This is a genomic window from Massilimicrobiota sp. An142, assembly GCF_002160725.1.
Taxonomy (GTDB): domain Bacteria; phylum Bacillota_I; class Bacilli_A; order Erysipelotrichales; family Coprobacillaceae; genus Allocoprobacillus; species Allocoprobacillus merdigallinarum.
In genome coordinates this window covers 1-55795 of record NZ_NFLD01000005.1, presented here as the reverse complement: position 1 = coordinate 55795, position 55795 = coordinate 1, and the positions used below count along the sequence as shown (strand labels likewise).

General features: G+C 33.6%; 72 protein-coding genes, 18 tRNA genes and 1 pseudogene (1 of these 91 cut by a window edge). 57 read left to right on the top strand and 34 right to left on the bottom strand.

All coding sequences use genetic code 11. The features are described from left to right. From B5E87_RS03445 to B5E87_RS03335, 25 genes are all read right to left on the bottom strand, one after another. A tRNA-Ile gene (locus B5E87_RS03445) sits at positions 1 to 54 on the bottom strand; it reaches 21 nt to the left of the window's first position. Positions 55 to 61: 7 nt separating this feature from the next. Next, positions 62 to 140 (bottom strand) — tRNA-Ala (locus B5E87_RS14975). A 5-nt stretch (positions 141 to 145) separates the two neighbouring features. After that, positions 146 to 221 (bottom strand) — tRNA-Phe (locus B5E87_RS03440). 1 nt (position 222) lies between these two features. Next, positions 223 to 307, bottom strand: a tRNA-Ser gene (locus tag B5E87_RS03435). 6 nt (positions 308 to 313) lie between these two features. Continuing rightward, positions 314 to 388 (bottom strand) — tRNA-Asp (locus B5E87_RS03430). A gap of 2 nt (positions 389 to 390) precedes the next feature. Beyond that, positions 391 to 467 (bottom strand) — tRNA-Met (locus B5E87_RS03425). Between the two features lie 9 nt (positions 468 to 476). After that, positions 477 to 552: transfer RNA gene (locus B5E87_RS03420), tRNA-Arg, on the bottom strand. A 98-nt stretch (positions 553 to 650) separates the two neighbouring features. Beyond that, positions 651 to 725, bottom strand: a tRNA-Gly gene (locus B5E87_RS03415). Between the two features lie 6 nt (positions 726 to 731). Further along, positions 732 to 820, bottom strand: a tRNA-Leu gene (locus B5E87_RS03410). A gap of 8 nt (positions 821 to 828) precedes the next feature. Continuing rightward, positions 829 to 915, bottom strand: a tRNA-Tyr gene (locus tag B5E87_RS03405). Between the two features lie 5 nt (positions 916 to 920). After that, positions 921 to 996: transfer RNA gene (locus tag B5E87_RS03400), tRNA-Thr, on the bottom strand. Positions 997 to 1001: 5 nt separating this feature from the next. Beyond that, positions 1002 to 1078 (bottom strand) — tRNA-Pro (locus B5E87_RS03395). 5 nt (positions 1079 to 1083) lie between these two features. After that, positions 1084 to 1157, bottom strand: a tRNA-His gene (locus B5E87_RS03390). Between the two features lie 10 nt (positions 1158 to 1167). Beyond that, positions 1168 to 1244 (bottom strand) — tRNA-Ile (locus tag B5E87_RS03385). Between the two features lie 138 nt (positions 1245 to 1382). After that, positions 1383 to 1458, bottom strand: a tRNA-Glu gene (locus tag B5E87_RS03380). A 1-nt stretch (position 1459) separates the two neighbouring features. Continuing rightward, positions 1460 to 1536 (bottom strand) — tRNA-Asn (locus B5E87_RS03375). 28 nt (positions 1537 to 1564) lie between these two features. Beyond that, positions 1565 to 1702, bottom strand: a tRNA-OTHER gene (locus B5E87_RS14970). Positions 1703 to 1869: 167 nt separating this feature from the next. Continuing rightward, positions 1870 to 1952: transfer RNA gene (locus tag B5E87_RS03370), tRNA-Leu, on the bottom strand. Between the two features lie 191 nt (positions 1953 to 2143). Further along, complete coding sequence (locus B5E87_RS03365; protein ID WP_087243536.1) at positions 2144 to 2368, bottom strand: hypothetical protein; 225 nt, start codon at positions 2366 to 2368, stop codon at positions 2144 to 2146. A gap of 35 nt (positions 2369 to 2403) precedes the next feature. Beyond that, positions 2404 to 2760, bottom strand: coding sequence for a hypothetical protein (locus B5E87_RS03360; RefSeq protein WP_087243535.1), 357 nt, complete (start codon positions 2758 to 2760; stop codon positions 2404 to 2406). Positions 2761 to 2787: 27 nt separating this feature from the next. Continuing rightward, positions 2788 to 2991 carry a hypothetical protein gene (locus B5E87_RS03355; RefSeq protein ID WP_087243534.1) on the bottom strand — a complete coding sequence of 68 codons (204 nt, stop codon included), beginning with the start codon at positions 2989 to 2991 and terminating at the stop codon, positions 2788 to 2790. A 157-nt stretch (positions 2992 to 3148) separates the two neighbouring features. Further along, positions 3149 to 4771 carry a replication initiator protein A gene (locus B5E87_RS03350; protein ID WP_087243533.1) on the bottom strand — a complete coding sequence of 541 codons (1623 nt, stop codon included), beginning with the start codon at positions 4769 to 4771 and terminating at the stop codon, positions 3149 to 3151. Positions 4772 to 5090: 319 nt separating this feature from the next. Further along, entirely contained in the window at positions 5091 to 5468 is a 378-nt protein-coding gene (locus tag B5E87_RS03345; protein WP_087243532.1) for a hypothetical protein, read from the bottom strand. 4 nt (positions 5469 to 5472) lie between these two features. Further along, a complete protein-coding gene (locus B5E87_RS03340) occupies positions 5473 to 5760 on the bottom strand; it encodes a hypothetical protein (protein ID WP_087243531.1) in 288 nt (95 codons plus the stop codon). Between the two features lie 121 nt (positions 5761 to 5881). Next, positions 5882 to 6634, bottom strand: a complete 753-nt coding sequence (locus tag B5E87_RS03335) for a PP2C family protein-serine/threonine phosphatase (RefSeq protein ID WP_087243530.1) — start codon at positions 6632 to 6634, stop codon at positions 5882 to 5884. Positions 6635 to 6790: 156 nt separating this feature from the next. On the opposite strand from B5E87_RS03335, the gene B5E87_RS03330 reads away from it, so the two are divergent. Beyond that, positions 6791 to 7768: a hypothetical protein gene (locus B5E87_RS03330; protein ID WP_087243529.1), complete on the top strand. Its 978-nt coding sequence runs from the start codon at positions 6791 to 6793 to the stop codon at positions 7766 to 7768. Between the two features lie 2 nt (positions 7769 to 7770). Next, the gene (locus B5E87_RS03325; protein WP_087243528.1) at positions 7771 to 8241 is read left to right on the top strand and encodes a hypothetical protein; all 471 of its coding nucleotides are present in this window, start codon (positions 7771 to 7773) and stop codon (positions 8239 to 8241) included. A gap of 35 nt (positions 8242 to 8276) precedes the next feature. Here the strand turns inward: B5E87_RS03325 and B5E87_RS03320 are convergent, their stop codons facing one another. The 7 genes from B5E87_RS03320 to B5E87_RS03290 form a co-directional block, all read right to left on the bottom strand. Continuing rightward, positions 8277 to 9263, bottom strand: a complete 987-nt coding sequence (locus B5E87_RS03320; protein WP_087243527.1) for a hypothetical protein — start codon at positions 9261 to 9263, stop codon at positions 8277 to 8279. After that, on the bottom strand, positions 9264 to 9620 hold the full coding sequence (locus B5E87_RS03315) for a hypothetical protein (protein ID WP_087243526.1): 357 nt from the start codon (positions 9618 to 9620) through the stop codon (positions 9264 to 9266). It lies immediately after the preceding gene. Next, complete coding sequence (locus B5E87_RS03310; RefSeq protein ID WP_087243525.1) at positions 9620 to 10207, bottom strand: hypothetical protein; 588 nt, start codon at positions 10205 to 10207, stop codon at positions 9620 to 9622. The genes B5E87_RS03315 and B5E87_RS03310 overlap by 1 nt, the downstream gene beginning before the upstream one ends. After that, positions 10197 to 10658 carry a crossover junction endodeoxyribonuclease RuvC gene (locus B5E87_RS03305; RefSeq protein WP_241147121.1) on the bottom strand — a complete coding sequence of 154 codons (462 nt, stop codon included), beginning with the start codon at positions 10656 to 10658 and terminating at the stop codon, positions 10197 to 10199. The genes B5E87_RS03310 and B5E87_RS03305 overlap by 11 nt, the downstream gene beginning before the upstream one ends. A 168-nt stretch (positions 10659 to 10826) precedes the next feature. After that, complete coding sequence (locus tag B5E87_RS03300) at positions 10827 to 11453, bottom strand: hypothetical protein (RefSeq protein WP_087243524.1); 627 nt, start codon at positions 11451 to 11453, stop codon at positions 10827 to 10829. Between the two features lie 143 nt (positions 11454 to 11596). Continuing rightward, positions 11597 to 12307, bottom strand: coding sequence for a hypothetical protein (locus B5E87_RS03295; RefSeq protein ID WP_087243523.1), 711 nt, complete (start codon positions 12305 to 12307; stop codon positions 11597 to 11599). A 3-nt stretch (positions 12308 to 12310) separates the two neighbouring features. After that, positions 12311 to 12967: a 3'-5' exonuclease gene (locus B5E87_RS03290; RefSeq protein WP_087243522.1), complete on the bottom strand. Its 657-nt coding sequence runs from the start codon at positions 12965 to 12967 to the stop codon at positions 12311 to 12313. A 2493-nt stretch (positions 12968 to 15460) separates the two neighbouring features. Between B5E87_RS03290 and B5E87_RS03285 the strand changes: the two genes are divergently transcribed. The 15 genes from B5E87_RS03285 to B5E87_RS03215 all read left to right on the top strand — a co-directional run bounded on the left by B5E87_RS03285 (position 15461) and on the right by B5E87_RS03215 (position 33998). After that, positions 15461 to 16423 (top strand): ParA family protein, encoded by a 963-nt coding sequence (locus B5E87_RS03285; RefSeq protein WP_087243521.1) that lies wholly within the window; start codon positions 15461 to 15463, stop codon positions 16421 to 16423. Then, positions 16416 to 17426 carry a ParB/Srx family N-terminal domain-containing protein gene (locus B5E87_RS03280; RefSeq protein WP_158095539.1) on the top strand — a complete coding sequence of 337 codons (1011 nt, stop codon included), beginning with the start codon at positions 16416 to 16418 and terminating at the stop codon, positions 17424 to 17426. Before B5E87_RS03285 ends, B5E87_RS03280 begins: the two co-directional genes overlap by 8 nt. A 143-nt stretch (positions 17427 to 17569) precedes the next feature. Further along, a complete protein-coding gene (locus B5E87_RS03275; protein ID WP_087243519.1) occupies positions 17570 to 18202 on the top strand; it encodes a hypothetical protein in 633 nt (210 codons plus the stop codon). A gap of 40 nt (positions 18203 to 18242) precedes the next feature. After that, on the top strand, positions 18243 to 20489 hold the full coding sequence (gene recD2, locus B5E87_RS03270) for an SF1B family DNA helicase RecD2 (RefSeq protein ID WP_087243518.1): 2247 nt from the start codon (positions 18243 to 18245) through the stop codon (positions 20487 to 20489). A 99-nt stretch (positions 20490 to 20588) separates the two neighbouring features. Next, complete coding sequence (locus B5E87_RS03265; RefSeq protein ID WP_087243517.1) at positions 20589 to 21101, top strand: hypothetical protein; 513 nt, start codon at positions 20589 to 20591, stop codon at positions 21099 to 21101. Continuing rightward, complete coding sequence (locus B5E87_RS03260; protein WP_087243516.1) at positions 21098 to 22912, top strand: single-stranded-DNA-specific exonuclease RecJ; 1815 nt, start codon at positions 21098 to 21100, stop codon at positions 22910 to 22912. Before B5E87_RS03265 ends, B5E87_RS03260 begins: the two co-directional genes overlap by 4 nt. 103 nt (positions 22913 to 23015) lie before the next feature. Then, the gene (locus tag B5E87_RS03255) at positions 23016 to 24353 is read left to right on the top strand and encodes a hypothetical protein (RefSeq protein ID WP_087243515.1); all 1338 of its coding nucleotides are present in this window, start codon (positions 23016 to 23018) and stop codon (positions 24351 to 24353) included. 93 nt (positions 24354 to 24446) lie between these two features. Continuing rightward, the gene (locus B5E87_RS03250; RefSeq protein WP_087243514.1) at positions 24447 to 25256 is read left to right on the top strand and encodes an Ig-like domain-containing protein; all 810 of its coding nucleotides are present in this window, start codon (positions 24447 to 24449) and stop codon (positions 25254 to 25256) included. Positions 25257 to 25394: 138 nt separating this feature from the next. Next, a complete protein-coding gene (locus B5E87_RS03245; protein ID WP_087243513.1) occupies positions 25395 to 25847 on the top strand; it encodes a hypothetical protein in 453 nt (150 codons plus the stop codon). A gap of 520 nt (positions 25848 to 26367) precedes the next feature. Beyond that, the gene (locus B5E87_RS03240; RefSeq protein ID WP_087243512.1) at positions 26368 to 29280 is read left to right on the top strand and encodes a type I restriction endonuclease subunit R; all 2913 of its coding nucleotides are present in this window, start codon (positions 26368 to 26370) and stop codon (positions 29278 to 29280) included. 2 nt (positions 29281 to 29282) lie between these two features. Beyond that, on the top strand, positions 29283 to 30857 hold the full coding sequence (locus B5E87_RS03235) for a type I restriction-modification system subunit M (RefSeq protein WP_087243511.1): 1575 nt from the start codon (positions 29283 to 29285) through the stop codon (positions 30855 to 30857). A gap of 8 nt (positions 30858 to 30865) precedes the next feature. Then, positions 30866 to 31555 carry a nucleoside 2-deoxyribosyltransferase gene (locus B5E87_RS03230; RefSeq protein WP_143746872.1) on the top strand — a complete coding sequence of 230 codons (690 nt, stop codon included), beginning with the start codon at positions 30866 to 30868 and terminating at the stop codon, positions 31553 to 31555. A gap of 4 nt (positions 31556 to 31559) precedes the next feature. Further along, positions 31560 to 32756 carry a restriction endonuclease subunit S gene (locus B5E87_RS03225; protein ID WP_087243509.1) on the top strand — a complete coding sequence of 399 codons (1197 nt, stop codon included), beginning with the start codon at positions 31560 to 31562 and terminating at the stop codon, positions 32754 to 32756. Positions 32757 to 32927: 171 nt separating this feature from the next. Then, positions 32928 to 33008 carry an SHOCT domain-containing protein gene (locus tag B5E87_RS15670; protein ID WP_087243599.1) on the top strand — a complete coding sequence of 27 codons (81 nt, stop codon included), beginning with the start codon at positions 32928 to 32930 and terminating at the stop codon, positions 33006 to 33008. 102 nt (positions 33009 to 33110) lie between these two features. Continuing rightward, positions 33111 to 33998, top strand: a complete 888-nt coding sequence (locus B5E87_RS03215; protein WP_158095538.1) for a Clp protease N-terminal domain-containing protein — start codon at positions 33111 to 33113, stop codon at positions 33996 to 33998. A gap of 229 nt (positions 33999 to 34227) precedes the next feature. On the opposite strand, the gene B5E87_RS03210 is transcribed toward B5E87_RS03215, so the two are convergent. Further along, the gene (locus B5E87_RS03210) at positions 34228 to 34425 is read right to left on the bottom strand and encodes a hypothetical protein (protein WP_087243507.1); all 198 of its coding nucleotides are present in this window, start codon (positions 34423 to 34425) and stop codon (positions 34228 to 34230) included. Positions 34426 to 34738: 313 nt separating this feature from the next. On the opposite strand from B5E87_RS03210, the gene B5E87_RS03200 reads away from it, so the two are divergent. From B5E87_RS03200 to B5E87_RS03020, 40 genes are all read left to right on the top strand, one after another. Beyond that, the gene (locus B5E87_RS03200; RefSeq protein WP_055237704.1) at positions 34739 to 35116 is read left to right on the top strand and encodes a TnpV protein; all 378 of its coding nucleotides are present in this window, start codon (positions 34739 to 34741) and stop codon (positions 35114 to 35116) included. A gap of 202 nt (positions 35117 to 35318) precedes the next feature. After that, complete coding sequence (locus B5E87_RS03195; protein ID WP_055237701.1) at positions 35319 to 35891, top strand: TetR/AcrR family transcriptional regulator; 573 nt, start codon at positions 35319 to 35321, stop codon at positions 35889 to 35891. A gap of 3 nt (positions 35892 to 35894) precedes the next feature. Next, positions 35895 to 36611: a flavodoxin family protein gene (locus tag B5E87_RS03190; RefSeq protein WP_055237700.1), complete on the top strand. Its 717-nt coding sequence runs from the start codon at positions 35895 to 35897 to the stop codon at positions 36609 to 36611. A gap of 195 nt (positions 36612 to 36806) precedes the next feature. Continuing rightward, positions 36807 to 37682 carry a helix-turn-helix transcriptional regulator gene (locus tag B5E87_RS03185; RefSeq protein ID WP_055237698.1) on the top strand — a complete coding sequence of 292 codons (876 nt, stop codon included), beginning with the start codon at positions 36807 to 36809 and terminating at the stop codon, positions 37680 to 37682. An 18-nt stretch (positions 37683 to 37700) separates the two neighbouring features. Beyond that, positions 37701 to 38222: a hypothetical protein gene (locus tag B5E87_RS03180; protein ID WP_087243506.1), complete on the top strand. Its 522-nt coding sequence runs from the start codon at positions 37701 to 37703 to the stop codon at positions 38220 to 38222. Between the two features lie 15 nt (positions 38223 to 38237). Further along, positions 38238 to 38423, top strand: a complete 186-nt coding sequence (locus B5E87_RS03175) for a cysteine-rich KTR domain-containing protein (protein WP_055237695.1) — start codon at positions 38238 to 38240, stop codon at positions 38421 to 38423. A 58-nt stretch (positions 38424 to 38481) separates the two neighbouring features. Next, positions 38482 to 38955 carry a GNAT family N-acetyltransferase gene (locus B5E87_RS03170; RefSeq protein ID WP_055237693.1) on the top strand — a complete coding sequence of 158 codons (474 nt, stop codon included), beginning with the start codon at positions 38482 to 38484 and terminating at the stop codon, positions 38953 to 38955. 319 nt (positions 38956 to 39274) lie between these two features. Next, positions 39275 to 39538, top strand: coding sequence for a hypothetical protein (locus B5E87_RS03165; protein WP_087243505.1), 264 nt, complete (start codon positions 39275 to 39277; stop codon positions 39536 to 39538). 246 nt (positions 39539 to 39784) lie between these two features. Then, positions 39785 to 40000, top strand: a complete 216-nt coding sequence (locus B5E87_RS03160; protein WP_087243504.1) for a hypothetical protein — start codon at positions 39785 to 39787, stop codon at positions 39998 to 40000. Between the two features lie 122 nt (positions 40001 to 40122). Beyond that, positions 40123 to 40362, top strand: a complete 240-nt coding sequence (locus B5E87_RS03155; protein ID WP_087243598.1) for a hypothetical protein — start codon at positions 40123 to 40125, stop codon at positions 40360 to 40362. A 10-nt stretch (positions 40363 to 40372) separates the two neighbouring features. Beyond that, on the top strand, positions 40373 to 40666 hold the full coding sequence (locus B5E87_RS03150; RefSeq protein ID WP_087243503.1) for a hypothetical protein: 294 nt from the start codon (positions 40373 to 40375) through the stop codon (positions 40664 to 40666). Further along, positions 40663 to 40950, top strand: coding sequence for a hypothetical protein (locus B5E87_RS03145; RefSeq protein ID WP_087243502.1), 288 nt, complete (start codon positions 40663 to 40665; stop codon positions 40948 to 40950). The genes B5E87_RS03150 and B5E87_RS03145 overlap by 4 nt, the downstream gene beginning before the upstream one ends. Beyond that, on the top strand, positions 40940 to 41287 hold the full coding sequence (locus B5E87_RS03140; protein WP_087243501.1) for a hypothetical protein: 348 nt from the start codon (positions 40940 to 40942) through the stop codon (positions 41285 to 41287). Before B5E87_RS03145 ends, B5E87_RS03140 begins: the two co-directional genes overlap by 11 nt. A gap of 7 nt (positions 41288 to 41294) precedes the next feature. After that, positions 41295 to 41417 carry a hypothetical protein gene (locus B5E87_RS15520; protein WP_275112291.1) on the top strand — a complete coding sequence of 41 codons (123 nt, stop codon included), beginning with the start codon at positions 41295 to 41297 and terminating at the stop codon, positions 41415 to 41417. Then, a complete protein-coding gene (locus B5E87_RS03135) occupies positions 41418 to 41666 on the top strand; it encodes a hypothetical protein (RefSeq protein WP_087243500.1) in 249 nt (82 codons plus the stop codon). Positions 41667 to 41943: 277 nt separating this feature from the next. Next, positions 41944 to 42315, top strand: coding sequence for a hypothetical protein (locus tag B5E87_RS03130; protein ID WP_087243499.1), 372 nt, complete (start codon positions 41944 to 41946; stop codon positions 42313 to 42315). A 13-nt stretch (positions 42316 to 42328) separates the two neighbouring features. Then, entirely contained in the window at positions 42329 to 42547 is a 219-nt protein-coding gene (locus B5E87_RS03125) for a hypothetical protein (RefSeq protein ID WP_087243498.1), read from the top strand. Between the two features lie 97 nt (positions 42548 to 42644). After that, positions 42645 to 43262 (top strand): hypothetical protein, encoded by a 618-nt coding sequence (locus tag B5E87_RS03120; protein WP_087243497.1) that lies wholly within the window; start codon positions 42645 to 42647, stop codon positions 43260 to 43262. Positions 43263 to 43280: 18 nt separating this feature from the next. Further along, positions 43281 to 44279, top strand: a complete 999-nt coding sequence (locus B5E87_RS03115; protein ID WP_087243496.1) for a hypothetical protein — start codon at positions 43281 to 43283, stop codon at positions 44277 to 44279. Positions 44280 to 44438: 159 nt separating this feature from the next. Next, on the top strand, positions 44439 to 45731 hold the full coding sequence (locus B5E87_RS03110) for a hypothetical protein (protein WP_087243495.1): 1293 nt from the start codon (positions 44439 to 44441) through the stop codon (positions 45729 to 45731). Positions 45732 to 45809: 78 nt separating this feature from the next. Then, a complete protein-coding gene (locus B5E87_RS03105; protein ID WP_087243494.1) occupies positions 45810 to 46631 on the top strand; it encodes a radical SAM family protein in 822 nt (273 codons plus the stop codon). Between the two features lie 425 nt (positions 46632 to 47056). After that, the gene (locus tag B5E87_RS14965; RefSeq protein ID WP_158095537.1) at positions 47057 to 47218 is read left to right on the top strand and encodes a hypothetical protein; all 162 of its coding nucleotides are present in this window, start codon (positions 47057 to 47059) and stop codon (positions 47216 to 47218) included. Beyond that, on the top strand, positions 47205 to 47846 hold the full coding sequence (locus B5E87_RS03100; protein ID WP_087243493.1) for a hypothetical protein: 642 nt from the start codon (positions 47205 to 47207) through the stop codon (positions 47844 to 47846). Before B5E87_RS14965 ends, B5E87_RS03100 begins: the two co-directional genes overlap by 14 nt. Next, positions 47839 to 48204 carry a DUF551 domain-containing protein gene (locus B5E87_RS03095; protein ID WP_087243492.1) on the top strand — a complete coding sequence of 122 codons (366 nt, stop codon included), beginning with the start codon at positions 47839 to 47841 and terminating at the stop codon, positions 48202 to 48204. Before B5E87_RS03100 ends, B5E87_RS03095 begins: the two co-directional genes overlap by 8 nt. Before the next feature lie 18 nt (positions 48205 to 48222). Continuing rightward, complete coding sequence (locus tag B5E87_RS03090) at positions 48223 to 48426, top strand: hypothetical protein (RefSeq protein ID WP_087243491.1); 204 nt, start codon at positions 48223 to 48225, stop codon at positions 48424 to 48426. 70 nt (positions 48427 to 48496) lie between these two features. After that, a complete protein-coding gene (gene tnpA, locus B5E87_RS03085; RefSeq protein WP_087243490.1) occupies positions 48497 to 48889 on the top strand; it encodes an IS200/IS605 family transposase in 393 nt (130 codons plus the stop codon). Positions 48890 to 48898: 9 nt separating this feature from the next. Continuing rightward, positions 48899 to 50365 carry a hypothetical protein gene (locus B5E87_RS03080; protein ID WP_087243489.1) on the top strand — a complete coding sequence of 489 codons (1467 nt, stop codon included), beginning with the start codon at positions 48899 to 48901 and terminating at the stop codon, positions 50363 to 50365. A gap of 570 nt (positions 50366 to 50935) precedes the next feature. Further along, positions 50936 to 51388: a hypothetical protein gene (locus tag B5E87_RS03075; RefSeq protein WP_087243488.1), complete on the top strand. Its 453-nt coding sequence runs from the start codon at positions 50936 to 50938 to the stop codon at positions 51386 to 51388. A gap of 1 nt (position 51389) precedes the next feature. After that, the gene (locus B5E87_RS03070) at positions 51390 to 51617 is read left to right on the top strand and encodes a hypothetical protein (RefSeq protein WP_087243487.1); all 228 of its coding nucleotides are present in this window, start codon (positions 51390 to 51392) and stop codon (positions 51615 to 51617) included. Between the two features lie 13 nt (positions 51618 to 51630). After that, on the top strand, positions 51631 to 51789 hold the full coding sequence (locus B5E87_RS15180) for a hypothetical protein (RefSeq protein ID WP_164483553.1): 159 nt from the start codon (positions 51631 to 51633) through the stop codon (positions 51787 to 51789). 7 nt (positions 51790 to 51796) lie between these two features. Next, positions 51797 to 51982: a hypothetical protein gene (locus tag B5E87_RS03065; RefSeq protein WP_087243486.1), complete on the top strand. Its 186-nt coding sequence runs from the start codon at positions 51797 to 51799 to the stop codon at positions 51980 to 51982. Positions 51983 to 51984: 2 nt separating this feature from the next. Beyond that, a complete protein-coding gene (locus B5E87_RS03060) occupies positions 51985 to 52539 on the top strand; it encodes a hypothetical protein (protein WP_087243485.1) in 555 nt (184 codons plus the stop codon). A gap of 16 nt (positions 52540 to 52555) precedes the next feature. After that, entirely contained in the window at positions 52556 to 52825 is a 270-nt protein-coding gene (locus B5E87_RS03055) for a hypothetical protein (protein WP_087243484.1), read from the top strand. Then, entirely contained in the window at positions 52818 to 53021 is a 204-nt protein-coding gene (locus B5E87_RS03050; RefSeq protein WP_087243483.1) for a hypothetical protein, read from the top strand. Before B5E87_RS03055 ends, B5E87_RS03050 begins: the two co-directional genes overlap by 8 nt. 13 nt (positions 53022 to 53034) lie before the next feature. Next, a complete protein-coding gene (locus B5E87_RS03045; RefSeq protein WP_087243482.1) occupies positions 53035 to 53361 on the top strand; it encodes a hypothetical protein in 327 nt (108 codons plus the stop codon). A gap of 17 nt (positions 53362 to 53378) precedes the next feature. After that, on the top strand, positions 53379 to 53837 hold the full coding sequence (locus tag B5E87_RS03040) for a hypothetical protein (RefSeq protein ID WP_087243481.1): 459 nt from the start codon (positions 53379 to 53381) through the stop codon (positions 53835 to 53837). A 68-nt stretch (positions 53838 to 53905) separates the two neighbouring features. After that, entirely contained in the window at positions 53906 to 54097 is a 192-nt protein-coding gene (locus B5E87_RS03035) for a hypothetical protein (RefSeq protein ID WP_087243480.1), read from the top strand. A gap of 2 nt (positions 54098 to 54099) precedes the next feature. Continuing rightward, complete coding sequence (locus B5E87_RS03030; protein WP_087243479.1) at positions 54100 to 54417, top strand: hypothetical protein; 318 nt, start codon at positions 54100 to 54102, stop codon at positions 54415 to 54417. A gap of 11 nt (positions 54418 to 54428) precedes the next feature. Beyond that, the gene (locus B5E87_RS03025) at positions 54429 to 54953 is read left to right on the top strand and encodes a SprT-like domain-containing protein (RefSeq protein WP_087243478.1); all 525 of its coding nucleotides are present in this window, start codon (positions 54429 to 54431) and stop codon (positions 54951 to 54953) included. A gap of 4 nt (positions 54954 to 54957) precedes the next feature. Beyond that, a complete protein-coding gene (locus B5E87_RS03020; protein WP_087243477.1) occupies positions 54958 to 55185 on the top strand; it encodes a hypothetical protein in 228 nt (75 codons plus the stop codon). A 167-nt stretch (positions 55186 to 55352) separates the two neighbouring features. On the opposite strand, the pseudogene B5E87_RS03015 reads toward B5E87_RS03020, so the two are convergent. Continuing rightward, a pseudogene (locus B5E87_RS03015) lies at positions 55353 to 55795 on the bottom strand (ORF6N domain-containing protein); the annotation flags it as partial.

Sequence of the window (55795 nt, the reverse complement as noted above, 5' to 3'; positions counted from 1 at the left end):
AACTTACATCGCACGATTATCGGTCGTGTACACTCACCTTTGTGCTACGCTCCTAGATTTTTGGTGGAAAATATGGGATTCGAACCCATCTGATGTTCTGTGTGCAAAACAGATGACCACTCCAAGCAGTCCCATTTCCCATTTATGGTGGTTTCGACTGGAATTGAACCAATACTGCCGTGGTCTTCGGCCACGCGCTCTACCTATTGAGCTACGAAACCGTGGCGCCGAACACAGGATTCGAACCTGCAAGCGGTTGCCCGCCCAGAGTTTTCAAGACTCCTTCCTCACCACCCGGACATTCGGCGTTTTTTGGCGGTGCATAGGGGAATCGAACCCCTATCTCATGATAGACAGTCAAGCATACTAACCATTATACGAATGCACCATTGGTTGCAGGGGCAAGATTTGAACTTGCGACCTTCGGGGAATGAGCCCGACGAGCTACCAAACTGCTCTACCCCGCGATATTGAATTGGTACGCCCTAAAGGAGTCGAACCTTTGACATCACGCTTAGAAGGCGCGTGCTCTTTCCTCTGAGCTAAGGACGTATATGGCGGAAAGCAGAGTAATCGAAACTCATGGGTGTCATACCCACACAACGCTTAGCAGGCGTGTTCCAAAACCTCTTGGATTTACTTTCCATTTATGGAGCGGGTGATGGGAATCGAACCCACGTATTCAGCTTGGAAGGCTGACATTCTAGCCGTTGAATCACACCCGCAAAATATGGTACCCAAAGCCAGACTCGAACTGGCACGGAATTATTTTCCTCTGGATTTTAAGTCCAGTGTGTCTACCTGATTTCACCATTTGGGCATTTGAAATGGTGGGGAGGGGCGGATTCGAACCACCGGTGTTTCTAACGTGCCTGATTTACAGTCAGGTGCCATCGCCACTAGGCATACCTCCCCGTATATGGTGCCACCAGAAGGAATCGAACCTCCAACCTCCTGATTACAAGTCAGTTGCACTGCCAGTTGTGCTATGGTGGCATATATGGCTGGAAAGATGGGATTTGAACCCATGCCCTCACGCTCCCAAAGCGTGCGCCCTACCAAACTGAGCTACTTTCCAATATATGGTGTGAAGTACGAGAATCGAACTCGCATAACTGGGGCCACAGTCCAGCGCTTTACCATTAAGCTAACCTCACCATCTTTATATGGTGGACATTGAAGGACTTGAACCTCCGACCAATCGCTTATGAGGCGATGGCTCTAACCACCTGAGCTAAATGTCCACTTTAGGGCTAAGCCCTAATAACAATACATAATACATAGTCTATATAATTATTAGATTCTGAACATCATCGGACTTGAACCGATATCATAAAGGGTAATTAGCCCTTTGCATTACCATTATGCTAGATGTCCATTTTTGGTGACCTGTGTGAGACTTGAACTCAACATTGCAACCGTGAAAGGGTTGTGTCCTAACCTTTAGACGAACAGGCCATGGCTGGCGAGGTGGGACTTGAACCCACGACCCATCGGTTAACAGCCGATTGCGCTAACCAACTACGCTACTCACCAATATTGTTTGTCACAAAAAATGTATATTTGGTGGTCCCTACAGGATTCGAACCTGTAACCATGATTTATCAACACAAAGTGTTGACATACATCACGTACTTAACTTTCTTTATTTGATGTAGTGATGTATAACAGTCATCTACTCTACCTACTGAGCTAAAGGACCATGTAGGGATATGATTATCCCTGTTTTAGCTTTATTTCTAATATGGCATTTGAACACCACTGGACTTGAACCAGTATCATGAAGGGCGCTGAACCCTACGCATTTCCATTATGCTAGATGTTCATATAATTTCATATATTCACTCTTTACAAGCATTGGAGTGATATTGGTGTCCTCGAAGGGATTCGAACCCTTACGCATAAGCACATGGGTCTAAGCCATGCATGTCTACCTGTTCCATCACGAGGACGTTTTTCAAAATAAAAACTTCTTGTGACCAAGAAGCAACAAATTAAGAAATATTGAAAAGTCTATCACAAATCGTCTTAATATGTTCTCTCCTTTCATCACTGTACACACATTATATCATATAAATGATATTGTGTCAATAATTATATCATAATATTTGTTTTAAGATAAAATAGAGTGATTCTTATCACTCTATTCCATACACTCCATTCTTTCAACTTCCGCATTCACTGCTTTCTTTACAGCTTCATTGATGGTCATATCTTCATCCAAGACATCAGCAATGATAGCTTCAATCGCATATCTGTCATCGATGATATGCTCAGCAGCACAAGCCGTTTCCATATCACCATATCCATATCTTTCTAATTTTTTTCTAATTGCTCTCATTAATTTTGATTCACCAATATAACTCATAATTCTTTCTTCCTTTCTTGCTCCAGTTGGCCAGACTAGAGTTTGTTTAATTTTCTTTTTTGATTGTAAAAAGCCTTATCAAGCAACCAGACTGGTGCTTTTTGATTGATAGCTTTATAATATCTATCAATCTGTCCTGGTCTTGCTATCAAGACCGTACATAACTTAAATGTCCATGCATTGACAATGATGATATATCCATCTGTTGTAATGAGATGAATTTCTGGTCCGTCAAAATGACCTCTGTCAACACTAAATGATTTGAGAACATGCATGGAAGCAATGTCTCCAACATAAGACATTCTTTTCTCTCTACCTTTTTCCTGTGAGTGGATTGAGTATGATATGCTACTCAAATCCACAAAAACACGGTTTTTCTTTATGACCATCATCTCAATCCCTCCTTTCAAGATAGGTCATTATTTAAATCTAATTGTAATAATAAGAAATAGAATAATTGCTTCAATCAATAGAAAACAAGAAGCACTATATCCAGTGTTTACGTTAGCTGTTAAAAAAGCTAACATTAATTTCCAGATACAATAGAAGTTTACTCCAATGAACATTGGAGTCATGAAAGTCAAAGCAACATGATTCCATTTGATTTTTTTTAATGTTTTCATCTTTTCTCCTTTCCACGTTTTCCTTTTCCCTCCAAAAAGAAAAAAGAGATTACTTCAATGTAATCTCCGGAAATCGTTTATCTATACAAATGTATTATAACATAAACTAAGTGCATTTAGTAAAATCCTAAATTTAGGAATATAAGAAAAGGTGGGTTTATTCCTCCCACCATTTATAGTCTTTTATTTCATCTGACACTTCTATTTTTCGTTCAGGTAATCTATTAAACTGAAATTTCTTTTTAGAAAACCATTCTGGGACATCATCAGCTTGTTTTTCCTCTACTTTTAGTTCATTAAGCAAGAAAGTAATAAAACAATTGATGGCTGAATCAGGGGTTTTAAATTGATAATGGCTAGTTTCAATTCTATCTAAAATCTTCAAACACACTTCTTCAACTTTATTTTTTTCATTCATCTTCTGTAAGATTTCATATAACCTTTCTGTTGTGAATAGTTCTTGTGAAGTATTGAGATAGAATCGTTTATATATACGAAGTTTATCAAAGCATGCAGTTAAGTAATCTTTTTCTTCTAAAAGAATATGTGAAGTATTTATAATGTTATTAATATAATTAATTAATTCTATTAATTTTTCATTATAATTATTTTCTGTTTTGTTTGTATAAGTATAATTTATATGACTTTCTTTTCTTTCAGGAGATGTCAATTCTTTCTTTTCATTCGTGACTAATTTTTCTTCCTCTACTGACATTTCTTTGTTTTTATCTTGTATGTCATGACAATTTTTTTCTTTAGGGTTGTCATTTATGACAATATTTTCTTTTGGTATTGTATACTCAGACATTTTTTTCTTTTCGTCTTGTATGCACTCTAAACAGATATCATATAGTTCTTTTTTGATATGTAACTTTCCATTTTCATACGCAGAATAAGTCTGCTGAGTAATATCTACATTTCTTTCTCTTAATAAAGAGATTAGTCTTGTCTGTGTAAGTCCTGCGTCTTTTCTATAGTCGTGAAGTTTTACACCTATTTTTAATGGATTCAGTATTAACTCATCTTTGTCTTGTTTTGTTGTCTTCTCTATAAATGCTTTTTTCTCTTTCGCTGTCTTACATTTCTTATATTCAGCAGTTCTATCTGTATAATGAGACAGCTTTAATGGATAATATCTGATATCTTCAGTGAAAGTTTTATACTCTAACAACAATCCACATACCATCAAGAGGTATCTTGCCTCACGTATTGTCGGCTTTGTTAGATTTAGTTTTTTTATCTGTATGTCCATGTTCTCCTGAAAATAAATCCTTTTGTTAGAATCTACAAAGTAATTCATTTGACTAAGAGTTAAAGTATCTAGAAAAACTGTATAGACCATCTTGGCATTCAGTGTTAAGTTTTTATAAGTATCTTCAAAGAATTCTCTTGGGAACTGATAAAATTTTAATCCCTCTAAATCATTTTCGTTAAAGAAATGTTCACTTTCAGAAGCTTTCAGTACATTCACAAGATAGATTTTGTTATATGTTAGAGTTTTTTGGATTTTGATGAGATTTGCTTCTTCGAGTTTTTTTCTAGCTCTGATACAAGTCCTTGAAGTGATGTAAAGTTTGTCAACAACATCATCATCAGTAAAAATGATATATCGTCCTATCTCGTCATGATATTGGCTTATTGTATATCTGTGTAGATATAAGGAATAAATCAGTTTCTCTGTGACACTTAACTTCATAAAGCGTTCGTCAGAAAACAAGAACTTTGGTACAAAAAGAAAGGAATTGACTATTTTGTCTTCATATTTATAATATTTGTCCATAAATATTTATCCTCCTTTCTTTTTTTTAAAATAAAAATGCATGTACGAAGTCACGACCTATTTGTTGGGTAAATAAGGCGATACACAGCATCACCATTGAATAATGGTCATGCCTTCATACATGCACTTTTCATAATTTTTAATTTGTACGCAAAAGCATTATCAATGCATAACTATAATACATCTTTGATATGTAAAAATCAAGATGTTTTAGCTTGTTTTCATTGAAAATTTTGCTGTGTTTTGTTTTTTATTTACCCAATAACTATTATAAACGACTTCTTTTCATTTTTCAACAAAAAAAGGACTCATTAGAGTCCTAAGAATTTTTAAAGCTAGGATGTTGTGTGAGATTAGCCGCTTCGATAATGATTGCTTTTCCTGTGTTAGTTTTCATTTCTTTGATATATCTTAAACGAATCCTTTCCCCTTTCCTACTTACATACTTGTTAAATCCCACATATGTCTGGTTGTTTTGAAAGTATTTGTTAAGAAGTTCAAAGAGTTTAATTTTCACTTCATAATCAAAGCTGTTTGTGCAGTAAGGACATTGAAAATTGACATTTCTATATCCATTGACCATCTTCATGGTCATATCTTTCATTTTTCTAATATCTTCACATTCCTTCGCTTCTTTTATATGACAAGGGCAAATAAGAATGATTTGTCCCCAGTCTTCTAACTGTCCATTATCCATTGAACTATGCTTTTTCTACTGTGATGTTGAATACTGCTAATTCAGATTCGCCAACCTGTTCATCTAAGAACACTGGAGCATCTAATTTTAAAGGGACAGTTTTGTGAACTCTAGCAATAACTTTCATTGTGTTAGCAATGGCTCTATTTCCCATAGCTTTGATTGTTACCGGGTCGTTTCCTTCTAACAATCTTGTTAATGAAGTGCTACATTTACTTACATAAGCTGTCACTTCTCTTGCTTCTCCGTCTACTCTTTCAATACCACTTCCAATCTTCATAATTTTATTCATTTGTAAATCCTCCGTAGCCTTTGCTACATAAATAATTTTGATGTATCTGTATTTGCCTAAAACAAATCTGACATCTCAATCATTATATCATTTCATTTTCAAGTTGTGTAAAATCGTATTTTTACTGATTGAACAGATGTCCCACTATTAAAGAGGCATTGTCTTCGCCACCTTTATCATTTATTTCTGTTAAGATTTGATTCACTCCTTCCTGAATATTGGATGCTTCTCCAAGGATAGAAATGACTTCATCAGGATTTAGATAACGATAGACACCGTCTGTACTTAAAATAAAGATATCTTTTTCCTGTAATTCTCCAAACAGCATGATATCAGCTGAGACATCTGGAAAGACTCCTATTGCACTTGTTAACATACTTCTGCCAGGATGAATATAGAAATCCCTTTCTTCTATCTCTCCTCTTTGCAGAGCTTCATAGGCATCTGAATAGATTCTGTTGATTCTTTGAAGTTTACCATTGCGTATCAATTGCAATTCAGTATTCCCTGTACTGGCAAACATCATTTTTTGTGTTGTCTTAGAAATGATAACAACTGCCAATGATGCATAGATGTTTCTATATTTTTCAGAGATAGCATTAATTGACAGAAATGACTGCGATACTATAAACATGCCAAAATCCATCGAATCTCTAATATCCTGTAAAGAGGAATAAGGTGTAATGATTTTTTGTAGATAGTTGAACATGATGTTTATGGCAAGCTGACCAGTATTGATGTCCCCTGCCTGTCCTCCATTACCATCAGCAATCATCAGTATGTAATAATCTTCTAATTCACTCATAAAGATAGCATCTTCCTGTTTATCACATTGGCATTGTGCTGTATTTCCATAAAAATAAATCTGTTTCATTTCATCACCTCTTTTGTTATTGGTGTAGTGACAAAAACTCATTTCCATGACTTTCTCAAGTTTTTATCCTTACACTATTGTATCAACTATTCATCAATCTGAGGAAAATCGAATTGAAGCCTATGTATGATAAAATAAAGTGTGGAGGTGATACAGGTGAATAAAAAGTTTTTTGCAGGTGCTTTATCTCTATTCATGATAGCCCCTACCCCTGTCTTTGCTACAAACCACCTAGAAAGTTCGCAGACAAATGCAACACAATCTGCCGAGGAAAGATTCAAGTCAGAAGATAATAGCAATGAGGCAAGAAAGGAACAACCTTTTGATATACAAGAAGAAGCTTATTCTCTATTTGGAGAAGCTAAACAGAATTTTCAAAATCTTCAGGCACAATACGGGTCTTTAGATGAAGAAACAAATGCAGGCAAAGGATTTCAAGCGTATTTGAAAAGTATTCAGGCAGATAAAGAAAATCAGGCTTTACAAAATGAAATCAATCAGATAGCTCAAGGCTATTATACAGTTAACGCAAATACGAGTACTATGAATAGTCTTGCTGATGCAGTTGGAGGAGTCAGTGATGAAGAAAAAGCTAAAGAACTAGAACAACAGGAAGCTAGTCAAAAAGAGGAAGAAGACAGCATACTGAAAATCGAGGATGGTAATGAGACATTTGCTGAGGCTTTTGGTGATGAAAGCTTAGCCAGTAAAGATGATTATAATGCCATCAAAGACCAACAGAAACAACAATCATTAACAGATAAGGAAAGTCAATCAAAAGAATTTGGAGGGAGTCTATCCAAAAGTGAGGAAAATGCACAAAACAATGCATCCGATACAGCTTCAAAGCAACAAGCGAATCAACAAGCAATAGATAAAAAGAATAATGAGATGAAGAATGATAAAAATTCATCAACAGCACAAAATAACAATAATATTGCTAATAGCAAACAAAATAATTCTGCCTTTGGCTCTGCTGCAGCGAAACAAAATACAACAATTCAAAAGAACTATAATACATTAAGAAAACAGATAATTTCAGCACAGAAAGCTATTAGTTCCGCTGGTAATTCAGCTAGCACATCTAAAAGCTATCAGAATAAAGTCAAGAATATTATTAAGTCAGTGAAATAGTTATGAAAATATCAAGATTATTCAAGGCTGTGATTTGCTTACTTCTCTGTTTTTCTCTTCTAGGATGTAAGCAAAGTATAGATTCCAGCAAAACAATGGATTATAGTGAAGTCGAATTAAGTAATGTTCAAAGCGATTATGAATTGATTCAAAAAGCAGAAGATATTTATGAAACAAATATGAAAAAAGCAGATACGAATACTCAAAAACAGGTTGTGACTGTTAAGTATTTGGATGATGTTTATCAGATTGCATCAAATCGAGTTAACCTAGATTTAGAAATATTAGATGCCTTTTCTGATAAGTATATGGATTATGTGGCAACAATGCAGGCATATTCAGAAGTATATCTTGAAGAAAGAAATGAATTAGTTAGCAATAGCAAACTAACCTCTATTTCGGCCGCCAAAGATACAGATTCTGGAAAGATGCTAGAGGTATTACAAGGAACAGTCAAAACTTTCAGTAAATAAAAAAAAAGAGGTCCCCAATAAGGGGACTTTTTCGTTTATATGAAATAAATATTTCCATCTTGTAGATAAGTATCATGAACTGTTAAGTGTTTAGCATTGTTAATGAATGTGGCAAGTTTATAGCCTTCATAGCGTCGTGTTGTTATCTTCCCTTCTGTTTCAAAGAATTTCTCTTCATTCATATACCAAATCCCATCAACAATCTCAACATATACTTCATAACTTGTTTTCAGATTCTTTTCCTTCTTTATCTGAGCTAATAACTTCTTAAACTTGATGCTTTGAAGGTTTTTCAGCTCTTCATTGGTTAAGACGTATTGTTGAGAAGATGATGGAAGTTCATAGGTGTTGTACTCCTCATTTCTATTCATTGCTACAGCTAAGATGTTTTCATCATCATATAACACAAGATTATCCACACCAATACCTGGTACATTCTTTTCAATGCTGATATACGCTTCTTCACCTTGCCAATTGGCAAATAAAGTCATCAAGCTATGAGGAATATATCCCATTGGTTTAGACAATGAAGGTAACTGTATATAGATGTCAGTAATTCCATTTGTTTTCCAGATATAAGAATTATCTTCTTCTATTACCAACGAGGAATCCTTTAAAAAACTGATATAACTCAAATCCATGTTAATGGAGCTAAGAATATCAAACTGTTTAAAGTTACAATTATTGAGATGACATCCTTTTTCTTTTGGAACCAGAGGAGATACTTTTATTCCCTTCTCTACTCCAATGATTTCTTCTTCTCCTGTCTTTTTTGTTTGAATATGCAATCCATCATTCCCAATTGTAAACACATGTCTGCTTCCATGAATCTTTTTATACTTACCTAGGAAATCTCTGAGGTCGAAATAGACATCCTGGCTACATTCTGTTTGTATCTTGTGAGATTCTTGAAAGCTGTTGATGATGATGTGAATCCACTCACCTGTACAAAGGATAATTCCTGTCTTAAAGGATATCTTTTCATATTTCTCTAGGAAGTTGAAATCTTTCTTTTTATACATTTATACCTCCTTGTAGTTTCCTTTATCTTTGGGCTCTATTTTTTTATTGATTGCAAACATATCAGTCTTATCCTTGTAACGGTCTATATATTCATAGACTTTAGAAAGAGTCTGGAGAGGATGGCTTTCCATGTATATCATTATTTCCTCTGGTAATTTGACCTTACCATAAAAATAATTGGCTAATTCTTCTGTTGTTAGGGTTTCGGCAAAGTTAGGATTTTGAACCTTTAACCAGGCAAGATATGATTGCACATATCCAGCAAGTTCATTTCCTATTGGGGAGTTTTGTTGGGTTTTTGATGGAGTCTGTTCAGTCTTTTGTCTTTGCTTTTGGACTCGTTCTTTTAATCCCATTATTTATCTGCCTTCACTGTGACTTTAAATTTCTCTTCAATTGAGATTCCATCAATTAATCCATCTTTTGCCTCTGGTAATTTTGTGACAGTCTTTGAAATCTTTAAATATTTATTTCGCCAGTCTTTATTCTTTGCTAATTCAACAATCAGTTTGTCTTCATCTGTGATGTTAACTTCCTTTTCTCTCACAACTTTGACAGTTCCAATATGTGGAAAATGCATACTTCTTTCACTCATTTTCTCATCTTCAAGCATTACCTTTCCAATTTCCTGATATAATTCTTCATTCGTTTCTGCCAGAGTTTTTAACTCATTTTTAGCCTCGGTTAAAAATGGTTTCATCTCTTTGCTTGAAACAGTAAGTACAGTTAAGATATCATTCAAGCTTAATCCAGAATCCTTTAACAACTGAATACTTTCCTTGAACTCATCAGATAATTCTTCTGTCTGATTATTAACCTCGTACTTATATAACATCTTATTAAAAGCTTTTTTATTGACATCTGTGTCTTTTATCTTCTTTTCATTGTCCTTATAAGCATCCAGTCTACCTAGCACTTCTTTATATAATTTATCATATTCCATAAGTATCCTCCTTCTGTTCTATTTGATATTGACTATGGCCCTTGTAAGTGACAAGCAGAGCCATTGCATCACTTTCATCATCACTTCGAAAATGATATTGATATACCTCTTCTAATCTTCCTCTCACTTCTTCCTTTTTTGCATTACCCTTGTCTGCTATAGCTTTTTTAATGTTTGATGGTGGTATTGATATGAATGGTGTATCCAGAAAATATCCCATCAAAAATCCGTGGAGTTTGAGAAGAATTTGAGAAGATTGATTATATCCAGGGCGAATGAATATACCCTCAACACACACCAAATCAATCCTGTATTTCTCTTCAAGCTTATCTAGATATTCCTTGATGACTCCTATCTTGACCTTTTCATAATCTGTCAAAGACATACAGGGTGGTCTTTGGAATCTTTTGAGGTTGATTGAGTCCATCATCACCCTTCCATCTTCCAACAAGATAGCAACTCCTGTGTTTGTAGAGGAGACGTCTAAAAAAAGTTGGATTGATGGGAGTTTTTTGATGGATTTCGTTTCACGTGAAACTTTTTTTAGGCTAATACGAAACACCTCCGATTAAATAAAAAAGAGATGCCAGAGCATCCCTTTTCTATCGTTTATTTAGCTCTAAGCTTTTTCATATTCTTTGACTGCAGCTTCTAAGATAGCTTGTGTCGTATCACTATCTTTTTGTGGCCAATAATATGGCATTTTTTGCCACTCACCATTAGAATCTTTATAATTACGACCTGGATATGCTAAATAGTAATTACCATCTTTACTTTGATGTAATTCTAAGTTTTGAAGCGCCATAGGTCTTGATGTTTCAATAATAGCGTCTCCAAGCTGACCTTTAAAGTTGCCTTTTTCTACAACTTGTGATACCTTTACATCATTTTCATCAATAGTGACATCTTCGTCTCCTTCAAAAAACTTTGTAAAAGCTGATAACAAGTTATTGACAATGATGGTTCTTGTTTCTTTGTCAATAGGGTGAATATGGTCATAATATTTACCATCTTTACCTTTTTGAGATTGGAATAGAATTCCATAAATAGAATCGTCACCATCTTCTTTTTCAGTAAATGTTACTTTTGTAGATACAGGATAACCTGATACTGTTGCATTAAAGAATGCTTTAAGTGATGGATTCTTTTCAAATTCTACTTTTCTCATTCTTACATCTACTGTTTTAGTTCCTTTTGTTTCTTGTGATTCTGTTTTAGCTTTTGCTCTACCTCTTAAACTTGGCATTAAATTTTCCTCCTTCAAATAAAAAAGAGATTCACAGCTACATGAATCTCTTCTCGTATAATATTTACACATAAAGTATATCATATATTTTCTTTAATGTGCGAAAGTTAATCATGTTTATTTAGCAAGATAATAAGTGAATTTTAGATTTGGTCACTAGTGACCAAATTCTTTTCATCTTCTATAATCCAATGCTTGTCAGCTAATTCTTTTAAGCTTTCTTTTCTGACAACCACATTGATAGGCTGTTCTTTTAAACCTAGAGAAATTGTAGGATAAGCTTTTTGATTCACTGTACCTTTAACTACGTTCATTTCTTTATTGAATCTTACAACTCCCCTACCCTCTAAATCCTGTTTTCTGATTTCCTTGACAACACTATCAAGATTCTGTCCTAACTCTTTTTGAATGAATGACTTCAGTTTTTCTTTTTCTATTAACAACGCTTCTGTTTCTATCACGTTATTGACTGTCATAATTCTTTTTCCTAATCTGTAATTTCTTTCAGCTCCTTTCACTGTGTGATAGACAATCAGATAATGTGTTGTTTCTAGTTTTGGATTAATCAGCCATCCCACCTGATTTGTTGATACATTACCACTTATTTCAAAGCAAAATGTATTTAATTGAGATGCGATAGCCTTGACATCGACATTGATACTATCATTACCTATGCTTCCTATAGCATCAATACCTTTTAATTGTCTTGCTCTATCATGAACGATTTCTCTAATATTCATGTCCTTGAATATCTGAGTGTTCTCTAGATAGTGCATAGATGTTTCTTCAAAACATTTATCTCCAAGATAGTTAGATTTCTTTGCATTATTTAGACACTTCTGTTTTAATCCCATTTATCAGATATTGATAATTGGAAGTTGTTGATATTCCTTTCTTAAAACTTCAAAAATTCTAAATAATGCTTCTACGTCTTGGATTGCTCTATGGGCTGAATATGTAAAATGACAATATTCATTTGCCAATGTTTCCTGTTTATAATCTTGGACTACCCCCCTTTCCTTTAATTTTAGATTCCTTGCCATTTTGAGGGTGTCTAGTGTTCTATGGAATGGCATTTGCTGTCTGTATTTTTTGCATGCTGCGTTTAACATTCTGTTATCGAACGCGTCAATGTTATGACCGACACAGACGTCTGTATTCTTTGAGTGGACCCATTCGATAAACTCCTTCAGTACACTTTCTTCAGACTCCTTGTCCTTTAACATATCATTTGTAATGTTTGTTACTTGAGTGATTCTCTGATTGATGAAAATTCCAGGGTTGCATAATTTATCAAACCCATCCACAACCTTTCCATCCTCTACATAAATAGCTCCAATTTCTATGATATGGTCACTATCCTTAAATCCTGATGTTTCAAGGTCATACATGATATATCTTTCTAGATTTGTGTTTGTAGATTCTTGAAAGGTGCAGATGGGAAAGCGACTGCATCTTAATTCATTGTCCTCGTCTAGTAATGCACCGCAGACTGGACATTTCTTTTTCTTCATTGTATTCCTCCTTTAATTTTACAAAAAAAGAGACATGCCGATGACATGTCTCCATTCGTATTAGATTACGTATCTATTGTATCATATTCTTCTTTGTGATGGATAAATTAGGTGTTTGATGAAAGTGACTTTAAGAGGACTTCTTCCTTATACAATAAGAATAATAACTTTAAGTTTTATCCTATTTCTTATTGGTTTTTTGATAGTTTTTAATTGGTTTTCCCTCTTTTTCCTTAAAAATACTATTTTCTTGATAAATATGCGATTTATCGTATTTTTTTACTGTTTTTCCAATACGAGTCTATCTATATCCCTCATTATCCTATTCTTAGGCTCATATGAACCCTTCCACATTCTTTCCAAACCCTTCCATCAATTTAACCCTTTCAACCCCATCTAAAGTCTATCATCATCCAAACTTTTACAATTCAATATCATTAGGCTTTTGATAGAGTTTTGATGGTGTATTAAGATTCTTTGCACATCCCTCCTACTTCTATCATTATCTTATTCAACTGATATCGTTATCTTTTTGTTTTGAAAAGAGTTTAGATGGTGTTACATTGGTATTTGATAATTTTATACCAAGTACATTTAATCTCCTCATATTCTTTTTATCTTCTATTAAAACTATTTCTATGCGATAAGATTTTTATATTCAGAATGGGAGATGAATGGAATTTATGAGGGGTTGTTCTTTTTATAACAAAAGCTATACTTTATATGAATTGAGATTGAAGGGATTATGATAGAGTGTTGATAGGATTTTCTTTTTTGATAAAATAATAATTTTTATATGTCATAGCTAAATACTATCCATCATCTATCAAAATCCATTATCTCTACTAACCCTATCTTATATAAAAGCTCTGAAAGAAGCTTGAAAGATTATTGATAGAATTCTTCTATGACTCAAGTTATACTTTAGCAATAATTTAGCTGGATATTATCCTTCCCAAAATCTAAATTTAACTTTTCATAATGTAATGAGTTCTTGAATGAGTTTGGATAGGGTTTAGATTGGTACAAGGTGTAGATATTTGGATATGAAAAGAGTCATTTTAGAATGAGGGAAGAAGATAGATTCTTTTATAATTCTTTTCTATTCCTTCAACTCCTGATTCGTTCTGAAGGAATTGTAAAAGATTATGAAAGGTTTTTAATCACGACTTTTGTAAAGAAATATCACAGCATCTATTTAAAACCTTGCTATATTCAATTCATCATACTTTATACGTATAGGATATTTGATAGATTATAAATAGGATTGATTATGTACAATTGTAAAGTCTATGATTAGTTTTTTTATAGATATACTATTTCAATTCTATCAATATCCTTTTATAAAGCATTACTTTATTTATGGGGAATTGGATAGGATATGAATAGGTGTGGATTCTTTTTGTATAGGGTAATAATTAGCACAGAAGCGACTTCTTTCTATCCATATTCTATCATCACTCTACAACGTTACTGGATATCAACTAAAGTATAGCTTGAGCTTGTAGGGAATAGATAGGGGAATGATAGGATTTCATCTCTTTTCTTTTGTGAAGAAGTAGAGACGAGTGTTTATATACAATCCTAATAAAACTCTATCTCAATCCTCGTCATATATGATGTGGTATGGATATGATAAGATAAAGGATAGAGAAAAAGATATCGACAGATATGGTGAGAATATGAATTGTGAGGATGAAGGAGGTTGGATAGAAGATAAATAGGGGTTGAATACATAATGAGTCTAAATGAATAAGCTATTCAAATTCTATCTAAATACATTTGAATTAATGGGAGATGAGTAGGGTTTGAATGGGACGAGAATAGGGGGGTATTATTGATAGATGATTATAGAAACTAAAGAAAAATGGAATAAAACGTATAAAAAACCAAAGAAATATAGAGAAGAGAAAAATACTAAAAAAAACCTATCGAAAAACCTTATAAAACAATAAAAAATCGTCCTAGAATATAAAGTTATAATTTATATGACATAAGGAAGAAGTCCTTTAAAAGTCAATGCTTTATTCTTCATAAATTCAATTTGGTCACTAGTGACCAAGAAACAATATTATACAAGTATGCGATATGAAATATGAAGTTATATAGGGTATAGATAGAAACTGTCATAAATGACAGAGGGCGCGAAAATGATGTTTTCAAAAATGGTCACTAGTGACCAAATCCAATAAGTACAAATCAAATACATTAAAAAGATATTAAAGAAGATAGCAAGGATAATATCAATATTAGCAATAAATAAATAATAAACAAAAATGGTCACTAGTGACCATTTTTAATATATGGAGTTTGGATAGGTTATAGTAAGGAATACGCTAAGTGAAGATTTCTATGTGTTTCCTTGTAAAATCGCAAATATCTAAAAAAATTCTAAAAGTCACTTTTTTAATCAGTCTATATTATATAAAAAGGTTTGATTATATAATTTAATTTCGCTATAATTATTTAATGAATAGAAAGGGTAGATAAGAAATGAGCGATACAAAAGTTATTACTATGTATAATTCAAAGGGTGGTGTCGGGAAAACCACATTAACCATAAATCTAGCGGAGACGTTAGGTAGAGATTTTAATAAGAAGGTGTTGGTTATTGATAACGATGTCCAATGTTCATTAAGCTTTTTGGCAAATATGTCAATTAAGGAAAACGGAAGAGTTGAGGTTGATGATGGAGTCAGCACGTTAGGGTATTTAGAACAAAAATATCAATGGTTCGGGGAATTGCCTGAGTATGAAGATTTTGAAGAAACTATCATACGCCCAACATATCTAAAAAGTCAAAGAAAAGAAGGAACTATTCAATGGGAAGATAAAGAAACGGAATTCTACTTTGATTTAATTCCAAGCGTTGGTAAGGATTTATCATTAGCAGAACTTATATATTCAGCAGCTCCACCTGACGCCTTTATTATACAGCCTGAAAATAGACAATATGGAACTGCAGTATTAGCTATGATTGTGAATAGAATCAAGAAGATGTATGATTATGATTATATCTTTATTGACTGTCCACCAAATTTAGGATACTTGGTAACTAGTACATTATTAGCATGTGACTCTATTATTATCCCAACAATTACAGACCAATTAAGTACATTAGGAATTGATATGGTTCTTGATAATTTACAGGATTTAGGTCAGGTGCTTCCTATGTTCAAAATAAGAGGGGTGCTTTTCAATGAATTCGCAAAAACGAATTTTGACAAGAGAACCTATGATGAGGTTTCAGATTATGCTAGTAACAATAATCTTCACATGTTTAAAACAATCATACCAAGAAACTTGAAGCTAAAAGAGTTATCAGGAACAGGTGAGATTGCTGTTCAACAAAATGGCAAAGCTTGGCAATCATATAGACAAGCCATATATTCTTTAGCAAAAGAAATCATTGAACAAGATGAAGAAAACGAGAAAGGAGATGAAAGCAATGGCTAAGCAGAGAAAGTCGATAAATTCAATGGGTAAAAGCCAACATAGCACAAGTTTGTTTTCACCTCAACAAAGAATGGCAATAGACGCCGATAATATAGAAAAAACATTAGCTGAAACAACCAGATTAAATGCGAGATATATTACATTAGATAAATTGGTCGATAACACAGCTAATCCATTTAAAGTGAAAGGGACTTATTATCTAGAAAAATCAATAAAAAAACTAGGACAGTTACAACCCATCATTATTCTGACGCTACAAAATGAGGATGGTAAACCTTCTGGGAAATATGAAATCAAAGCTGGTTCAAGACGTTTTAAAGCTATTACAAATATTCATAATTCTGCAATTGATGAAGGAAACGAAAAAGTCGCAGAGCGTTTTTCTCAGGTATGGTGTACAGTTTTACCTTTAGGAACAACTGAGCAGGAAATTCAAGAAGTTATTGTTGAAACCAATGCATACAACAGAAAAATTGAACTAGATGAGTTGTTTAGTTGCTTTGATATTATATTTGAAAAAGATGATGAAGGAAATTATGTATCTTTCAATCCTAAAAAAGAAAAAATTGAACAGATACAATACGCCTTTAAGGATATGGGGTATAGTTTCGGGCGAACAGCAATTAAACAATATTACAAAATCTACAACGGACATCCAATGTTGAGACAATATTATGAAAAAGAATATATTTCAAAAAGTGAGGCACTTATAGTGTCTGATATGCCTCTTGAGATGCAGAAAAATGTTTTAGAAAAATCTAATAAAATGACAGACAAGGAATTCAAGGCTTATCTGAAGACTTTCAAAGAATCAAAACCAAAAAAGGTTTCTCGAATGAAAGGATTTGAAGCAATCAAGAACATTGATAAGATAAAAAAACAGGTACAACAAATGGATGGAATAAAAATAACAGTGGATGAAAATGAGAGAAAGGAAATTCTAGATAGTATTCAGGAAATCGAAACAGTTTTAAATACTCTAAAATCCAAAATTGCTGACTAACTGAAATTTGGTCACTAGTGACCAAATTATTATTATTTATCTTTACAATGAAATAATGATTTATGATAAAATATATATGTAAATCATATACGAAAGAAAAGACGCACATGAGGTGTGTCTTTTTTGTTTAAAGGAGGAAAACTATGGGATTAAAAGACAAAGCAAAAGCAAACAAAGAAAACAAGGGAGTAGAAATGAAAACATATACTCCTAAAACTATGAGTTCAGAAGTTAAAACTGAAGTCAAAGAAAAGGAAGATAAGAAAGAATATGCTAAGAAAATTGATAAAGTATATGCTCAAAGAAAAACAGGAGGAGATGTATTCCTAGAAGTTTTACAGGATGGATTTAATTTGGTTGATGATGATGCAGGTATGGACTGTAAGGTTCATATGAACTTCGTCGAATTAGATGAATCCAACAAACAAAAGGCGTTCATCCCTTACTATTTGGATTTTAAGAATTTACTATACTTAAGATGGGCCTTTACGTCAGGCTATATCTTTGATTTAGAAGCAACAGAAAGAGAAGCCATGAGAGATGGAAAGAAAAAATTCGCTTCAGCAGTCTTTAGTGAATTTAAACAACCCGAATTTGAAGGGAAGGCATTCCAAAGAACATTTACAGTCACTCCAGGAAATCGTGAAGGAAACTGGATGATTGGTGTTTCAGAAACAAGAGATGGGAAAACAGCTAGAGTATCTGTCCCTGTCAGAACAGAAAGACTCGTAGCCATGTTAGAATTCATTTATCTTGCATATATCAAGAATCATTAGAAGAGGCTATTAGGCCTCTTTCTTTAAAAGGAGGATTATAATGGGACTCAAAGAAAGAATTATAAAAAAGAAGATGGAGAGTCAGGAGAATTTAGAAAGAATCAGAGGATGGATTGATTATGTGATAGTACCCAAAGGCTTTTTAGAAGCAGATGAACTATTATGGTGTGTTTTAAACGTTAGAGACCCATTGACAAACAAGAAGTTCAAAGCTGTCGGTAAAACAAATCATCATTCTGTAGGTGATTATCTGGAATTTATTGGAGAATGGAAGAAAGGAAAGAATGGGAAAGATGAATTTCATTTCACTTATGCTATCAGAGCTGATGATGACATCGTAGGAGCAACGTCAATGCTGGCATTTCTATTCGGCCCTAAAAGAGCAGAAAGACTGATTGACTATTATGATAGCAACCCACTAAATGCCATCAACACCTTCAAACAAAACATTGAGGAGTTCAGAGTGGATATGAAGGATGTAAGTGGGATTGGACAGAAAACCATTGACAAAGCTCTTGAAAAACAGAAAAAATACCAGGCGATAGATTCTCTTTATTATAAATTTGTTCGTTTTGGTGTTTCATTAAACTCAGCGTTAAAACTCTTAAAACTCTGGGGAACAAATGCATCAAGCATCATAGATGATAATCCCTATCAATTGATTAATGTTGACGGATTCTCTTTTGAGACTGTTGATGGGATTGGTTTAAGATACTATAACTATTCAAAGGAGGATTTAAGAAGAATAGAGGCATATATCATAGCTTTGCTAAAAGCAAAACTATATACAGGTGACTGTTACATGCTTTTAGAAGAACTAATTGTTCAGGCTGAGAGAGGATTAAATGTAGATGAATCGCTTATCAGAGAGGCAATCATTAAGATGCTGGATTCTAGAAAGATTTATAAGAGGCTGAAGAAAACAGATATTGTCATTTATCTGCCATATATCTACAAGGCAGAAAATAATGTTGCACAGATGGTTGCGACTGCAGTCCGCAAAAACAGAATAGTTGCAGAAAGCAAAGTAGATGAAATGATTGCACAATATGAGGCAATGAAAGGTTTTCAGTTGGCTGACAAGCAAAGAGAAGGAATCAAGCGCTCATCTATTAATCAGTTTTCCATTATTTCTGGTCCACCAGGAAGTGGAAAGACAACACTGATTGATTGTATCTGTTATATATTCCAAAACAGCAAGAAACATGTCGACATTAAGTTATGTGCATTAGCAGGAAAGGCTGCTACAAGAATGTCAGAAGCCACTGGAATGGAAGCAAGTACAATCCATCGATTACTTGGATATAATCCTGAAACGGGATGGAAATTCAATGAACATAATCCTTTGCAGGTTGATTTGCTGATTGTCGACGAGTTTTCAATGGTTGATATTGTTCTTTTTGAACGACTGATGAAAGCTATCTCTTCAGATACTGTTGTTATCTTGACAGGTGATAAGGACCAGTTACCATCTGTTGACCCAGGACAAGTCTTGGAGGATTTGATTGATGTAGACTATATTCCAAAAACAATCCTTGAAAAAATCTATCGAGCTGTTGATGGGAGTACAACATTGCCAAGAGCTCTTGACTTCAACTTTCAGGAAAGAGTACCAGATTTAACTGATGCTCAAGATTTTGCATTCATTGAAACACCAGAAAGTGATATTCAGGCGACTAAAGATGAAGTGTTACAGCTTTATCTCAAGAAAGTGACACAGTGGGGTGTTGAAAATGTCTGCTTGCTGGAGCCACAGAATAAAGGTGATATTGGCTGTGATGTCATGAACGTGGAAATACAGGCTATATTAAATCCCTATGATGAAGACAAGCCTGAAATGAAAGTTGGATTCAAGAAAATCATTAGGGTAGGGGATAGAGTTCTTCAACTGAAGAACCATCCAGAATTTAATCTGTTCAATGGTATGGTTGGAAATGTGATTGATTGTATTTACTCAGATACAAAGAATAGCAATGAAGATAGAATTGTTGTGGATTATGATGGAATGGAGCATACATATCTCAGAGAAGACTTCGATGAATTGCGCTTGGCTTATGCTATGACTATTCATAAAACTCAAGGTTCTGAATATAAGTGCTCTATCATGCTTATGGATGGATTACACCGATTCATGATAAAGAAACGTCTTGTTTACACAGGAATGACAAGAAACAAAAACGAACTTTTTATTGTTGGTCAAAAGGATATGATGCAACATGCATTGGACAACAAGGAAAGAAAAAGAAATACCATGTTGACTGAACTGCTAAAGCAATATGATATCTAATACAAGACCAAAAGAAAATATTGTCACAAGATACAAGACGAAAAGAAAAAAATGTCATGGATAAATGAAAATAATGTCACTACAGAAAGGAGAGAAGATATGAAAACATTATATATAGATTTAGATGGAACATGTTTTGAATTTAAAAAGGATGCATCACTGGATGAAATACTGGAAAGAGGCTTTTTCTCATCACTTTATCCATTCGATAATGTCATTAGAGGGATTAAGACTTTCCATAAAGAGAATCCAGATGTGAAACTCAAGATATTGTCATCATGTCTGGACAGAGATTACATTCTGGAAGAAAAGAATCAGCTTGTTGATAAATATCTACCGTTTATTGATAAAAAAGATAGAATCTATGTTCCCTATGGCAAGCAAAAGAGCCATTACATGAATTCAAGTGATAATTCACATGAGTTATACTTGCTTGATGACTATACAAAGAATCTAGAAGATGTTGCTTTACATAACATGACAGGAATTAAACTTGTCAACAATATTAACTTTACAAAGGGAACATGGAAAGGACATACTGTCCACTATGAACTTCCCGACTGGATATTCGCTTCAGAACTCAAAAGAATCATAAAGGAGGAGTCAAGATGAACTGGAAGGAATTAGATAAAACAAGCGGACTTGTAGACAATGTGCAGATGGATGAATGGTTAACGCATTTAGGATTCTCCCAAAAATCCATCCAAACTCTCTACAACCCCTGTGAGTTGCATTCGCCAAAGTTATTGGATAATTGTGTAGAGTTATGCGAAGCTCTTCAAACTCACATCAAAAACAATGAAAAAATCAGAATTATGGGAGATTATGATATGGATGGTGTAGGAGCAACTTCTATCTTATACCTTGCTTTAACATTCATTCATGCCAGAGTGGATTATGATATCCCTCATCGTATCAGAAATGGGTATGGATTATGCAAGGAGATGATAGATAAGGCTCTAGATGATAATATCAAGGCTATCTTAACCTGTGATAATGGAATTGCCTGTCATGAGGTTATTGACTATGCAAGAGAGAATGGGTTATACGTATACGTTACCGACCATCATACACCATCATCAGTCTTGCCAAATGCCAATCTCATCGTGCATCCTCAAATTGGAGCATATCCATTCCCATACATCAGTGGGGCACAGGTTGCATATAAGGTTGCAAGCTTGTTATTGGATAATAGCAAGGCTTTAAAGAAGAAGAAAGACAATCTTCGAAAATACCTATTACAGCTTTCAGCTTTGACCATTGTTTCAGACGTCATGCCTATTGCATCAGCTGATGAAGACTTATCACAGGTCAATGAGAATAGAAAATGGTTAAAGGATGGAATCAAGTCTATCCAGACTGAACCCGACTGGCATCTTAAAATGCTTATGGATTATCAGGAAGTGAATCAGGAAACATTTGATGAGCAGTCCATTGGATTTTCCATTGCGCCAGCCATCAATGCTGTTGGACGTTTACATGATGCTAAGTTGGCAGTTGATTTCTTAACGACTGATAATAAAGAAGATGCCAGAAGAGCCTGCTCATTTATTGTCTTTTTAAATGAAGAAAGAAAGGACATCAAAAAACAGACTATGGAAAGAATCCATCTTGATGAATCAACATCAGTCAATTTTATTGCTCAAGAAGGAATCCATGAGGGAATTATTGGGATTTTGGCTGGTGCTTACATGAATGAAAATAATAAGACGACTCTAGTCATGACAGACTGTATGGTGGATGGTCAAAAGGCCTGGAAAGGTTCAGCAAGAGGAAACTCGCTTATCAACTTGTATGATACTCTTCAAGACATTGATGACAGAAAACATTTGCTATATGCATATGGAGGACATGCCGATGCAGCAGGGTTGACCGTGCTGGATGAAAATTTGGAAGAGTTTAAACAAGAGTTTTGCGAGAGTGTGGAAAAGCAAGAACAAGGTAAGGTTATTGAAAAGACTTATGTTCAAATCCATAATCGCAAGGAAAGATTGGCTTTTGTAGAAGAGATTAAGAAATTGAAGCCATTTGGAAACGGATTGCCTTTGCCTATAGCAAAAATGAGTTTCAATGTATCAAGAATTGACCTCTATTACAAGTCTAACCACGCTAAAATGACGCAATATGAAATGGTCTTTGACCATGGAAAGAAATCCTTCCCAGCTTTAGAATTGTGGTTGTTTGGAGGATTAAAAAATGTTAAACCGATTTGTAATGAAGAGTCATTTACAATGAGTGATAATGTTCAGCGAATCATGGAAAGAGATAGTGTCACAGAAAATGAAGCTAGAGAAATCCGTGCCGAAACATATCAAAGAAAGAAGGATAAAAAGGCCAATGTCAATTATCTGATTGAAGTCGGATATACTGATTTTAATGGGGTTGGAGCAAGATACAATGTATTGGAAGTAGACAAGGCGTAGATTTTCCATAGAATGTTAACTTATGATAAAATAATCATGTAAATATATACGAAGGAGATGTGTACAAAGCTACACATCTTTTTTTGTTGTAAGGAGGAATAAAATGAAGAAATATTTACAGCTTTTTGTAGCTACTATGACACTTTCAATGTTGTGTGGCTGTAATCAAGAACAAATGAATGTAAAAAAAGAAGAATTAACTTTTGAATATGGAGAAGTCATTCCTACAGATGTGCAAAATTATTTGGACAACAGTGATGATTATCTCAAAGAAACAGTCATGAAAGGGATACCTCAAAATGAGAAAGGAAAAGAGTATCCTTCTGTAGGTGAATATTTTTTGTCACTTTCTCATGATAAGGAATCAATGAAAGTCAAGGTGAATATCAAGGATACAACTGCTCCAGTCTTTACAGATAAGAATACTGCTTTAACTGTAGAAAACGGAAAGAAGATAGAGAAGAATATCTTTAAGGCCACAGATTTATCTCCAGTAGAAATCAAAGTAGAGGATAGTCAAGTGAATTATGACAAAGCAGGAAATTATACAGTGAAGGTCAAAGCCACAGATAAATATAACAATACTGCTCAAAAAGAAGTAAAATTGACTGTCAAAGAAAAGAAAGTTGTGAAAACAAGCGAGAAGACATCAACAACATCAAAGAAAACGACTAGTAATAAATCTACTCAAAAATCAAATACATCCAATAAGACAGGTAATTCGTCGTCAAACTCTTCAAACAAAAATAATGGGACATCAAACAGCGGAACATCAAACGGCTCAGGAACAGGTAATACCGGAACATCATCAGGAACATCTGGTTCATCAAGCTCATCGTCAAATGATTTATGGGTAGCAAATTTAAAAGTTGCTAAAAGCTATTCGAAAATCATGATTGCATCAGCTCCATCAAGTTCATCAAGACAAGGAACATTTACTTATTATCAGAAGGTGAATGGAAAATGGAAGGAAGTTCTAGAGACAACAGCTGATTTTGGTAAGGCTGGAGTAGGAACAGGAAGTGAAAACAGTACGAGAACACCTATTGGACAATATACTTTTACAAAATTAATGGGAATATCACCAAATCCTGGCACTCAGCTTCCGTATCATAGAATTGATAACAATGATTACTGGTGTGGAGAAACATTATACAATCAATTCGTCGATGAAGATGTAACCGAACATCATTGTAGTAAAAAAAATGACGAGCATTTAATTGATTATTCTTCTCAATATAAGTATGCTGCAGCCTTCAGCTATAATACATCTAATATAAAAGGAAAGGGTTTTGCATTTTTCCTTCATTGTGCAAATAGTATCCATTACACAGGAGGATGTGTAGCAATTCCGACTTCTCAGATGAAGAAAGTTATGCAGGCTATTGACAGCAATACAGTGTTTATCATTGACTTGGAAAAGAATATTACGAAATACTAGATATTGAAAGGAAAGAGACAGTTTTGTCTCTTTTTTCTTTTATGTGATAAAATATTCTTTATACGAAAATAAAAAACGGAGGAAAGAAAGGAGATGAAAGTAAAACATATTATTATTACAACTTTTATAGGTGTAGCAACCATTGGAGGAATAATTTTTATAAACAAAAAAATCAACGAGTCTGGGCCTATATTATCTTTAAAAGAAGATGTTTTTAATGTCGAATATGGAAACGGAGTATCTACTTCTGTATATGATTATGTCATTGTTAATCAGGCAAAGGCAAAACTTCAAGGAAATCCTCTAAAAACTGCAAAACTTGAAATGGATTTAAATACAGAAGGTCATACAGCTTATTCATCAGTAGGAAGTTATCCTGCTAAAATCTCATTTAAAGATGACAATGAAGAAAAAACATTAGAATTTACTGTTAATGTCGAAGACACTACAGAACCAGAAATCAAACAATATTATGATTTAGAATGTTATGTTGGTGAAGATATTGATTTGAGTGAAGCCTTTGGTGCTAAGGATTTATCTAAAACTACTATAGAAATAGATGATAGTAAAGTAGATTATAACAAAGCTGGTCAATACGATATTATTGTCAACGCTACAGATGAAAGTCAAAATACATCTACATTAAAAACAACAGTCAATATTAAAAATGCCGAAATCGATTTTAAATTGAAAAATAATACATTAACATTAAGAACAAATCAAACCACAACAATCATTCCAGACGTTCATGGAGATGCAGATAAAATAAAATTTGAGATAGAAGATGATACCATTGCTACTGTTTCATCAAACGGAAAAATCAAACCAGTCAAAGAAGGTACAACTACTGTTAAGGCTTCAATAGATGACGTCTCAGCCACTTTTACATTGATAGTCTTATAAGAATACCTGCTTTATAAAATCTTCTTATATGCAAAATATAAGCTAAATTTAAACATATGATATAATAGATATGATAAAAGGATGTAACAAGATGTTGATAAAACAGCATTTGTTACATCTTTTTTTGGAGGTGGATAAATGGAAGTTAAGTTAGAGAGTAGATTTAAGCTTGATAGTGAAACAATCAATATGGAATGTCCAATCATCTCTGCAGAAGGATGCATGATGGCTCTCGTTAATCTGCATGAGGTAATATGTGAAACTTTAAATGAAATAGATGATGAACAATTAAATAATTTGTATGATATTGGTTTTTTCTTAAGATATGTTGCAGAACAACAGGAATTTATTAGTAAAGAGGCTCAAAATCATAAAGAGACCAGAGAAATCTATATAAAAGAAGTGATAAAAAGTGAAGTAGATGAAGAAATCGAATATCGTGATATCGAATATGATGGTGATGTCTTTTTGTGTGATATCATGGTTGTTACCAATTGTATTCTTTATATAATGTCGGATGGTAAATGGGAATTGCTGGAGTCAATTATTGAGGCTCTTAAGAAATTTAAAGATGACGCTTTATTAAATTAGTACAAAAAAGATTATTGATAGCAAAATTTTGCTATGAGTAATCTTTTTTTAGTTTGAATTAGCATAAGAAAAGTTGTGAATTATCGTAAATTATTATAAAATATAAGGCAACAGGGGGAAAAGAGAATGGATACAAGAAAAGAACAACAAAGAACAGAATTACATAATACGAAAAATGTAATAAAACAAAAAATCCGTGCTACTTCCTGTAAAAGAATATAAGAAATGTATATATTTGTTATAATATACTTATATGTAGATATAGACTGTTTAAGTTAAAATAAAATTATGAAAAGATAAGATAACTGTTTTAACCACTTTTGGAAAAATGTAAAGTCATAGGTTAAGATTAGGCTGAAAACACTAAAATTGGATAAATAATTGTTCAAAAGGGATGTTTTTTGCATCCAAAATACTAGAAAAAAGACAAATTAACAAATGTTGGTAGTCTATATCAAATTAGTTTATTATGATTCTATCATTTGGCTAAAAAATTGAAAGGTAAAATGGGGAGATGCAAATGTCACATATTTCAGAATATGATGTTGAAAATATTTTTATAGACCGATTAGAAGGTATCGGATATCGTTTTATCAAAATGAATTCTTATGATGATGTGATTAACAATTTTCGTGCTCAACTTGCAAAATTCAATGAAAGGAAATTGGCTGAAAAAGGTCATCCGGTAGCTTTTTCAGATGCAGAGTTTAATCGAATTATGATACATCTTGATAATCATTCGGTATATGAGTCGGCAAAAATTTTGAGAGATAAATATGTCTTACAATTAGATAATGGGGAAACTGTATACATTGATTTCTTTTCATCTGATACAGACCGTAATATTTATCAGGTAACTCATCAAGTTACGATGGATAAAGCACATAAAGATGATGTGGTATATAAAAATCGTTATGATGTTACAGTACTTATTAACGGATTACCTATTGTGCAAATCGAACTAAAACGACCGGGTGTAGAAATTAACGAGGCAATCAATCAAATTAACCGTTATCGTAAATTTTCATTTAAAGGATTGTTCCGTTATTTACAGCTTTTTGTTGTATCTAATTCAGTGCAGACAAAATATTTTTGTAATGAAAATGAAATGATAGATGGTCATTACAATCCAATTTTGAAGTCTTTGGTATTCTTTTGGACGGATGAGAAGAATGTACGTATCAATGATTTGAATACTTTTACCGGAGAGTTTTTTCGCAAAACAGCTTTGACTGAGATGTTGGATAAATACATGGTTATTAAGACTACAGAACCAGTATTGATGGTTATGAGACCATATCAGATTTATGCAGTTAAGGCTGCTAAAAAGCGTGTGTTGGAAGTAAATCAGAATGGATACGTATTTGCGTGTACAGGTTCTGGAAAAACACTGACATCTTTTAAATTGGCTCAGCTTCTTAGAGATGAGGCAAGGGTGGATTTAGTGGTGTTTTTGATTGACCGAAAAGATTTAGACGACCAGACAGTTGATGAATATAATTCTTTTGAAAAAGACTGTGTAGATAACACAGATAGCACGTATGTGTTAATCAATATGTTGAAATCATCAGAGAAAAAGATGATTGTTACAACAATTCAGAAGATGGCAAATGCTGTAAGAAATCCTAAATATGCTTCTGTAATGGATGCTTATAAAGATAAAAAGGTTGTATTTATTATCGATGAATGTCATCGTTCCCAGTTTGGAAAGATGCATGCTCAAATTCAGAAACATTTTGAAAAAGCAAATTATATTGGATTTACTGGAACCCCAATTTTTGAAAAAAATAAAGGTGCAGATGGACGTACTACAGCAGATGTATTTTATGCAGGCGAAAAGTTGGACTCTTGTTTACATAAGTACATGATTAAAGATGCAATTGCAGATGGAAATGTACTTCGCTTTTCTGTGGAATATCAGAGAACGATATTTGCGAGAAATCTTTCTGTGAAAGGAATTAACCCTGAACAGTTAGATGACCCAGAGTATTGCAAACGTCACAAAATTGATATGAATGCTTTGTATCATGATGATGAGCGTATAGCGAAGATAGCTGAGCATATAATGGAACATCATGAGCAGCATGTACATCCGCAAGGGAAAGATATTTATACAGCATTGTTTGCGGTGGATTCCATTCAAACTTTGGGAAAATATTATGATGAATTTAAGAAGCTGAATGAAAATGCTTCAATTGATAAAAAATTAAAGGTTGCTGCTATCTTTTCTTATCAGGCAAATGAGGATATGGATGATGGAGCTGATGAACATTCACAAGAGCTTTTGGAACGCTGTATGAATGATTATAATGAACTGTATGGTACAGCTTTTGGTCTTGATACATTTGATTCATACAGAAAAGATATTGCTAAAAGATTAAAGCAGAAAGACCTTCCTCAAGTGGATATACTGCTTGTAGTGAATATGTTTTTAACAGGATTTGATGCCAAACCATTAAATACATTGTATTTAGATAAGAATCTTGTCTGGCATTCATTAGTACAAGCTTATAGTCGTACGAATCGTGTTGATAAGGCAACAAAGCAATTTGGTCAAATTGTAAGTTATCGTAATATCAAACAGTGGCAGGACGATGCTTTGACGTTATTTTCCGGTGATGGAGACCCGAATGAGTATTTATTGGAAAATTATGAATACTATTTGAATCAATGGGTGAATCAAGAACCTACATTGAGAAAGATTGCAAAAAATGTAGATGAGGCAGGTCAGTTGAAATCAGAAGATGAGATTCGTATGTTCATTATAGCATTCCGTTCAATGGCAAAAACTCTTGCTACTTTGAAAACTTTTTCAAAGTTTACTTGGGATGACTTAGCTGTTGTTATGGATGAAAATGAATATGAAGGATTTAAAAGCTGGTATCTGTATTATAAAGACCAGACAGTTAATCCTAATCCAACGGTTCCTGTGCCTGTGGATGTAAACTTTGACATTGAATTGGTTCGTACAGACCGAATCAATGTTGTATATATTTTGAATTTATTAAAGAATGCACAATCTCATGCTAAAACCGAAGAAGAGAAGCAGCGTGATGTGGATTTGATTTTACGTGAAATTGAACGTTCTGATAATGAATCATTACGTCTCAAAAAAGATGTAATGCGAGAATTTATTTTAACTCGTTTTTACGAGTTGCCAGAAGATGCTGATGTAATGGAGGCATTTGAACAATTTGAAAAGGAACAAATGCAGGCAGATATAGAGGCTTTTGCATTTAATAATCAAATTGACTTTGTCATTGTTTCAGACTTATTTTCTGCTTATGTGTTTAGCGGGACGATTTCGGAAGATGATATTCGTAAACGTTTGACTGCATATAAATTAGGATTGTTGAAAATGACGAAGTTGACAAAAGCAGTAAAGTCTTTTGTTCAGGATACATATAAAAAATACAAAGCTGAAGGTGAATAAATATGGCAGATAAAAATACATATCAGGCTCAGGCAAATGAGCTTTCTCAGAAGCTGTGGGCGATTGCAAATGAATTAAGAGGACAAATGGATGCAAGTGAATTTAAAAATTATATTCTTGGTGTAATTTTTTATCGTTATTTGTCTGAGCGTACAGAGCTTTATATGGCTGAAATTTTAGAAAATGATGGAATTACATATGAGGAAGCATTTGCAGATGATGATTATAGAGAAGCTGTAGAAGAATGGTCTTTATCAAAGCTTGGATATATCATTAGACCGGAAAATTTATTCCGTAATCTGATTCGTAAAGTTACGAAATTCAGAGATGATGCTGACAAGTTCAGTGTAGAAGATTTTGAAAAAGCAATCAGTGAGCTTGTTGGTTCTACAATGGGATATGAATCTAATAAAGCGTTTGATGGATTGTTTGATGATATGCGTTTGCAGGATAGCCGTCTTGGCGAAACGGTAGCTGATAGAACCGATATGATTGGTCGAGTAATGGTTCGTGTATCAGATATTGATTTTGACCTGCAAGATTCTCAGTTTGATGTATTGGGTACAGCATACATGATTTTGATTGGACTGTTTGCCAGTGATGCCGGAAAGAAAGGAGGAGAGTTCTTTACTCCTGCCGGACCGTCTAAACTCTGTGCTACTCTTGCTGCATTAGGTTTAGATGAAGCCAAAACGGTTGGTGACTGTACTTGTGGTTCTGCATCCATGCTGTTAGAAGTTCAAAAACATTTGACGACTGGAAAAGTCGGTCATTTCTATGGACAGGAAAAGAATGCTACTACATACAACTTATCTCGTATGAACATGATTATGCATGGTGTAGATTGGCAGAACTTCGATATTTATAAAGGGGATACGCTGACAGATGATAAGTTCGGTGATACGAAAATGACTGTACAGGTCTGCAACCCACCATATTCCTTGAAATGGTCTTCTGATAAGAAGTTTGAAGATGACCCACGATATTCAGGTGTTGGTAAACTTGCTCCGAAATCGGCAGCAGATTTAGCGTTTGTGGAACATATGATTTATCATATGGATGACGAAGATGGGCGTGTAGCTGTGCTATTACCACACGGAGTTTTGTTCCGTGGCGGAGCGGAAGAAGCAATCCGTAAGTATATCATTAAAGATTTAAACCGATTGGATGCTGTCATTGGACTTCCGGCAAATTTGTTCCATGGTACTGGAATTCCGGTATGTGTACTGGTATTAAAAAGTAAACGCAATGGCAATTCTGGAAATATTTTGTTCATTGATGCTTCCAAAGAATTTAAACCGGGAAAAAATCAAAATACATTAGAACAGGAACATATCGATAAAATTGTTGATGCTTATGAGAAACGTCAGGATATTGACAAGTTCGCTCATGTAGCGGATATGAGTGAAATTGTTGAAAATGATTATAATTTGAATATTCCAAGATATGTAGATACTTTTGAAGAAGAAGAACCAGTGGACTTATCAGCCGTAAGGGCGGATATTCAGAAATTGGATGCTGAAACAAAAGCAGCGATTGATAAGGCTGAGAGATTCTTGAAAGAATTGGGATTATAAGATGGGTGGTGAAAACATTGAATGCTGAAATGATTTTTACTGAATTTGCTAAATATGCAGAAGCAGATGATAAATATTATACATGGGGAAAACACGGTGTAATTGAAGATGTATTAGCATGGTTTAATATTCCATCAGAAAAATTTTTTGGAGCACCTTCTGCTGTACATTCTAAGAATTTAAGTAAATTACACGATTTTATGGTAAATCATGCAACGCAAGACCAGTTAAAAATGATTGCTGATATTTGTAAGAAACAAATTCAAGTTCCTGTTGTGGATTACACCGATGATGCAGCAGGACAAGTATTTGTCTCTATGCCTATGAATGAAGAAAAATGTAATTGTGTATCTATGATTCGAAATGGAATAAAAAAAGCTTTGTTAGAAACTGACAATGAGCCGTATTTTTTAGATAAGGACTGTCATAGTGAGAACATTTATAATGTAATGTTGGAACATATTCATAACTGTAAATTTTTAATAGCTGATTTAACGACTCAAAATTTAGGAGTATATTATGAGGCTGGTTATGCAAAAGCGTTAGGAAAAACAGTAATTTTTACATGTAGAGACACAGATTTTAAAAATAGACATTTTGATATTCAACAAATTCAAACCATTAGTTGGCATGACGAGAGTGATTTATCAAGATTACTGGCTGAACAAATCTGTAGTTTAGGGCTGGGAAAGAGGTGATTGTATGCAGACACCCAAATTAAGATTTAAAGCGGATGATGGAAGTGCTTTTTCAGATTGGGAAAAAGAAAAGTTTGGTAATTTTATTACAACTCATTCTGAAAAAACATCAGATAAAGAAAAATATCCTTTATATAGTATAACCATTGAATCAGGTGTACAACCAAAAACAGAAAGGTATGAGAGAGAATTCCTTGTAAAAAAAGAAGGGGATAATTATAAAATTGTTCCACCTAATGGATTTGTATATAATCCTATGAATTTAAGATTTGGCGCATTGAAAGTAAATCATGAAAAGTTTGCTGTAAGTGTATATGGTTATTATGATGTCTTCTCATTAAAAAATGAAAGTACATTAGCATTTTGGGAGAATTATCTTATTACCCCTAAAATGTTACAGTATTACTATTCAATAGCTACAGGCTCTTTGATTGAAAAACTGAGAGTGCATTATTCTCAGTTTACTGAAATTACAAAAAAAATTCCTTCTCTTCCTGAACAAAAAAAAATCGCTGATTTCTTATCCGCAATTGATACGGTAATTGAAAAACAACAGGCAACTGTGGAGGCATGGGAACAACGTAAAAAAGGTGTGATGCAGAAACTTTTCAATCAGGAAGTACGATTCAAAGCAGATGATGGAAATGACTTTCCAGATTGGGAAGAAAAAACGTTAGGTAATATTTTTGTAGAACGCACTGAACGTTCTGTGGGTGGAGAAGAATTATTATCTGTGACTATTGCTCAAGGTGTTATTCGTCAAAGTGATTCAGATAAAAGAAATAATTCTTCAGAGAACAAGTCAAATTATAAAGTCGTAAAGAAGAATGATTTAGCTTATAATACAATGAGAATGTGGCAAGGAGCCGAAGGTGTTTCTGAGTATGATGGTATTGTAAGTCCAGCATATACAATTGTTGCCCCAAAGGCAGGTAATAATGTAAAATATTTCGAAATATTTTTCAAGCAATTATCAATGTTACATCTTTTTCAACGTTATTCACAAGGCTTGACATCTGATACATGGAATTTAAAATTCCCTGCATTTGCAAAAATTAAATGTCAAGTACCATGTGAAAAAGAACAGGATAAGATTGTAAATTGCATTAGCTATTTGGATGATGTTATTAAAAAACAAAAGGAAATTCTTGAAAAATGGCAAGAATTTAAAAAAGGATTGTTACAACAGATGTTTGTATAATCAAATGAATGATGGTAAAATAATCTTCAAAGAAAAATTGAATAAAAAAGTTCATGACTCATAAACGTGGTGTTGAAGCTCTGGGTGGCGAGCCTATACTTCTAAGGGATTATATGGGGCGACAAACCATATACGAAGACACGTACTGTATGTCAAATAATTTAATCTAAAATACATGGTCTAACATTAGACGAAGGAATAATTACTGAAGAAGAGTTTAATAGAAAGAAACAAGAGCTACTAAGATTATAATTTTTGAATAATTATATATAATACTGTGATATAATATACATGTAATCATAAACGAACACAGGACACGCAATGCGTGTCTTTTTTATTAGAAGGAGGAATATTATGTTAGATAAATTTGATGAAAAATGTCAAAAAGCAATTGTGACAGCAGAATCCATCTGTTTCGATAAAGGACACGAAAGAGTGGACACTTGCCATTTGCTATTAGCTCTATTACAAATGGATGTCTTATTAACAAAGGAATTAAAAAAGTATGGAGTTGATTATACATCTTTTGCTAAAAGGGTAGAATATTTCTTCCCAAAAAAGGAAGTACAGCCGTTCTATTTAGAATATGGTGATGTTTTTAAAAAGATTCTCAATAATGCCTTAGAAAACAAGAAAAAAGCTAAAGTAAACATTGATGAATTGTGCGTTGCATTATTAGAGTCAGAATCTGTCTCTGTAGAAATCCTTAAGGAAGAGGGAGTCGATATTGATGAAGTTGTTGACAAACTAAGAGAAAAAGAAAGTTCATTAAAGGTTATAAAAGGTTGTGAATCATTCACGGAAATCATCAAACCAGCCAAAACCAAGACAATTCTTGGTAGAGACGAAGAAGTTAAACAGATGATTATAGGTTTATCATGCAAGGATAAGGCCAATATTGCCCTTCTTGGTAAGGCTGGGGTAGGGAAGAGTGCCGTTGTAGAAGAATTAGCTAGACTGATTCGATACAATCCTCCCCAAAAACTCAAAGGATACCAAATTGTCAATCTAGATGTGACAGCAACTGTGGCTGGTACTAAATATAGAGGAGAGTTTGAGGAGAAGATTCAAAGATTTTTGAAAGCAGTCAAAGGAAAAAAACTTATCGTATTCATTGATGAAGCCCATTCTTTAACACAGGCAGGAAGCAGTGAAGGGAGTACATCTTTGTCAGAAATACTGAAGCCTATTTTGACACAAGGGAAGCATAAGTTCATCATTGCTACGACTGAATGGGAATAAATTGAGAAGTCGTAAAAGCCCAGTGTTTATGCGAGTTTACGGCATTTCGAGAGGTCTTTTGATAACAATTTGATAACAGTCATATAAGAGCCATTATTCTTGCAATCCAGTGGTTTACGGGTTACAGAATGATTTAGAGTTGGTTTTGTATGACAAAATAAATCCATATTATAAAGCCCTTAGCTGTGGGTAGTAACTCATAGCTAAGGGCTTTTTTGGCGTTCAAGGATTATTTTTCGTCAGTATCTTCAGCAAATATTTTCTTGAAACTTTGAAGATTATCTCCAAATTTTTGATAAAATTGACGCTTTGATATTGGCTTTTTGGTGGATAGATTTTCGTATAGGGTATATGCAGTGGTTACTAAAGTTAGTGTGTTGAAATCAGCAATTTCACTAATTATTTCTTCGTCATGCCTTGAAATCATTATTATATCCTCCTGTTTATTAGTCAGTGAGTTTGTCTTTGAATGCTTCGACTAATGCGTCACTAAGCTCCTTTGAGGGAACTTTCGCCCAGATTTGTGTGGTATCGAACTTCGGATAGTAATAACGCCAGTTGTCGTATTCTTCCCTGCTGATTTCCTCGGAAGATAGCTTGTCCGCCTGTTCTTTCCAAGCGCAGAGCATTTTTGAAAGCTCGGCAGCAGACAGATTGACAGCCTGTTAGAACAGGCAAGACAGTCTAAACAGCGTGGCACACGCTTTAGAAATAATCAATACGAAAGGTAGGAACAGACAATGGCAAAGACAATTTTTGAAGAAATGGGCGGCACTTATGTACGGCAAGGGGATTATTTTATCCCCTGCCTTACTCTACCAGCCGAAAAAGAAAATAAGCCTATCGGCGTATGGGGGCAGAGGCACAAACGCTATCTGCGAGAGCATAAAAGAGCAATCTACACTAATCTGCTCACAAGCGGCAAGCTGAACAGCTATCTTGCTGATATTGACGAGCAGGCAGAGGAAATGTTTTTTCGGTTGGTAGAACAGATGGCGGAGCGTGAGGGCGTGACTGAACAGTTTAAAGCGGCAAATGGCTTAGAGTGGACGAGGCGAATGAATAACATTCGAGCGTGTGCGATGGAGCTTGTCAATAAGGAAATCATCTACAATTAAAGAATTATAACGCATATAACCGTAAAATTGTGGTGGGTAGGGATAAACTCCTTACCCGCTATTTTTTTACTCTCTTATCTGCTTAAACAAGGCGTTTTGACACCGAAAATCGTTATATCTCCACTTGTTTGTCGCAATCTCTTGATTTTTTGAACGGCGTTCAGTATAATATAATTGAACGTCGTTCAATAGGAGGTATAGTGTGGATAATAAAGAAGCAATCATACAGGCAACGATTAAACTCATTGAGGAAAAAGGGGAGCATTTAGAAGAAGTTACAGTCCGTGAGATATGCAAAAGAGCAGGTGTTGGATTAGGACTTGTAAATTATCATTTTGGAAACAAGGATAAACTCATCGAGCAATGTATTGAGCGTATGATAAACGGAACAGTCGAGCATTTTCAGAATATACGAGAGAAAACAGACGGTTTTACTCCTTTTGAGAAGTTGGAGTATCTCGGCAATATGACGCTTGATTTTCTGTTTGAACATTATGCCATTTCCAAAATTTCTGTTCTTACCGATATGCAGTCACCGAAAGAAAATGACAACACTTACAGAACTTATGCGGCATATCTTCCGCTTGTTGCAGCCTGCCGTCCTGACCTTGACGAAGCGGCGATAAGGCGAAAAACGCTGTATTTGATTACCGTTATGCAGCAAATGTTTCTGCGATACGAAATCATATCGCAAACATTGGGGATTGACCTTAGAAAGAGAGAAAACCGCAAGAATTTTCATACACAAGTTTTACATGATATTTTGGAGGTATAAAGAGTGAATATAACAGTGATAAACGGAACAGAAAAACACGGTGTTACCTACCGTTTGAAAGAGATGTTTTTAGCAGAGTTTAAGGATAAAGCGAATATTACAGAATACTATCTTCCGAAGGACTGTCCGAGCTTCTGTACTGGTTGCTTGAGTTGTACATTAAAGGGTGAAAGCACTTGCAAGGACGCAGAATATATTGGGAAAATTGACAAATCACTTTTGGAAGCAGACTTGATTGTAATGACATCCCCTGCCTATGTGTTTCACGCTACGGGAGCAATGAAAGCATTTCTTGACCATTTCGCTTACCGCTGGATACCGCACCGTCCTGCTCCTGAAATGTTTGGAAAGCGTGCGGTAATTATAACGCAATGCTTAGGCAGTGGAACAAAATCTGCGGCGAAAGATATGAAGCATAGTTTATCTTGGTGGGGAATTTCTAAAATCGGGATATTTACTGGTGCTTTGATGAGCGATATTGTTTGGGAAAAGCTTTCCCAAAAGAAACAAGCCGAGCTTACGGGAAAGATTCAAAAGCTATCCCGAAAGTTTGCTCATATAGATTATACAAAGCCCGCACACACAAATTTGATTACGAAATTCAAGTTTCTCGTCTGCCGTATGATGCAGCAATCCATACATCAATCAGACCCTGAATACCTTGACGGAAAGTATTGGGCGGAGCAAGGTTGGCTTGACAGCGGCAGACCGTGGAAATAATGTGGGGCAAAACGAAATCTCGGTTACTGGCAGATGTGAAAATGATAAATCAGTGAGTGATATATCAAATATTTTGCTCAAAATCAGTAAATGCAACGCAAAGTAGCAGGAAAATTCCGAATGTCATCTCTGCTTGCTTGTAATGCAAAGCACGGTTTTCTATACTTGGCGTATCAACATAAGGAGGTCACGAGAATGACATTTGCAGAAAAACTAAAATCTATCCGCAAGAAGGCAGGACTTTCGCAGGAACAGCTTGCGGAGAAGTTAGGCGTGTCAAGACAGGCGGTTACAAAATGGGAAACTGAAACAGGCATTCCCGACATTGAAAATATGATGGCTATCTCTGCCCTGTTTGACATTTCCATTGACGAGCTACTTTCCAATGAAAGAGGAATGAAAAAATCAAACGAGTATCTTTTTGAAAGCGTTACGGAATACGATATTGACGAGCCGAAACGCTATGATATGAAATTCGGTGGAGCAAAGCAATTTGTATTGTCTGGTTATGAGGGAGAGAAAATCCGTGTCCGTCTGGTATCTAATACCCTCTCTACGCTCCAGAACGATTTTAAGGTTAAAATTGACGACATCCGAAAACGGATTGATGTAGATGTAATCCGTAAAAACGGTATATCTGAAGCAACGGCAAAAGAAACTGTCAGTATTTTCGTTCAAATTCCTATACCCTATGTGGGAAAAATTGAGGGTGCTGTCAATGCGGAAACCGTAGAAATCCGCTCTTTAGATTGCGACAGTATTGAGCTTGATGTAAAGACGCCGAATATCATTCTAAACGATGTCGGCGGCACAGTAGAAATTAACTGCAATCTGGATATGAGTGTGGTTTGCAATTCCTTAAAGGGATACCTTGCAATCAATCAGGTGTCGGCAACTTCCAAAATCCATATTCCAGAGGGTGAAGTATTTACTGCTGTTACGAAGGGGATTGGAACGAGCATTTCCTATGAAAAGGACGGCAGACAGACGGAACGCTTTGACACGCCCGATGCGGAAAATGTCATAGAACTGAACGGCATTAAAAGTGAGCTTGTTATTTGCAACGATTAAAGACGAAGGAGTGTAAAAATGAATAATCTTGAAAAAATCCAAAAGACAATGAAGGTCTTTCAAACACTAACGAAGATTGTAATGGGATTCAGTTTTGTGGCGATTGCTTTTACATTAGTGGTTGGCAGCGTAAGTTTGATGGCAGATAAACTTCCATTTGGCGAGCTTCTGCAAAGGTTACTTATAGAAGCTGACAGAACGATTGACAATCGTGAAATAGGAATAGCCCTGCTCTGTGAAAGCGTGGTTTTGGTTTTCGGAGCGATTGAAGCTATTTGTGTTTGTAGATATTTTAAGTTGGAACTGAGCGAGGGAACACCTTTTACTGAAACAGGAGCAAAAAGCATAACGAAGCTCGGAATACTCTTTATTGTTGTAGATGTTTTATCAGCAGCATTTTCCTCTACGATGGAAAAGTTTGCATTTATATCAGAACGGATGGATAACGGCGGTGGCATTGGTATCGGCATTTGCTTGATTTTACTTGCAATGGTTGTTCGCTACGGTGCGGAATTGGAGCAACGAGGCAGAGCAAAGTAACGCAGGAGGATTTCTATGGAAGATAGTAAATGGATACTCTGCCCTGTCTGCGGAAACAAAACGAGATTGCAGCTACGGGCAGATACGGAACTGAAAAATTTCCCGCTCTACTGCCCGAAATGCAAGCAGGAAAGTTTGATTAACGCAAAGGATTTGCAGGTAACGGTTATTAAAGGATTTGGAGCAAAAATACATAGCTGAATAGCAAAGCGACAAAATCTAATTTGTTGAATTTATGAATATAAGGAATTGATAGAATATGAATTATATAATTCGAGAGATTAAGGAAGAAGAGTATCCAATATTATCAGATTTTCTGTATGAAGCAATTTTTATTCCAGAGAGTATGGAAAAGCCGCCAAAGGCTATCATTGAACAGTCGGAGTTGCAAGTATATATTGCCGATTTTGGAAAAGAAGATGATTGGTGCTTAGTTGCGGAAGTAAAAGGAAAAATTGTAGGTGCGGTGTGGGGGCGTATTATGAATGATTACGGGCATATTGACGATGAAACACCGTCGCTTGCCATATCACTTTATGGCGAATATAGACATTTAGGCATTGGTACAGCACTTATGAAAGCTATATTGCACCTTTTAAAAGAAAAGGGATATAAACAGACATCTTTATCTGTCCAGAAAGAAAACTATGCAGTTAATATGTACCAAAAGATAGGTTTTAAGGTGGTAAGCGAAACGGAAGAAGAATATATAATGGTTTGTGAATTACAGTAAATTGGCGGTTTGAACTATTGATTTTCTAAGCAAAATCGCTTATAATATAACATGAAACATATTGCTATTATCCGCAGTTACAGAGCGAGTGTTATCAACCCCGATAACAAATTGATAACATTAGCCCATATAGGCAGGATAATATGGATATATCAAATAATCAAAAGCGCCACGAATACGACAGAGAATAATCTCTAAACAAAATTGATTAGGATTTGTCGAAGAAGAATATGACAAATATCTCGCAGTAAACAAGGCTCTTGCAAGACGTTTTAGAAGAATTCACATTCATGAGCCAAAACCTTCTCAAATTCCTGCAATGATTCAAAAGAAGGTGCAGGGATATAGCAAGTATCATCATGTTGTAATTGACTCGAAAGATGTTGAAAAAATTATCTCTATGGCGAAGTCCATTCCAGATAGATACTTTCCAGACAAGGCATTAGACATCATCGACTATACAATGGCATGGTGTGCATGTGAGGATATGGAAAGATTTAATCTGGAGGTTGCAAGTGATTATGTGACTTCATTGTTAGGAAAAGATAACAAGAACAATGAATATATGGCTAACATAGCATAATGATATACGAAAAAAGTCTACCTTATGGTAGACTCTTTTCTTAGATAGATATATTTCTTGATATTAAAATGGAAATATTATAGAATATAAATGTCTCATTGGTGAGATATTTTTGGAGTATCCTGTCTGCATCATCAGGATACTTTTTTCTTAACAAAACATATATATGATAAAATAAATATGTAATTATAAACGAAATTGAGACATGCTTTGGCATGTCTTTTTTTGTTGGAAAGGAGGTTATTTATGGACAAAAAATACGAAAGAAAAGGTAAGGATATTTTATTTGAACATGATGGAAAGACTTTCATCATTCATACTGATGGAATCAAGAGAAAAAAACTTTTAAAGGTCGCAAAACTTATGAAAAAAGCAAAACAGTCACCTGAAACACTGTTATCAGCATTAGAAGAAGCAGGAATTAAGGTATCTGTTGAAGAAAATGGTCATGAGAAATTGTAAAGAATGCTCATACAGCTTTACAAAAGGCAAAGAGATATACTGCATCGCCTGGAGAACATTCTTTGAGTACAAAAAGTGTTCTAAAGTCAAAAAATGTAAAGTTAAGGTAAGGAGGATGAATGGTGAATAATATAGTTTTTGCATGGTTTCATTCAATATATAACAAAGGACAGCACGATATCAAAGCTCTATGTAAAGTTGATTTACAGAAGAGAGAAGTTTTTGATATTCAGGGTGTATGGGTGCCAGAAAACATTTCTTCACTTGATGAAGAGTATGTGGAGATGTTGGATGGAACAAGAAGAGAAGTTGTCATACATCAAAATGATTTGAATGAAGAAAGATTATTGCTGGTATTTTAGGAGGATTAATATGAAACTAGATACAATGAATCAGATGTTTTTATCAAATTATATTAAAGCATTGGAAGAAAATGACTTAACTTCCTTTGGATATGATGAAGAAACTGATAAACCAATTGAAGTAGTTCCTATTTTGCTTGAATACTTTGAATTATACAAAGATAGAAGATTGAAAGAGAAAGAAAAATATCTCAGGGTCATTGAAGAAAAATCAAGAGGATGGCATATTGGAGAGCAGGAGTTGGTGCCTATTGAAGCTGTAAAAGAAATGTTGGAAGAAATATATGGGAGTGATGAAGAATGAGATGTGAAAAATGCGGTAAAGAATTAAACCATATTAACATCAATATGTTTGCTAGAGATGGAAGAGATTATTATGATAATTGCAGCTTCGAAGAATGCGAAGAAAATGCAGTTGTTATAGATATTGATTCTTCATGGACAGGATATGGATTATCTAATGAAGATAAGCTAGAAACAATTAAATGTCCATATTGCCATCAATTTCCTTTTGAAGATAAAGAAATTCAAGAATACGAAATAGTTAGATTAGTGATGTTCAAAAGGAGTGATAAAGATGTTGACTAAAGGTGAACGTTTGACTGAGGACATGTGTTATAATGCATGGTTGAATATCTTAAGGAATCCTTTATCTTGTGCAAAAGAATTGGATATTTTAGAGAGTTTAATAAAAGAGCACTTTAATCCCAACCCATACAAATATGAAGATTTAAAAGAAGATATGTGGGTATGGGATAACCAATTAAAGTGGTTTTTTGAAGTTGGAATTTGTAAAGTGGAAATTGAAGGTTATGAATTTTTAAAACTGTTTAAAGTAAAAAATTTTGATGGTAGTTTACAATTGATGATTTTTGAAGAAGGACGTTTCTTCCCAATTATAAAGGCTAGGGAATATCAGGAGTAGTATAAAAATGATTAACGAAATAAAAAATTATATAAATAGATTAGATTATTATGGCCTTTTTGAAGACATTAATTTTGATAAATTCGGTGACTTAAGTTTTAAATTTATTATCAAAGGAGGAATGAGATAAATGTTTGAAGGATTTGAGGACGATTACACTGAAACAATAGAAAGTCAATCTAAAAGCATTATAAACAAGAAAATCGTGATAACACAAACAGATTATGAAATATTAATGGCATTTCGAGACAACGGATTTTCAAGGGAAACAATAAATACTGTTGGTGTTTTGCTAAATCTTAAAGGCTGTGGATATTTTAGATTGGTAGATAACAATATGACTATGACTGACATATTAGATAATTGTGAAATTAGCTGATTATGCTGAATAAGTAAATCAAGCAAATCAAGCTAATAATTATTGAGATGGGTAATTAATAATAAAGTAAATATGTGAAATGAATAAGGAAAATATAAAGAAAAGGAGTTAAAAATTATGTGGTTCGATTACTACAAATGACAAGAATCAATGGATTTCATTGGTAGATGTGAAAATTGTGGTTCTTACTTCCAACCTAAGAGGAGCCAAAGAATCAAAAATAAGAGAAAGAAGAGAAGGAATAAAAAGAAAAGATAAAGAATAGAAGGAGAAGCGTATGACAAAATTAAAGAGTGAAATACTGTTAGAAGAATTAAACCGCAAGTCAGAAGAAATAGACGCAAAAAAAGTTGAATTAAATAAACTGCGAGATGAATTTTTGGAAATCAAGAAAAAATCATTAGAGCAACTGTTGATAGATTACGAATTGACTGGGGATATTTGGTATCAAGACAAAAACATATACAACAACAAATCTGAATGGAAAGTTGGAAAACTTATGGTTGAAAAAGATTCGCTTGGATTTGGAATTTGTGTTTATCTTTATACAACAAAAGGAAAATTAAGAAAACGTCCAAGTGAAACATATCATAATCATAAAGCTTTTTTGCTTGATTATCTAGAAAGAAAAAAGATTAGAAAAATGTAGAAAGGAAATGTTTATGGAAAAAGAAAAACACATCAAGGACATGTCATCAGATGCAGCATATTATGACTTGGAAAACCTAATCCTCTCAGAGAAAAAAGATTTGTTTCTTGAACAGAAAGCTGCGATGCTATGGGGTGGATTATATGTCGCTAAAAAATCCAGCATAATGAACAATGAAGAGATGAAATCAATTTTTGGTAGAGTCATGGCACAAATGTTTGGACTGCTGTAAGATTGCAGAGTATAATGTGTTATAATAGAAATGTAAATATTAAACGAGACGAGACGTGCTTTATGCATGTCTTTTTTGTTTGAAAGGAGGAAATAAATTGAGCTATCGTTTGTATATTTGTAAAAGAAAAAAGCTATGCTCTCAAGACATTGATGCAAAGCTAAAAGAACTGATTGATGTGTTTAAAGAGAATCCAGATGAACTTACACAATACGATGTTGTCAAGCATTTAGGATTTCAAGAAGTGATGCCTTTAGGAAGTGATGATGACGCTGAAACAATACGTAAACAGGGGAAATCTTATCTTTCTAAAGAACAGAGTCATTTAGTCAACATTCCTTATGAAGGTGAAAGGGATATTGACGGGAAAAGAATCGTCAAACTGACAAAAGATATGATTCTATTATATCTCGATGCTATTTATGAAAGTATGTATAAGTATTTTCAAAGTATGTTGGATGATTTAGAAAGTGAAGTTGGATTATCTGTTGCTAAATCATACTTTCATCAAAAAGCAAAATTCTGGGAAAGAGATAGCAGACTTGGTCTTCTTAGTATTGATTTTTTGAAGCCATTTGTGGAAAGAAAAAATAAGGATAAACTAGATATGCCTTATGAAGTCACTATCAGTACTGAATATACTATTCTTCAGCTTGTCAATCTATACAATGATACGGATTGGGAAAATGAAGATGTGATTTTATATGGATTTTAGAAGGAGGAAATAAATCTTATGGCAAAAAAAGAAATCTGTAGTGGAGATTTATCTATTTTTTATGATGAAGAGAATTTCAATCACTATTTAGAACATGCTAAAAAAATAAAAGACGTATGTGGAAAAAGTAAATTAGCCAATACCAATATAACAGGTGAAGATTATTATCGTAAAATTTACGAATTAGTACAGGTAGCAAACATGATTATGAACAAGGAAAAAGCCCCTAATCTTTTTGATTTGATTCCATTGAAAAAGGATGGTACATTTCAAAAAGCTAGACGTATTTATATTTATGATAATGGAATTTCATACTGTGAGTCTGATAGTGCTGGAGAATATATATCTGGAGAGAGAATCACATTAGCTATTGTTCCTTATGGCATTAATCCATGGTATGAATTTATGGATACGAATGAAAAAGTTGATGAACATCGTGCCCGCTTAGCCATTACTATTGTTTCAGGTGTAAGAAAATTATATCCACTTTTAGATAGAGGTCTTAAAATACAGAATATCAAAACAAAATCTACGTATATCAAACAAGAAGATTTAAAACCTGGGGCTATCTATAAAGAAAAGTCAGGTACAGAGTATTTGTTTTTAGGAGGAATTAGTATAGTATCTTATCCATCTACATTTCCGAATCTCATTTTGACATCAAAACATAAACATATATATGGATGTGAATATCTAAGAGTAACTAAAAAAGTGAAAGATGTACTTGATGGTTGTAATTCACTTGATGAATTTTTAGAAAAATGGGCTCATGTGAAATTAAAAACAGGTGTCACTGAGGAATTGGGGTTTTCTTCACGAGGGCGAACGAGTCTAAGAAAATTCATTGAGGAAACCTCAAATCCGTGTCTTAAAGGATGGATAAAGGTCAATATGAGTGGCCCCAACGCTACACCAGGTTTACCAGAGCAGTCTATGTTTTCAATAAACCTAAAAAATAGTGCTACAGGTTCAGTTTCTCAATATGATGTTTATGTTGAATATGACGACACGGAATAATGTGTTTTATTTATGAATTTCTATGCTATAATAAGTATGTAAATATAAACGATATGAGAGGCAAATTCGTCTCTCTTTTTTTTCGTAGAAAGGAGATTAAAACAAAAGAAAATAAACTATATTTCAAAACAAAATAAATTCAATAAGGAGGATAACAAAATGGCAAAACCTTTAGGTTTAAAAAAAGAAAATATTAGTCCTATGACTGAAACACAGGCAAAGAAATACGGAATTTATTATGAAGTCACATCATCAACAACAGAAAGCGATATTCTTAATTTTTTCAATAAGCACAATCGCTCACGCACTCGCTCATATGTATATGTCAAAACAAGAAATGGACAAGATGTGATTTTAGAGATATTTAAAATTAGAGCGGAATTTGAAGGTTCATCTTTTGAAGCATCAACTGGTAAATTAAAACATGAGTTTTTGGATGAAAAGCAACTGTTACAGATTTGTTTAAATCCGCCTAAAACTGTAAAAGAAATTTATGGTCCAAATGCATCAATATTTCTTGATGAATATAATCTAGACCATTATTTAAATGAAGCTAAAAAAAATTTGGCTAAATATGGTAAAGGCAAGATTCCCGAGTCAAGTTTAACGGGTGAAAAATATTATCAAAAGATAAAGCAAATGATTGATATAGCTCATATGATTATGAATAAGGAGCAGTTACCTGATATTTTTGATTTGATTCCACTGAAAAAGGACGGAACATTTCAGGCAAATAGAAGAATATATATTTTTGAAAATGGATTAACAGACTATGAATGTGGGTATAGAATAGCATTATGCATTGTACCGGATGAAACGGTAGAATTCAGAGATGAATATGATATGTCTGAAAATGTTAATGAACATAGAGCACGTTTAGCTATTGCTTTAATCATGGGAGTCAAAAAAGCTAACATTTTACTAGATAAAGATTTAAATGTTCAGGATATCAAAAAGAAAACAAGATATTTGAAGCAGGAGGATTTAAATGTTGGGGCTATCTATAAAGAAAAAAATGGTGCAGAATTTTTATATTTAGGAAGACTGGCTGTGTCTTATGAAAATAATAGAATCTGGCAACATGCTTTAGAATATACTGACAACAATCCTATCCAATACTATCATTATGTAAAAATCACTAAGAAAATAAGGGATATCATTGACAAATCAGGAAATCTTGATGAATTCTTAGAAAACCTTGCCAAAGACCAGCTAAAAACTTCATATTGTGATTTTAATTTCTCTAGAAGAAGGTATACGACACCAAGAAAATTCATTGAAGAAACATCATTTCCTTTTAAAGGAAAAGGCTGGCTCAATGCAAATAAATTTGGTGCACATGCAACTGCTGGATTACCATGTAAAGTGATGTTTACATTAGATATTAAAGAAGGATACACAACAGTAACAAAGACTAATCATTTTGTTATTGGATATGACGAATCTAAGTAAGGAAACATAAAAGAGAAGAAGCTGTAACGAAAAGAGATTTTTGAATCGTTACAGCCTTTTTTATTTGGAGTGAATATTATGACTAGAAAAATGAATTTTATCCCACATATTGATGATTATGAGTGGATTAGAAATCAGATGAAAGAAGATTTGAAATATAGATTAGAAACACGACATGAAAGAACTTCTTTAGGTCGTCCATTATATTATCGCATTAATGTTCAGATTATCATGACGCAGGAATGTCCTTATCATTGTCCGTTCTGTATTGAAAGAAAGAATCCTATGAAAGGGCAAATCGATATTGAAAAACAAAAGGAAGCTCTTAGAAAAGTATTACGTGAACATCCTGCAGCGAGATTGACAATTACAGGAGGAGAGCCAGGATTATATCCTGAATACGTAAAGGAATTAGCTGATATCTATAAAGAATACAGCGATAATATCTTCTTAAGTATTAATACGTCAGGATACAGCAAAGAATTAAATGGTTTAGGTCATATCAATCTTTCAGTGAATGATTACGTAAAGCCAAATCCTGAAGATTTTCCAGACTGTACAGTTCAAACCATTGTCCATAATGAAGATATGAACTTAAAGAACATAAAAGAATATATGAATAAGATAAACGCACAGTCGTTTTCTTTTCGGTTTTTAAGCAGTCTAGAAAGACATGACTATAACATCAATATCTTGAATGAATTACAGGAAAATGATGAAATTGACTTGCATACATTCCGTGTAGGAGATTTTTTCATTTACGCAACATTCAATTACAATGGGAAACATGCTCGTATCACTTTAGGAGATATGTATCAGCAAACTCATAACGATTATGAGGATGGATATTCAAATATTATCATTCATCCAGACGGCCATATTGGAGTCAACTGGAATTAATGCTAAAAGATAAATTCCTTTGTGATAAAGTAAAATAGAAATGATTGGTATGTTAAAATAAGAGTAGTTTATTCATGGAGGAATTGTTTAATGTGATACGTAGATAAAAAACAGGAAAGGAGATGTCGATATTTTTTGTTCTGGAGATGAACTTATAGCTGTCAATGGGCTTATGCAATTTAGAAATACAGAAATAAATGTATCGTTAAAGGAAACCCAAAAGAGATGTATTGAGTCAGTAAAATATGCCATCATGACAGAAAACGCTTTGCATATAGAAGGTCAAAGAACAATCGGTGGAAAGGTTCAATACTTAGTCATCCCATTTGACTAATATAAGCCTGTCTTATGCTATAATAAATATGTAAATATAAACGATGAGAGAGGTACTATTCCTCTCTTTTTTTTTAGGAAGGAGCATAAAAATGTATGAGGAGACGAAGATATGGATTTATGAAGAATTTGCAAAATGTAAATCAATCAAAGAATTAGAAGAGAGATACAAAGAATTACAAAATTTTATAAAAGATGAATATGAGGATTGTATGAGATTTTTGAAGGAGGAAAACGAAAATGAGCGAAGATAAAAGAAAAATTATCCAAATTCTAGAAAAAGAGATTGAAGTTTTGGATAAGAAAATTGAAGAAGTTAGAGAGTATGAGCAGTTTTTGTATAAAGAAGGTTTAGAAGACTTGAGAAGAAGTAACATATCTGTCAATGAATATCAATTAAAAGAAGAAATTAAACATCTAGAAAAACAATTAGATTTATATCAAAAAATGGCAGATGAAAATATCTATTTAGGTGAGGAATACTATCTCACAGATAATATCTATTTCTCGATGAGTCATATGAATGGAAATCTTAGCTGTTATTTTTATATCAATGATGATTCATGGTTATATGAAAACTTTATTTCAAGTCATTCAGGGTGCAATGATTGGATTACCGAATTTATTAATCAACAATATTCTTTATTGAGTGGAAATTCAGCTTATAGTTATGCATGGGGAACAAAGTCATTGAAAGATTTGTTTGAACAAATTAAAAATGAAGAAGTTTCCAATGATGAGAAACTTATCCTTATTAAAAACATTATAGAAATGATTACAAAACCTGATGGAAAATTTGGAAAACTCAGAAAAGCATTAATTTATATGATTGATGCCCAGTTTAAGGTTATGAAGGAATTTGTGGAGGATGAAAATGATTGATAAAATCAAATTAAGAGAGAAAATTAGAGAAAAGTATCAAAATAGAATTTTGGAACGAGATACTAAAGAAGACATTAGTTTTAAGCATGGATGGAATCATGCTTTAGATGCTGTATTGGATATACTTAGAGATATGCCAGATGACAATAATTGGATACCTGTTAGCGAAAGGGTACCTCAATTGGGCGAATCAAGCGAGGTATTAGTTTCTTTGGAAAACGGTGGAATATTAACTGCAACATATTTTTTCTCAACAAAGAAGTTTATGTATTTTAATGGAAAAGGGTTTGCTGATTTCTATGCAAACAATCCTGTTAAAGCATGGCAGCCATTGCCGGTTCCTTATGAAGATGAGTAGAAAAGGAGAGAATATAATATGAAACTTTATCACATCGTCCGCACAGATGGATACTCTATTGATTCCCTTGGACTTACGTCTGATGCAAAAGAAGCGACATCCATCATGAAGAATGATTACACCGCTCATATGCCGGACTCTCTAGAGGAATCCGAAGCTGAAATGAGTTACAGAAATCATCACAAGAAAGCTACCACATCTATGTGTGTAGATGAATTATGATATTCTTTATAGTTTTATCCCAAAACAATATAGATATGATATAATATATCTATATAAAAAGGTGATAAATATGGAATATAACAGAAGTTCTCATTATGTATACAGTTGTAAATATCATATTATCTTTTGTCCAAAATATAGAAGCAAGGTATTAAAAGATGATATAGAAATACGCTTCAAGGAAATTATGAAACAGCTAGAAATTGAAGATGACTTTCACATTGTTGAAATGGAAGTCATGCCAGACCACATACATCTTTTGCTTGATTGCAGGCCAGATAAAAGTCCGGTTGAGATTGTCAAGCATATCAAATGGCAGAGTGCTCACATTCTAAGAAAAGAGTTTCCAGAACTGAAGACAAGGCTCCCTAACCTATGGACGAGAAGTGCATTCATTGCATCAGTGGGTTCAATATCTTTGGAAACAGTTAAAGAATATATAAAAAATCAAAAAGGAAAGTAGGTGACTTATATGGATAAAAGACGTTTTGCCTTAACTTTAAGGCTCATGACAACCGAAGATGATGAAGCTATACTGGCAAAACGTTTTCGTATTGCCTCTCATATCTATAATGTCATGGTCAAGGAGGCAAGGAAAAGACTACATAAATTGAGAAAAGATAAGGACTATCAGGAAATCATGAAACATTTAAGTGTTTCCAAAGGAAAGTACAGAAAAGGCGATAAGACAAAGTTAAGAGAGTTGAATCGCCTGTATGGACTTTCTGAATATAATTTCCATTTCTATATAGATAGAGGACAGAAACAATATAGTCAAAACATTGATTCACAGGCCAGACAAAAGATAGCAACGAATGTCTGGCGTGCAACTGAAAAGGTTCTTTATTCTAGTGGACAAATTATTCGTTTTCACAAGGAAAGAAATCTAAACTCCATTTCTGGTAAATCGAATGCTACAGGTATCAGATATCGAAGTGAACATCTCTTATGGAATGGTCTTGATATTCCTATTCGTATCAGAAGGAATGACAGCTATGCAAGGGAATGCCTTGAACATGATATCTGCTACTGCCGTGTTATCAGAAAATGGCACAAACACAAATATAGATATTACATCCAAATTGTTTTCAAGGGCATTCCACCACAGAAGCATGTAATAAAAGATGATAATATACAGACTGGTATAGATATAGGTCCTTCGACCATTGCTGTCGTTTCCAATAAAGGTATCATCTTCACTGAGTTGGCATCAGACATTGATTCCATTGATGCTGATATCCAAAGGTTGAATAGAAAACTGGACAGGCAAAGAAGAAACAACAATCCAGATAATTATAATAAAGATGGTACAATTAAAAGACAGACCAAGTCTTTTAAGCGCAACTGGAAATGGTCCAGTCAGATGAAAAAGATAAATGACAGGATAAGGCATCTTTATGCTAAGAGGGCTAACAAGCTGAAACAGTCACACTTCAAGCTGGCCAATGAGATACTGGAACTAGGTACTGACATCTATATAGAAGACATGAACATGCAGGGACTTGCAAAGCGTTCAAAGAAAATAGAAATCAGCGAAAATACAGGAAGATATAAAAGAAAGAAACGCTTTGGCAAGTCAGTAGGAAATCATGCCCCTGCAATGCTGATTAATATATTGAACAATAAACTGTCCTATATGGATAAGCAACTATGCAAGGTCAATACCTATGAGACGAGACTGAGCCAATTGAATCATCTGACTGGTGAGTATGAAAAACATGACCTGTCATACAGATGGAAAGTCATTGGTAAATATAATGTCCAAAGAGATTTGTACTCAGCCTTCCTGTTAAGTCATATGAAGACACAAAAGGAAGTTGATATAGATGCCTGTTATGATGATTTTGATAATTTTATGATAAAGCATAATGCAAAGATAGATGAATTAAGAAAACAAAAACATGACGGATATATATTTCCATCATGCATGGGGTTATAGATATATAAATATATAATCGGTTCTCGACCTTTCGGTTCTCGACTCGAACCTTGATGCTCAAATTCCTCGCTGGAGGATAGGAATTCGTTCCGGCATCAGAATCGTTCTATGATGTCGTGGATATATGTATACAGCTCTGTCATTATGACATCTCTATACTGATGCCAAAACGACATCATGAAATAGAACCCACCACATTTATGTGCGTGGAGCAGTCAGTGTGGTGCTACCGAAGCTATGCTGTACAACAACGGCGAAGACGTCTTCGTATGGTCTGTCTTCACACTGAATACATCTGATATAGCATCCAAACAGCAAATTCATAATTCTAATATGAGAGGAGAATGAAGATGAAGAAGATTAGAAATGTAAGGAATCTGTAAAAAAGGAAATTGACTATGAAAATCAACTATATGACGAAAGATTTAGAGTTGTAGGAGGAAATATTCAATCTATCATTATACCAAATGAGAATTAAAGAGTAAATTATGGTAAAATAATAATGTAAAACATAAACGAGAGATAGGTACGCATGGCGTACCTTTTTTGTTTAGGAGAAAGGAGAGAAAAATGGAAAAGGAATATGTAGGAACGATAGTTTTTAATCAAGAAGGTATCACAATCAAACATGAGCAAACAACAGGAAAAGGGATACTTCTCTTTATTTTAAAGCTATATGAAGATTTACTGGAAAACTTTGTTGAAACTGAAAAGAAAGAGATACCGTCGGTGAGAGAAATAATCGAAATAAGTGAATGTTGTAAAGAACAAATCAATCATGATTTGAAATTACAGTTAGATGAGAGAGTTATTATTTCTGAAATCGAGAATGAAAATATTAACGGGAAATGGGTAGTCATCAATAAAGTCAAATATATTGGACAATTTGGTAAAGCTGAACTGCTATATCTGATAAATCAATATATCCATTATTTATCAAATCAGACTGGTACAGATTTTAATGAAATCATTGATGTCTTAGAACAAATACAGAAGACAAAAGAATTCACGGAGGAATTATGAGATGAAAACATTTATTGTTCTAGTCAAGGAAAACTATATTTTGGATGCTCAAATATATACTGGCAATCATTTTGATAACCCTTATGATGATGATTTCCATTGGAGGAATTTTACTCCCACTCATTATGTTGGAATATTTAAAGGAGCAGATGAAGAAGATGTTGTTTTGGAAGCTTCAGAAATGACAGGATTTAATAAGGAAATTCTTGAAGCTGTTGAAATGATATAGGATGGGATATGAAATGGCTATCTTAAGAAAAGAAACAATAGAACAAATGTACAGAATGAAGTGGGGTATTTTTCATATTATTGGTCCCATTTATATTGCTAAAAAATATAATCCTGCGACTAGAGGATTGAAAGGACTCATATGGACAATTGATATTAAAAGAAGAAGGTGATTTTGAAATGAAAGAATTTGAGTATGTCATTGATGATGGAAAAGATATTGATATGACTAAAATATGCGGCTGTCCCTATGCACGAACTCTTGACGAGTGTGAAAAAGACTGTAAAAAATATTTTGATTGTCACAATGTTGCAATAGCTAATGATATTTTAGTTGAATATGAAAAATGTAAAGGAGAGAAGTAAAAATGATGCATTTAGATGAAAAAATTATTATTGAGATGTTAAATAGAATGATTGGAAGTATTCATGCTCATGGTGAAACAAATCATGATAACTTAGCCTATGACAATTTAATGGCTTTTGATGAGGTTTTGGGTAGTATGATTAAGGAAATTATAGACGAAGCTGAAAAATTTAATTCACCCTACTTTAGTGAAAAAAGAAACGGTGAATATGCATTAACAATGCTCAGAAACTTGCATGAATATTTAGAATATATTTTATCAAGTTTTAATGAACTTAAAGAAGATACGTCAAATAATGTGGAGAAAAGTCGAGGCTTTTATGTCAGTGTTTACTATAGTTTTGAAAACTCTTCACCTCTATACAAATTCAATACAAGAAAGGAAGCAAATGATTTTATCAAGCGTCAATACAAAGATATGTTAAAAGCAATTCACAATGATGATTTTGCAGATGAAAGAGAGGCTTGTATTGAAGATGGTTTTGCACAAATCATTTTTGATAATGATACTGACGATATGATTGAATGGAATATTTGTAAGGTTTCAAAACCATAAGATGGAGGAATGGAAAATGTATCAAAAAAGTTTTTGGGATACCGTAAAAGGACAGCAATTAGCTGATGTCCTCATTAAATATCTGCCAACTGTCGCAAAAAACGAGAGTGTTGCAAAAAATGCAACAGTTTCAAAACAAACAAAGCAGTACGCTATGTTTACACCATGCTTTGGTGCTGAGGTGATTAACAAGGAATTAGAAGCAGGGGCAAAGATTATATATGTTACTTTATGTCCAGGAGATTATTTATTTATTGTATTTGAAAGGGACGATTCAAATGGATGATGCATTAGATTTATGGAAAACTGGAATTATATTGAGAATGGGTAGTAATGTTATTCAAGAAGCAGAAATAATTAGAATAGATTTGTATGAAGAAACTATACAAAGTGAATTGAAACATGGTTCGAAACTTCTATATAAGGAACCATATAAGAAAAATAGAGATTATATGTTTGTAGTCTTTGAAAAAGAAATATAAAGGAGATAATAATATGGAACAATTAAATACAATGAACTCATTTGAAAGTGAGGGTTTTAAAATTAAGAGAGATGGCAAGGTTATCACACTTACAAGTGAAGAAATGGATAGATTCAGATATTTAGATACTGCAATAAATGGTAAAAATTCTATCGAATGTGCTGAAGATTACTTCGATAATGATGATGCTATCATTCAGGAAATGAAAAGCAATGAGAAAATGTGTTATGACATAGAAAAAAGTACATTAGAAGACCTATTTTCTGATTGTGGTGATACTGAATATGAATCTATTAAGAAATATTATGATGAGATTGCAAAGCAAAATTTACAACGTTAAAAAGGAGGAATAATCATATGAGAATGAGTGTAACTGGCAAGACCAAACAAGGAATCGCATATTTGTTAGATTGGATTCAACTCACATACAAGAATGAAGAAGGACATATTGTAGAATTGACTCTAGATGTTTTAGGCGAATTCAATATTGGAGAGCCATATCCATCTAAAGATGGAATAGAATTCAATTGCCACTGTAAAACACCGTTAAATCCTTGGACAGAATATGATTTAGAAAATGGTGAAGAAAAAGATTTATATAAATTATCTATTGATGAGGTTTTTCAGCTATATCCTATCGTAAAAATCATCAACATTATCAAAAATTCAACGGATACAGTCGTTGGCTTATATCCATGGCACGATGAAGATATTGAAAAAGCAAAAGAAGATGTTATCACAGATTGTCAAATCTATTTTACTGAACCAGATTTTGATTTTGTGATACTTAAATGTAAAGCTGAAATTAACATTTAAATAAAATGAAACATAATATCCGTAAAAAATCATAAATTGCGGATATTTTCTTTGAGGAGGATAGAATCGTGAAAGATTTTGTAGGAAATGAATTACATGTTGGAGATGAGATTGTTTATTATGATAAAACATTACGTCGTGGTAAAATCACAAGATTAGAAACCAGTAAGTATAAGAAAGATTATGTTTTTATATACAACACAAAGAAAATGGCGAGATGTGTTGTTAAAATCAACACAAATTTAATCAAAGGAGAATAGATATGAGAAAAGCAACTAAAGAAGAATTAGAAGTGCTAAAAGCAGCACAATTGGTATTAAAAAGCATGATGGAGGATGAAATCGAAACACATTGGAGTGGTTTGACCGTTCATAAACTGGCACGTCATACATTGGAAGAAGTGATTGCTGGTAACGGACCTAAAACAATTTTTATAACATCTGATGATGAAGGAAATGCCTATCATAAATTGCTTTATTCAGTAGATACAAATCCATCACCATCTGATTTAATATTTTTGAAAGAAGATAATCCTTGTATGGAAGATTATAAGGATGAAGATATCGCATTATTGGGATAGGAGGAGTTAAAATGGCTGCTTTATTGCAAAAGACTGTTGATGAAGTCAAAAAAGATATGGATGAGGTAGGAGTCCCTTATAATCCTGATATTCCAATCTTTATCAGTGAAAGATATTCCAGAGCTTTGGGAAAATGCTATTATCAAACAAGAGATAATAAACGTATTGCCACAAAAATAGGCATATCTAAAGAAATCATTGACTATGGAGACTGGGATTTGATAAGAAACGTGATTTGTCATGAACTCATACATAGCGCTGATGATTGTGTTTATTGTTATCATGGTGGGGTGTGGAAAGTTTATGCTGATAAAATGAACAGATATAAAAACTATCATATCTCAAGAATAACTCATGTTCCTGATGAAATGCATGAGCACTATAATAACTATCATTTCATTATTGAGTGTCAAGGATGTCATACAAAAAGCTACTTTCAAAGAAGTACAAAAACTGTTGAAGCCGTGAAAAAAGGGCAGAAAACAATCAAGTGCAAAAAATGTGGAAGTAAGGATTTCAAAGTTATTGAGAGGTAAGAATATGGCATATTATGAAACAATAGCATCTGCTTCCAAGAACGAACTTATCAAGGAAGCAAAAAGATTAATGAAAGAATTAGATAAACAAAAAATTTCCTATAAAAGAGGAGATAATTATAATCATATTAAAGAAAAATTGGGAATATCTAACTACAAACTCGAAGAAATGAGTGGAGATACTCTCTATCTTTTATGTGTTCAGTTTGACATTTTATTAAATAAGAGATAAACGAAAGGAGGTAATTCGCCTCCTATTTTTCTTGTATTCTTCCTTTTTGACTTATCTGAACTTTTTTGATAAATACTCTTTGATGAAAATCGTTTTTTTTGATGTCATGAATTGACATCACATTATATAACTGATTGATTTTATTGCTATAAGCATTTATTGGAGTATTAATCTTCTGTTTCTATTTCTAAACGTTGTAAAATATCCCTTACAATGCTTTCATCATTAATCAAAGTAATGCCAAAGGTTTTCTTTCCTGCATCTTTCAAAGACGCTCCGATATGATATGCCATCTTTCTGTCTAAAATTAAAAATCTGTCATGGAATACACTCGTATATTTCACTTCCAACGCAGGATATTGTGCATTGAAATTTGCCACATCTATATTACTCAATCGTGTTGATTGATGAGTGTAAATTATTACATTTGCATCTTCCTTTTTCTTTGCCAACAGGTTGAGTGTTCCTACATCTACATACCCGTCTATCAGCGTAATCTCTTTCTCTGCTTTCTGTATCAAGCTGACAATCAGACTAAACGCATCATATATCTGTCCGTCAAAGAATATCTTTTGACTGGCTTCCTCGTGTTCAGATATGTATTCAAATA

Bases quoted from the DNA above. Each gene is read 5' to 3' on its own strand.
- B5E87_RS14965 (WP_158095537.1), top strand. From the start codon at position 47,057: ATGTATGAGGAGACGAAGATATGGATTTATGAAGAATTTGCAAAATGT.
- B5E87_RS15520 (WP_275112291.1), top strand. From the start codon at position 41,295: ATGATTAACGAAATAAAAAATTATATAAATAGATTAGATTATTATGGC.
- B5E87_RS03210 (WP_087243507.1), bottom strand. From the start codon at position 34,425: ATGATTTCAAGGCATGACGAAGAAATAATTAGTGAAATTGCTGATTTC.
- B5E87_RS03260 (WP_087243516.1), top strand. From the start codon at position 21,098: ATGAACTGGAAGGAATTAGATAAAACAAGCGGACTTGTAGACAATGTG.
- recD2 (WP_087243518.1), top strand. From the start codon at position 18,243: ATGGGACTCAAAGAAAGAATTATAAAAAAGAAGATGGAGAGTCAGGAG.
- B5E87_RS03145 (WP_087243502.1), top strand. From the start codon at position 40,663: ATGAGATGTGAAAAATGCGGTAAAGAATTAAACCATATTAACATCAAT.
- B5E87_RS03350 (WP_087243533.1), bottom strand. From the start codon at position 4,771: ATGGACAAATATTATAAATATGAAGACAAAATAGTCAATTCCTTTCTT.
- B5E87_RS03300 (WP_087243524.1), bottom strand. From the start codon at position 11,453: ATGCCAAGTTTAAGAGGTAGAGCAAAAGCTAAAACAGAATCACAAGAA.
- B5E87_RS03150 (WP_087243503.1), top strand. From the start codon at position 40,373: ATGAAACTAGATACAATGAATCAGATGTTTTTATCAAATTATATTAAA.
- B5E87_RS03065 (WP_087243486.1), top strand. From the start codon at position 51,797: ATGAAAGAATTTGAGTATGTCATTGATGATGGAAAAGATATTGATATG.
- B5E87_RS03030 (WP_087243479.1), top strand. From the start codon at position 54,100: ATGAGAAAAGCAACTAAAGAAGAATTAGAAGTGCTAAAAGCAGCACAA.
- B5E87_RS03290 (WP_087243522.1), bottom strand. From the start codon at position 12,967: ATGAAGAAAAAGAAATGTCCAGTCTGCGGTGCATTACTAGACGAGGAC.
- B5E87_RS03175 (WP_055237695.1), top strand. From the start codon at position 38,238: ATGGAAGATAGTAAATGGATACTCTGCCCTGTCTGCGGAAACAAAACG.
- B5E87_RS03240 (WP_087243512.1), top strand. From the start codon at position 26,368: ATGTCACATATTTCAGAATATGATGTTGAAAATATTTTTATAGACCGA.
- B5E87_RS03070 (WP_087243487.1), top strand. From the start codon at position 51,390: ATGAAAACATTTATTGTTCTAGTCAAGGAAAACTATATTTTGGATGCT.
- B5E87_RS03180 (WP_087243506.1), top strand. From the start codon at position 37,701: ATGAATAATCTTGAAAAAATCCAAAAGACAATGAAGGTCTTTCAAACA.
- B5E87_RS03025 (WP_087243478.1), top strand. From the start codon at position 54,429: ATGGCTGCTTTATTGCAAAAGACTGTTGATGAAGTCAAAAAAGATATG.
- B5E87_RS03225 (WP_087243509.1), top strand. From the start codon at position 31,560: ATGCAGACACCCAAATTAAGATTTAAAGCGGATGATGGAAGTGCTTTT.
- B5E87_RS03325 (WP_087243528.1), top strand. From the start codon at position 7,771: ATGAAAATATCAAGATTATTCAAGGCTGTGATTTGCTTACTTCTCTGT.
- B5E87_RS15180 (WP_164483553.1), top strand. From the start codon at position 51,631: ATGGCTATCTTAAGAAAAGAAACAATAGAACAAATGTACAGAATGAAG.
- B5E87_RS03185 (WP_055237698.1), top strand. From the start codon at position 36,807: ATGACATTTGCAGAAAAACTAAAATCTATCCGCAAGAAGGCAGGACTT.
- B5E87_RS03055 (WP_087243484.1), top strand. From the start codon at position 52,556: ATGTATCAAAAAAGTTTTTGGGATACCGTAAAAGGACAGCAATTAGCT.
- B5E87_RS03135 (WP_087243500.1), top strand. From the start codon at position 41,418: ATGTTTGAAGGATTTGAGGACGATTACACTGAAACAATAGAAAGTCAA.
- B5E87_RS03200 (WP_055237704.1), top strand. From the start codon at position 34,739: ATGGCAAAGACAATTTTTGAAGAAATGGGCGGCACTTATGTACGGCAA.
- B5E87_RS03235 (WP_087243511.1), top strand. From the start codon at position 29,283: ATGGCAGATAAAAATACATATCAGGCTCAGGCAAATGAGCTTTCTCAG.
- B5E87_RS03345 (WP_087243532.1), bottom strand. From the start codon at position 5,468: ATGGATAATGGACAGTTAGAAGACTGGGGACAAATCATTCTTATTTGC.
- B5E87_RS03275 (WP_087243519.1), top strand. From the start codon at position 17,570: ATGGGATTAAAAGACAAAGCAAAAGCAAACAAAGAAAACAAGGGAGTA.
- B5E87_RS03285 (WP_087243521.1), top strand. From the start codon at position 15,461: ATGAGCGATACAAAAGTTATTACTATGTATAATTCAAAGGGTGGTGTC.
- B5E87_RS03125 (WP_087243498.1), top strand. From the start codon at position 42,329: ATGGAAAAAGAAAAACACATCAAGGACATGTCATCAGATGCAGCATAT.
- B5E87_RS03170 (WP_055237693.1), top strand. From the start codon at position 38,482: ATGAATTATATAATTCGAGAGATTAAGGAAGAAGAGTATCCAATATTA.
- tnpA (WP_087243490.1), top strand. From the start codon at position 48,497: ATGGAATATAACAGAAGTTCTCATTATGTATACAGTTGTAAATATCAT.
- B5E87_RS03250 (WP_087243514.1), top strand. From the start codon at position 24,447: ATGAAAGTAAAACATATTATTATTACAACTTTTATAGGTGTAGCAACC.
- B5E87_RS03110 (WP_087243495.1), top strand. From the start codon at position 44,439: ATGGCAAAACCTTTAGGTTTAAAAAAAGAAAATATTAGTCCTATGACT.
- B5E87_RS03265 (WP_087243517.1), top strand. From the start codon at position 20,589: ATGAAAACATTATATATAGATTTAGATGGAACATGTTTTGAATTTAAA.
- B5E87_RS03130 (WP_087243499.1), top strand. From the start codon at position 41,944: ATGACAAAATTAAAGAGTGAAATACTGTTAGAAGAATTAAACCGCAAG.
- B5E87_RS03340 (WP_087243531.1), bottom strand. From the start codon at position 5,760: ATGAATAAAATTATGAAGATTGGAAGTGGTATTGAAAGAGTAGACGGA.
- B5E87_RS03140 (WP_087243501.1), top strand. From the start codon at position 40,940: ATGTTGACTAAAGGTGAACGTTTGACTGAGGACATGTGTTATAATGCA.
- B5E87_RS03160 (WP_087243504.1), top strand. From the start codon at position 39,785: ATGGACAAAAAATACGAAAGAAAAGGTAAGGATATTTTATTTGAACAT.
- B5E87_RS03040 (WP_087243481.1), top strand. From the start codon at position 53,379: ATGAGAATGAGTGTAACTGGCAAGACCAAACAAGGAATCGCATATTTG.
- B5E87_RS03060 (WP_087243485.1), top strand. From the start codon at position 51,985: ATGATGCATTTAGATGAAAAAATTATTATTGAGATGTTAAATAGAATG.
- B5E87_RS03315 (WP_087243526.1), bottom strand. From the start codon at position 9,620: ATGGGATTAAAAGAACGAGTCCAAAAGCAAAGACAAAAGACTGAACAG.
- B5E87_RS03215 (WP_158095538.1), top strand. From the start codon at position 33,111: ATGTTAGATAAATTTGATGAAAAATGTCAAAAAGCAATTGTGACAGCA.
- B5E87_RS03280 (WP_158095539.1), top strand. From the start codon at position 16,416: ATGGCTAAGCAGAGAAAGTCGATAAATTCAATGGGTAAAAGCCAACAT.
- B5E87_RS03295 (WP_087243523.1), bottom strand. From the start codon at position 12,307: ATGGGATTAAAACAGAAGTGTCTAAATAATGCAAAGAAATCTAACTAT.
- B5E87_RS03080 (WP_087243489.1), top strand. From the start codon at position 48,899: ATGGATAAAAGACGTTTTGCCTTAACTTTAAGGCTCATGACAACCGAA.
- B5E87_RS03310 (WP_087243525.1), bottom strand. From the start codon at position 10,207: ATGGAATATGATAAATTATATAAAGAAGTGCTAGGTAGACTGGATGCT.
- B5E87_RS03100 (WP_087243493.1), top strand. From the start codon at position 47,205: ATGAGCGAAGATAAAAGAAAAATTATCCAAATTCTAGAAAAAGAGATT.
- B5E87_RS03095 (WP_087243492.1), top strand. From the start codon at position 47,839: ATGATTGATAAAATCAAATTAAGAGAGAAAATTAGAGAAAAGTATCAA.
- B5E87_RS03020 (WP_087243477.1), top strand. From the start codon at position 54,958: ATGGCATATTATGAAACAATAGCATCTGCTTCCAAGAACGAACTTATC.
- B5E87_RS03320 (WP_087243527.1), bottom strand. From the start codon at position 9,263: ATGTATAAAAAGAAAGATTTCAACTTCCTAGAGAAATATGAAAAGATA.
- B5E87_RS03115 (WP_087243496.1), top strand. From the start codon at position 43,281: ATGGCAAAAAAAGAAATCTGTAGTGGAGATTTATCTATTTTTTATGAT.
- B5E87_RS03255 (WP_087243515.1), top strand. From the start codon at position 23,016: ATGAAGAAATATTTACAGCTTTTTGTAGCTACTATGACACTTTCAATG.
- B5E87_RS03335 (WP_087243530.1), bottom strand. From the start codon at position 6,634: ATGAAACAGATTTATTTTTATGGAAATACAGCACAATGCCAATGTGAT.
- B5E87_RS03365 (WP_087243536.1), bottom strand. From the start codon at position 2,368: ATGAGTTATATTGGTGAATCAAAATTAATGAGAGCAATTAGAAAAAAA.
- B5E87_RS03360 (WP_087243535.1), bottom strand. From the start codon at position 2,760: ATGATGGTCATAAAGAAAAACCGTGTTTTTGTGGATTTGAGTAGCATA.
- B5E87_RS03105 (WP_087243494.1), top strand. From the start codon at position 45,810: ATGACTAGAAAAATGAATTTTATCCCACATATTGATGATTATGAGTGG.
- B5E87_RS03075 (WP_087243488.1), top strand. From the start codon at position 50,936: ATGGAAAAGGAATATGTAGGAACGATAGTTTTTAATCAAGAAGGTATC.
- B5E87_RS03165 (WP_087243505.1), top strand. From the start codon at position 39,275: ATGATTCAAAAGAAGGTGCAGGGATATAGCAAGTATCATCATGTTGTA.
- B5E87_RS03090 (WP_087243491.1), top strand. From the start codon at position 48,223: ATGAAACTTTATCACATCGTCCGCACAGATGGATACTCTATTGATTCC.
- B5E87_RS03050 (WP_087243483.1), top strand. From the start codon at position 52,818: ATGGATGATGCATTAGATTTATGGAAAACTGGAATTATATTGAGAATG.
- B5E87_RS03355 (WP_087243534.1), bottom strand. From the start codon at position 2,991: ATGAAAACATTAAAAAAAATCAAATGGAATCATGTTGCTTTGACTTTC.
- B5E87_RS03245 (WP_087243513.1), top strand. From the start codon at position 25,395: ATGGAAGTTAAGTTAGAGAGTAGATTTAAGCTTGATAGTGAAACAATC.
- B5E87_RS03045 (WP_087243482.1), top strand. From the start codon at position 53,035: ATGGAACAATTAAATACAATGAACTCATTTGAAAGTGAGGGTTTTAAA.